Origin of the sequence: Janthinobacterium lyxosi (genome assembly GCF_051380665.1) — a bacterium.
In the GTDB taxonomy this organism is placed as follows: domain Bacteria; phylum Pseudomonadota; class Gammaproteobacteria; order Burkholderiales; family Burkholderiaceae_D; genus Janthinobacterium.
Map to the genome: position 1 here is coordinate 1 of NZ_JBNYXM010000017.1, position 55,166 is coordinate 55,166.

General features: G+C 56.8%; 56 protein-coding genes and 2 pseudogenes (1 of these 58 running past the window's edge). 24 read left to right on the forward strand and 34 right to left on the reverse strand.

Annotated features, from left to right (window positions below):
- Positions 1-114: 114 nt before the first annotated feature.
- A complete protein-coding gene (locus ACQ4WP_RS18405; RefSeq protein WP_436523117.1) occupies positions 115-498 on the reverse strand; it encodes a hypothetical protein in 384 nt (127 codons plus the stop codon).
- A 787-nt stretch (positions 499-1,285) separates the two neighbouring features.
- Between ACQ4WP_RS18405 and ACQ4WP_RS18410 the strand changes: the two genes are divergently transcribed.
- A complete protein-coding gene (locus ACQ4WP_RS18410) occupies positions 1,286-1,633 on the forward strand; it encodes a hypothetical protein (RefSeq protein WP_436523119.1) in 348 nt (115 codons plus the stop codon).
- A 636-nt stretch (positions 1,634-2,269) separates the two neighbouring features.
- Here ACQ4WP_RS18410 and ACQ4WP_RS18415 read toward each other — a convergent pair.
- The gene (locus tag ACQ4WP_RS18415; protein WP_436523121.1) at positions 2,270-3,922 is read right to left on the reverse strand and encodes a UvrD-helicase domain-containing protein; all 1,653 of its coding nucleotides are present in this window, start codon (positions 3,920-3,922) and stop codon (positions 2,270-2,272) included.
- An 8-nt stretch (positions 3,923-3,930) separates the two neighbouring features.
- A complete protein-coding gene (locus tag ACQ4WP_RS18420) occupies positions 3,931-5,682 on the reverse strand; it encodes an ATP-dependent nuclease (protein WP_436523123.1) in 1,752 nt (583 codons plus the stop codon).
- Positions 5,683-5,942: 260 nt separating this feature from the next.
- On the opposite strand from ACQ4WP_RS18420, the gene ACQ4WP_RS18425 reads away from it, so the two are divergent.
- Positions 5,943-6,770: a DUF8758 domain-containing protein gene (locus ACQ4WP_RS18425; protein ID WP_436523125.1), complete on the forward strand. Its 828-nt coding sequence runs from the start codon at positions 5,943-5,945 to the stop codon at positions 6,768-6,770.
- Here the strand turns inward: ACQ4WP_RS18425 and ACQ4WP_RS18430 are convergent.
- From ACQ4WP_RS18430 to ACQ4WP_RS18440, 3 genes are all read right to left on the reverse strand, one after another.
- Positions 6,727-7,209, reverse strand: a complete 483-nt coding sequence (locus tag ACQ4WP_RS18430) for a DUF488 domain-containing protein (protein ID WP_436523127.1) — start codon at positions 7,207-7,209, stop codon at positions 6,727-6,729. The two genes, ACQ4WP_RS18425 and ACQ4WP_RS18430, sit on opposite strands and share 44 nt — an antisense overlap.
- An 85-nt stretch (positions 7,210-7,294) precedes the next feature.
- Positions 7,295-7,636, reverse strand: a complete 342-nt coding sequence (locus ACQ4WP_RS18435) for a hypothetical protein (RefSeq protein WP_436523129.1) — start codon at positions 7,634-7,636, stop codon at positions 7,295-7,297.
- Between the two features lie 16 nt (positions 7,637-7,652).
- The gene (locus ACQ4WP_RS18440) at positions 7,653-8,339 is read right to left on the reverse strand and encodes a DNA-binding protein (RefSeq protein ID WP_436523131.1); all 687 of its coding nucleotides are present in this window, start codon (positions 8,337-8,339) and stop codon (positions 7,653-7,655) included.
- Positions 8,340-8,592: 253 nt separating this feature from the next.
- Here ACQ4WP_RS18440 and ACQ4WP_RS18445 point away from each other — a divergent pair, with 253 nt between their 5' ends.
- The 10 genes and pseudogenes from ACQ4WP_RS18445 to ACQ4WP_RS18490 all read left to right on the forward strand — a co-directional run.
- The gene (locus ACQ4WP_RS18445; protein WP_436523133.1) at positions 8,593-9,543 is read left to right on the forward strand and encodes a site-specific integrase; all 951 of its coding nucleotides are present in this window, start codon (positions 8,593-8,595) and stop codon (positions 9,541-9,543) included.
- A 201-nt stretch (positions 9,544-9,744) separates the two neighbouring features.
- A complete protein-coding gene (locus tag ACQ4WP_RS18450) occupies positions 9,745-10,080 on the forward strand; it encodes a PepSY domain-containing protein (RefSeq protein ID WP_196855215.1) in 336 nt (111 codons plus the stop codon).
- Positions 10,081-10,136: 56 nt separating this feature from the next.
- The gene (locus ACQ4WP_RS18455; RefSeq protein WP_196855216.1) at positions 10,137-10,733 is read left to right on the forward strand and encodes an undecaprenyl-diphosphatase; all 597 of its coding nucleotides are present in this window, start codon (positions 10,137-10,139) and stop codon (positions 10,731-10,733) included.
- A 75-nt stretch (positions 10,734-10,808) separates the two neighbouring features.
- Positions 10,809-11,591, forward strand: coding sequence for a COG4705 family protein (locus tag ACQ4WP_RS18460; RefSeq protein WP_436523136.1), 783 nt, complete (start codon positions 10,809-10,811; stop codon positions 11,589-11,591).
- A gap of 28 nt (positions 11,592-11,619) precedes the next feature.
- On the forward strand, positions 11,620-12,072 hold the full coding sequence (locus ACQ4WP_RS18465; protein WP_436523138.1) for a hypothetical protein: 453 nt from the start codon (positions 11,620-11,622) through the stop codon (positions 12,070-12,072).
- A 19-nt stretch (positions 12,073-12,091) separates the two neighbouring features.
- Complete coding sequence (locus ACQ4WP_RS18470; RefSeq protein ID WP_436523140.1) at positions 12,092-12,850, forward strand: COG4705 family protein; 759 nt, start codon at positions 12,092-12,094, stop codon at positions 12,848-12,850.
- A gap of 25 nt (positions 12,851-12,875) precedes the next feature.
- Positions 12,876-13,541 carry a response regulator gene (locus tag ACQ4WP_RS18475; RefSeq protein ID WP_436523142.1) on the forward strand — a complete coding sequence of 222 codons (666 nt, stop codon included), beginning with the start codon at positions 12,876-12,878 and terminating at the stop codon, positions 13,539-13,541.
- Positions 13,517-14,878 carry an ATP-binding protein gene (locus ACQ4WP_RS18480; RefSeq protein WP_436523144.1) on the forward strand — a complete coding sequence of 454 codons (1,362 nt, stop codon included), beginning with the start codon at positions 13,517-13,519 and terminating at the stop codon, positions 14,876-14,878. The genes ACQ4WP_RS18475 and ACQ4WP_RS18480 overlap by 25 nt, the downstream gene beginning before the upstream one ends.
- Positions 14,879-14,886: 8 nt before the next feature.
- Positions 14,887-15,321 (forward strand): EamA family transporter, encoded by a 435-nt coding sequence (locus tag ACQ4WP_RS18485; RefSeq protein ID WP_436523146.1) that lies wholly within the window; start codon positions 14,887-14,889, stop codon positions 15,319-15,321.
- 13 nt (positions 15,322-15,334) lie between these two features.
- A pseudogene (locus ACQ4WP_RS18490) lies at positions 15,335-15,550 on the forward strand (Tn3 family transposase); the annotation flags it as partial.
- Between the two features lie 173 nt (positions 15,551-15,723).
- Here the strand turns inward: ACQ4WP_RS18490 and ACQ4WP_RS18495 are convergent.
- The 9 genes from ACQ4WP_RS18495 to ACQ4WP_RS18535 all read right to left on the reverse strand — a co-directional run bounded on the left by ACQ4WP_RS18495 (position 15,724) and on the right by ACQ4WP_RS18535 (position 25,114).
- Complete coding sequence (locus ACQ4WP_RS18495) at positions 15,724-16,812, reverse strand: DMT family transporter (RefSeq protein WP_436523148.1); 1,089 nt, start codon at positions 16,810-16,812, stop codon at positions 15,724-15,726.
- A 107-nt stretch (positions 16,813-16,919) separates the two neighbouring features.
- Positions 16,920-17,282 (reverse strand): hypothetical protein, encoded by a 363-nt coding sequence (locus ACQ4WP_RS18500; RefSeq protein WP_436523150.1) that lies wholly within the window; start codon positions 17,280-17,282, stop codon positions 16,920-16,922.
- Between the two features lie 109 nt (positions 17,283-17,391).
- Positions 17,392-17,997, reverse strand: coding sequence for a transmembrane anchor protein (locus ACQ4WP_RS18505; protein ID WP_436523152.1), 606 nt, complete (start codon positions 17,995-17,997; stop codon positions 17,392-17,394).
- Between the two features lie 11 nt (positions 17,998-18,008).
- Positions 18,009-18,710, reverse strand: coding sequence for a HupE/UreJ family protein (locus ACQ4WP_RS18510; protein WP_436523316.1), 702 nt, complete (start codon positions 18,708-18,710; stop codon positions 18,009-18,011).
- 60 nt (positions 18,711-18,770) lie between these two features.
- Positions 18,771-20,000: a TolC family protein gene (locus ACQ4WP_RS18515; protein ID WP_436523154.1), complete on the reverse strand. Its 1,230-nt coding sequence runs from the start codon at positions 19,998-20,000 to the stop codon at positions 18,771-18,773.
- A complete protein-coding gene (locus ACQ4WP_RS18520) occupies positions 19,997-20,299 on the reverse strand; it encodes a DUF3240 family protein (protein ID WP_436523156.1) in 303 nt (100 codons plus the stop codon). The genes ACQ4WP_RS18515 and ACQ4WP_RS18520 overlap by 4 nt, the downstream gene beginning before the upstream one ends.
- Positions 20,292-23,375 carry an efflux RND transporter permease subunit gene (locus tag ACQ4WP_RS18525; protein ID WP_436523318.1) on the reverse strand — a complete coding sequence of 1,028 codons (3,084 nt, stop codon included), beginning with the start codon at positions 23,373-23,375 and terminating at the stop codon, positions 20,292-20,294. Before ACQ4WP_RS18525 ends, ACQ4WP_RS18520 begins: the two co-directional genes overlap by 8 nt.
- Complete coding sequence (locus ACQ4WP_RS18530) at positions 23,375-24,490, reverse strand: efflux RND transporter periplasmic adaptor subunit (protein WP_436523158.1); 1,116 nt, start codon at positions 24,488-24,490, stop codon at positions 23,375-23,377. Before ACQ4WP_RS18530 ends, ACQ4WP_RS18525 begins: the two co-directional genes overlap by 1 nt.
- 228 nt (positions 24,491-24,718) lie before the next feature.
- The gene (locus ACQ4WP_RS18535; RefSeq protein WP_436523160.1) at positions 24,719-25,114 is read right to left on the reverse strand and encodes a hypothetical protein; all 396 of its coding nucleotides are present in this window, start codon (positions 25,112-25,114) and stop codon (positions 24,719-24,721) included.
- A gap of 432 nt (positions 25,115-25,546) precedes the next feature.
- On the opposite strand from ACQ4WP_RS18535, the gene ACQ4WP_RS18540 reads away from it, so the two are divergent.
- Entirely contained in the window at positions 25,547-26,218 is a 672-nt protein-coding gene (locus ACQ4WP_RS18540; protein ID WP_076568658.1) for a heavy metal response regulator transcription factor, read from the forward strand.
- Positions 26,215-27,642, forward strand: coding sequence for a heavy metal sensor histidine kinase (locus ACQ4WP_RS18545; RefSeq protein ID WP_436523162.1), 1,428 nt, complete (start codon positions 26,215-26,217; stop codon positions 27,640-27,642). The genes ACQ4WP_RS18540 and ACQ4WP_RS18545 overlap by 4 nt, the downstream gene beginning before the upstream one ends.
- Before the next feature lie 42 nt (positions 27,643-27,684).
- Here ACQ4WP_RS18545 and ACQ4WP_RS18550 read toward each other — a convergent pair whose 3' ends face one another.
- From ACQ4WP_RS18550 to ACQ4WP_RS18585, 8 genes are all read right to left on the reverse strand, one after another.
- Positions 27,685-28,170: an arsinothricin resistance N-acetyltransferase ArsN1 family B gene (locus ACQ4WP_RS18550; protein ID WP_436523164.1), complete on the reverse strand. Its 486-nt coding sequence runs from the start codon at positions 28,168-28,170 to the stop codon at positions 27,685-27,687.
- Positions 28,171-28,273: 103 nt separating this feature from the next.
- Complete coding sequence (locus tag ACQ4WP_RS18555) at positions 28,274-28,933, reverse strand: NADPH-dependent FMN reductase (RefSeq protein WP_436523166.1); 660 nt, start codon at positions 28,931-28,933, stop codon at positions 28,274-28,276.
- Between the two features lie 77 nt (positions 28,934-29,010).
- A complete protein-coding gene (arsH, locus tag ACQ4WP_RS18560; protein ID WP_436523168.1) occupies positions 29,011-29,754 on the reverse strand; it encodes an arsenical resistance protein ArsH in 744 nt (247 codons plus the stop codon).
- Positions 29,747-30,178 carry an arsenate reductase (glutaredoxin) gene (gene arsC / locus ACQ4WP_RS18565; RefSeq protein WP_436523170.1) on the reverse strand — a complete coding sequence of 144 codons (432 nt, stop codon included), beginning with the start codon at positions 30,176-30,178 and terminating at the stop codon, positions 29,747-29,749. Before arsC ends, arsH begins: the two co-directional genes overlap by 8 nt.
- A 14-nt stretch (positions 30,179-30,192) precedes the next feature.
- A complete protein-coding gene (locus ACQ4WP_RS18570; protein ID WP_436523172.1) occupies positions 30,193-31,476 on the reverse strand; it encodes an arsenic transporter in 1,284 nt (427 codons plus the stop codon).
- Positions 31,470-31,979: an arsenate reductase ArsC gene (locus ACQ4WP_RS18575; RefSeq protein WP_436523320.1), complete on the reverse strand. Its 510-nt coding sequence runs from the start codon at positions 31,977-31,979 to the stop codon at positions 31,470-31,472. Before ACQ4WP_RS18575 ends, ACQ4WP_RS18570 begins: the two co-directional genes overlap by 7 nt.
- Positions 31,980-32,048: 69 nt before the next feature.
- The gene (locus tag ACQ4WP_RS18580) at positions 32,049-32,549 is read right to left on the reverse strand and encodes an arsenate reductase ArsC (RefSeq protein WP_436523174.1); all 501 of its coding nucleotides are present in this window, start codon (positions 32,547-32,549) and stop codon (positions 32,049-32,051) included.
- A gap of 57 nt (positions 32,550-32,606) precedes the next feature.
- A complete protein-coding gene (locus ACQ4WP_RS18585) occupies positions 32,607-32,933 on the reverse strand; it encodes an ArsR/SmtB family transcription factor (RefSeq protein WP_436523176.1) in 327 nt (108 codons plus the stop codon).
- A gap of 526 nt (positions 32,934-33,459) precedes the next feature.
- Here ACQ4WP_RS18585 and ACQ4WP_RS18590 point away from each other — a divergent pair.
- Entirely contained in the window at positions 33,460-33,804 is a 345-nt protein-coding gene (locus ACQ4WP_RS18590; RefSeq protein ID WP_436523178.1) for a CzcE family metal-binding protein, read from the forward strand.
- A 39-nt stretch (positions 33,805-33,843) separates the two neighbouring features.
- On the opposite strand, the gene ACQ4WP_RS18595 is transcribed toward ACQ4WP_RS18590, so the two are convergent.
- Positions 33,844-34,272 (reverse strand): YybH family protein, encoded by a 429-nt coding sequence (locus tag ACQ4WP_RS18595; protein ID WP_436523180.1) that lies wholly within the window; start codon positions 34,270-34,272, stop codon positions 33,844-33,846.
- A 458-nt stretch (positions 34,273-34,730) separates the two neighbouring features.
- On the opposite strand from ACQ4WP_RS18595, the gene ACQ4WP_RS18600 reads away from it, so the two are divergent.
- From ACQ4WP_RS18600 to ACQ4WP_RS18635, 8 genes are all read left to right on the forward strand, one after another.
- Complete coding sequence (locus tag ACQ4WP_RS18600; protein ID WP_436523182.1) at positions 34,731-35,072, forward strand: hypothetical protein; 342 nt, start codon at positions 34,731-34,733, stop codon at positions 35,070-35,072.
- A 1-nt stretch (position 35,073) separates the two neighbouring features.
- Positions 35,074-36,459 (forward strand): TolC family protein, encoded by a 1,386-nt coding sequence (locus tag ACQ4WP_RS18605; protein ID WP_436523184.1) that lies wholly within the window; start codon positions 35,074-35,076, stop codon positions 36,457-36,459.
- A complete protein-coding gene (locus ACQ4WP_RS18610) occupies positions 36,456-37,847 on the forward strand; it encodes a multicopper oxidase family protein (RefSeq protein WP_436523186.1) in 1,392 nt (463 codons plus the stop codon). The genes ACQ4WP_RS18605 and ACQ4WP_RS18610 overlap by 4 nt, the downstream gene beginning before the upstream one ends.
- Positions 37,848-37,874: 27 nt before the next feature.
- Complete coding sequence (locus ACQ4WP_RS18615) at positions 37,875-38,204, forward strand: copper-binding protein (protein ID WP_436523188.1); 330 nt, start codon at positions 37,875-37,877, stop codon at positions 38,202-38,204.
- A 21-nt stretch (positions 38,205-38,225) separates the two neighbouring features.
- Positions 38,226-38,594 carry a copper homeostasis periplasmic binding protein CopC gene (gene copC, locus ACQ4WP_RS18620; protein WP_436523190.1) on the forward strand — a complete coding sequence of 123 codons (369 nt, stop codon included), beginning with the start codon at positions 38,226-38,228 and terminating at the stop codon, positions 38,592-38,594.
- Complete coding sequence (locus tag ACQ4WP_RS18625; protein WP_436523192.1) at positions 38,595-39,494, forward strand: copper resistance D family protein; 900 nt, start codon at positions 38,595-38,597, stop codon at positions 39,492-39,494.
- 41 nt (positions 39,495-39,535) lie between these two features.
- The gene (locus ACQ4WP_RS18630; protein WP_436523322.1) at positions 39,536-40,039 is read left to right on the forward strand and encodes a cupredoxin domain-containing protein; all 504 of its coding nucleotides are present in this window, start codon (positions 39,536-39,538) and stop codon (positions 40,037-40,039) included.
- Positions 40,040-40,138: 99 nt separating this feature from the next.
- Positions 40,139-42,520, forward strand: coding sequence for a heavy metal translocating P-type ATPase (locus tag ACQ4WP_RS18635; protein WP_436523194.1), 2,382 nt, complete (start codon positions 40,139-40,141; stop codon positions 42,518-42,520).
- A gap of 124 nt (positions 42,521-42,644) precedes the next feature.
- Here ACQ4WP_RS18635 and ACQ4WP_RS18640 read toward each other — a convergent pair whose 3' ends face one another.
- The 7 genes and pseudogenes from ACQ4WP_RS18640 to ACQ4WP_RS18670 all read right to left on the reverse strand — a co-directional run bounded on the left by ACQ4WP_RS18640 (position 42,645) and on the right by ACQ4WP_RS18670 (position 50,869).
- Positions 42,645-42,905: a hypothetical protein gene (locus ACQ4WP_RS18640; RefSeq protein ID WP_436523196.1), complete on the reverse strand. Its 261-nt coding sequence runs from the start codon at positions 42,903-42,905 to the stop codon at positions 42,645-42,647.
- 57 nt (positions 42,906-42,962) lie between these two features.
- Positions 42,963-43,322 carry a hypothetical protein gene (locus ACQ4WP_RS18645; protein ID WP_436523198.1) on the reverse strand — a complete coding sequence of 120 codons (360 nt, stop codon included), beginning with the start codon at positions 43,320-43,322 and terminating at the stop codon, positions 42,963-42,965.
- A gap of 5 nt (positions 43,323-43,327) precedes the next feature.
- The gene (locus ACQ4WP_RS18650) at positions 43,328-46,483 is read right to left on the reverse strand and encodes an efflux RND transporter permease subunit (RefSeq protein WP_436523200.1); all 3,156 of its coding nucleotides are present in this window, start codon (positions 46,481-46,483) and stop codon (positions 43,328-43,330) included.
- Positions 46,480-48,051 (reverse strand): efflux RND transporter periplasmic adaptor subunit, encoded by a 1,572-nt coding sequence (locus tag ACQ4WP_RS18655; RefSeq protein ID WP_436523202.1) that lies wholly within the window; start codon positions 48,049-48,051, stop codon positions 46,480-46,482. Before ACQ4WP_RS18655 ends, ACQ4WP_RS18650 begins: the two co-directional genes overlap by 4 nt.
- Entirely contained in the window at positions 48,048-49,397 is a 1,350-nt protein-coding gene (locus tag ACQ4WP_RS18660; RefSeq protein ID WP_436523204.1) for a TolC family protein, read from the reverse strand. Before ACQ4WP_RS18660 ends, ACQ4WP_RS18655 begins: the two co-directional genes overlap by 4 nt.
- 837 nt (positions 49,398-50,234) lie before the next feature.
- Positions 50,235-50,639: pseudogene (locus ACQ4WP_RS18665) on the reverse strand (MepB family protein); the annotation flags it as partial.
- Positions 50,636-50,869, reverse strand: coding sequence for a hypothetical protein (locus tag ACQ4WP_RS18670; RefSeq protein ID WP_436523206.1), 234 nt, complete (start codon positions 50,867-50,869; stop codon positions 50,636-50,638). The gene ACQ4WP_RS18670 and the pseudogene ACQ4WP_RS18665, both read right to left, overlap by 4 nt.
- A 135-nt stretch (positions 50,870-51,004) precedes the next feature.
- Here ACQ4WP_RS18670 and ACQ4WP_RS18675 point away from each other — a divergent pair, with 135 nt between their 5' ends.
- Positions 51,005-51,367 carry a TfoX/Sxy family protein gene (locus ACQ4WP_RS18675; RefSeq protein WP_436523208.1) on the forward strand — a complete coding sequence of 121 codons (363 nt, stop codon included), beginning with the start codon at positions 51,005-51,007 and terminating at the stop codon, positions 51,365-51,367.
- On the opposite strand, the gene ACQ4WP_RS18680 is transcribed toward ACQ4WP_RS18675, so the two are convergent.
- The 3 genes from ACQ4WP_RS18680 to ACQ4WP_RS18690 all read right to left on the reverse strand — a co-directional run.
- Positions 51,356-52,360 (reverse strand): 2-hydroxyacid dehydrogenase, encoded by a 1,005-nt coding sequence (locus ACQ4WP_RS18680; RefSeq protein ID WP_436523210.1) that lies wholly within the window; start codon positions 52,358-52,360, stop codon positions 51,356-51,358. The two genes, ACQ4WP_RS18675 and ACQ4WP_RS18680, sit on opposite strands and share 12 nt — an antisense overlap.
- An 87-nt stretch (positions 52,361-52,447) precedes the next feature.
- A complete protein-coding gene (locus ACQ4WP_RS18685) occupies positions 52,448-53,641 on the reverse strand; it encodes a hypothetical protein (RefSeq protein ID WP_436523212.1) in 1,194 nt (397 codons plus the stop codon).
- 2 nt (positions 53,642-53,643) lie between these two features.
- A protein-coding gene (locus ACQ4WP_RS18690; protein WP_436523214.1) for an MBOAT family O-acyltransferase crosses the window boundary here: on the reverse strand, positions 53,644-55,166 show its 3' portion. 31 nt of this gene lie beyond the right edge of the window; 1,523 of the gene's 1,554 nt are visible here — the last part of the coding sequence; the start codon falls outside the window, past its right edge — the gene reads right to left on this strand; it ends in the stop codon at positions 53,644-53,646.

A 55,166-nucleotide genomic window follows, 5' to 3' on the forward strand; every position in this document is an offset into this window, starting at 1 on the left:
CGCCAGCGGCGCCACTCGCGCCTCGGCAATGTTCCGCCCGCGTTGTTTGCTGAAAAATTCAGCAAACAACCACAGGCGGCTTGAAACAAGAGTGTCCGCTATTGACAGTACACCTCAAACCCCCTTCCGTGCATTTTGCGCGGCTAGTTGGCTGATCATGCCTTGCCAAGTGGCCATATGGGAAAGCAGTCTCGGAATCATTTCAAGGAATTTGCTTGTTCCAGCGTAAAAGTCGACCGCGACTCTTGTAACCTCCAACTCATCGATATTGGTGATATCACGATATTGTCGCAAGGCATCGGCATCGCGATGCGCAATGGTCGAGTTTCTAAGATAGGCAAACTGTTGCTGCGCCTTTGTTTGGGCTTTCCGAATGGTGCGCATTGCTTCTGTTACGTCGTGTCGAAGTTCATCTGGAATTTCACAATCATCAAGTGACTTTCGCAATTTATTTCCTGCAACCTTATCAATGTCCAACTCGTGAATGGTCAGAAGCATGACTCTCGCCGCGAGACCCCGTGCCCAAGCATCAGGATGAGTCAAAGCATCTATTTTCACCGCTTGTATATCCCTTTCGGCAGTTAAAAAGAAGAGTCCAAGATTTAGAACAACGGTGTTTGCTTCGAATCCAAGTCGTCGTGCCCTGGCGGTCTCAAGCGCAAGTGTCTCTAGCGCAAATACGAGTGCCAGCCGTCTCCTTTTTTCCGACCATTGAAGTCTAGGGCGACTAAGACATCTTGCAAGCGCTCGCGTCTTGGGTTTCATCCAGCGGTACACTGCCAGGCTAACGTAGCGTTTAACGAGCTCTTGACGTTGCTGAAAAAGTTTTCGAGGTTGGGGTGACATGCCGATTGACCTAAATATCTAACCAAGCTGCTCAAAAGACGTTCTAACCTATCAGCTAGATCAGGTCCAAAGTTCTCCGGCGAAACCCTGCGGCGATCTCCGTAGGCGAACCGGCGTTTCTGCTACCTTTTAATTTCTATCACCGTAAAGCCTCTTTTTGCGCAGATAGGTCAGCTAGCTCTGCATCGCGCAACCAGTTCTCTGGAATTTTCATTAACATTGTAGCTGTCCGGGGCCATGCCTGCATGGTTTCCGCCCACTCGCGAGACTCTCTCGCAAGCATATCTGCCCAGGGCTGGAGGTTTAGTACAGTGATCCAGCACAATTTCGTTACCTCTCATTTTTGTCGAGATGGTGCATCATTTTTAAGCAAACTATGTGCTATGCTGAAGGAATCGGCAGGTTATTAGCTATAATCATAGCGGTCTGAGATGGCATTATGGCAAGCAATTCAAAAATTCAATACAATAACGGCCCATTCTTGGACATTGATGAACGTCGTCTCGCAAAGCATGTGCCAGTTGCATTGGCCCTTCGCACTGCACCGGCTGCAATTGTGAACGAAATTATCTTTTTAGCTAACCTCCAGATAGAAAGTTGGGAAAAGAGTTTGCTCTGTAGCAGAGACTATATTTCTGCTTGGCGAGAACTTCTCAAGCGCCCTATTGACGCGGCTTCCATTTTGGAAGAGCGGTCGTCTCGCGCAGCTGCTTTGCGCCAGAACTCCCCTTTTGTTGCCTCGGTTCGAAAATTCCATGCAGCCTCCAAAGTGCTCACACAAGACTAGACATCCATCTTATTGCTGATGGGCTAGGCAAGCACGCGGCTTGAGTGGCACTCACTCCAATGAGTGTCCATGCAGGCGTAGACGCTGGTAGATCGCCATCTTGTGCCCGGACAGAGGAGCACGTTCTGCGTCTTCATGCTAGTCGACCATGGATACTTCTTCAGACGTCACATCATTTGCCCAAAGAAGATCAGCTAGCTCAGTGGCGTCAGCGTGCGATAAATGAAGGCCGCCTTCGCACTCCGCGACTAATACATCGTCAATAAGATAGATTCTGGCTCTCACAATAGTCCTTTGAAGCAAACTTCAAGTGATACTCCCCCGTGCAGGTCGCCGCTGTCATCAGTACCAGGTCTGAACACGAATCGGCTTCAGGCTATCGAAATCTAGCCCCAACAGCCACAATATGGCAAGTTCGGATTGATATTCCGTAAGCCTGGAACATCGCTCACGGGGGATGATGCAAGCCCATGTACGGTGTAGCCTTCACTTGTGGATCCGTCCAAAAGATGTGCACCGGGATAGCGATCACTTAAACCCATTACCGCCCTGCCCGCTATGTCGCACCCCGGAGTTCGGGAGTGAGCTTACAGTACGCAAACAATTCAGGCAGGCGTTTGAAACTATCGTTCCGAGCTATATCGGCAATCTCATTATGCCAACAGTGGCTGCGCGCTCAGCAAGTCGCTCATATACATTCTCAGGAACGGCCAACCAAAATATATCCCTCGCCCTAGTCAGCGCGACGTAGCCGATACGCCCGTTTTCCGTGCCGACTCCTCCGAATAGTTCTTGTGCATGTCTCTCAGTCGCGATATACAGAACCGAACCGATACTTTCCCCCTTTACCTGGTGTACGGTATCGACCCTCACGTAATGCCTGGGACGTACCAGGGGATCAGCATCAAGATCCCTAGCAGTAATTCTTCGCCCTATTTCAGCGAAAGTCATCCCATGGCCCGCAAGATTGAGAAGCAGTGCACGCAGATTGATTAACAATCGTGGTAACCACACATCGCGCGCGCTAAGTTCGCTGCGGGGCAGGCCATTCTCGTGATCACATACAAAGCGCCAGATTTTTGCCTTCACTTCAAGTGCCCATGGTTCTTGCGAGTCGTCCAGCAGTGCCCGGAATCTTGGATTCGGTGGTTCGATTAAAGCAGCGACGACCCCGACACATTCGGAAAATGCGCGGTCGTACTCGTTGGAAATTCTTTTATCCACCGCTTTCACCAAATTTTTCACCAGGCCTGTCCCTCGGCTTGCGGAGCCGCCTCTAAGCTGCTCCACCAACGCATTAGCCCGACAGATCACTGCGCTTTCGTTTAGTGGATAGCCCAAATCATTCGTCACTTGCTGGAAACGATCGAGAATCAATCTCGGGTTTTCCGGAACATAGGGAACGATGAACGCTCCGGAATTGCTGTGAAGTGCTGCTCTATTTGCGACGTCCGTCCGGCCCGTGAGCTGATTTGCGCATCGGACAATCGAAGGCACCGATCTGAAGTTAGTAGATAGTGAATAATGGGCAATCCCATCGGTGGCAACGTATCGCTGAAGATGTCCCCCATCAGCGCCATTAAATCCGAAAATCGCCTGCGCAGGATCGCCAATCAGCGATAGTTGCAATCCATAATCTTTTAAGATTTGAAGAACTGCCCAGTCCAAAGCCCCGATATCTTGGGCTTCGTCAACAATAATATGGGGATACCGTGTAACGATAAGTTGGGCAAGATAGGGCCAATTGCTCAAGACCAAGTGAGTCCAATAGCGTGCCGTTTCATAGGTGTAAGCCCCTGTTCTTCCCAAATTTGCAATCGCCGTCTGCGCGACCGGCCAGGGCACTATTTGGTTTTGCCCAAGGATCGCTTGATAGCCTGCGGCAGTGTAGCGGATTTTTAAATCACTTATGTTGTAATGTCGATTCTCATGGAAAATAGTAAACGAGTTCAAAAAAGGCTCATAACCGAAAACGAGGAATGGCTTCTCTGGGCAGGCCATGAAATTCCAGGCGTAAGGGATTACGATGTGTTGTGCAAAAAAAGAATCGAATGTGGACACGTTCACTCGCGCAACGTCTCCGCCCGCCTTAATAAGTCCTTCACGAAAAGTATTTACTGCAATATTCGAAAAGGAAAGTAGTGCCACTCTTTTTAACCGAGGAAGGCGATTGACAATTGCAAGAACTCTGGCGATCGCCGTTTTGGTCTTGCCACTTCCGGCGCCGGCAATGATCGACATACTGATCAGCGGCGCGGTTATTACAGTATTTTGATCTTCGATAGACATTAAAATCCTTACACGGCTAGTGCTGGAGGAGGCAAGGCCACTAATGCACGAGGCGGCGCCGGAACCCGGATCCAAGAAAAGGCCGCGTGGATATGTTCGGGAACCACAAAGCCGGCGGGATTCTCTCTTAGCTTTTCCGCTAGCTCTTGAGCGAATGCTGCCTTTGAAACATTTTTGCTTCCTACGGGGCGCTCGAACATGCCTTGAAAAAGACATCGGGCCGCTTCCGTGTTATCCAATTGAAGACCAACAGCGGCCGCGAGATCTCGGGCAATAACAGGATGAATTTCTGCCAATGCCGCAAGCATTAGTGAGCGATTAATAGGCCCCTGCAGAGCTATGTCATATTCAAGCGTCTTCGCGCCGATAAACGCCTTCCTGAAAGTCTCATCCATGGCGATAATTGCCAAAGCAGCATTGGAAATATCACCATGTACGCCAAACGCCGGAAAAGGAATTGCGTTAGGATCTCGATCTGTAATGGTGGCCACCTTTACAGGCATCGCGTTCTGTCCAAACAATGGCAGAAAGCAATCAAAATTCAAACCTTCCGCGCTGACCACGGTGACTCCCAGATGCCGCAAGCTGACATTCAGATGAGCGGCCATAGCGGGCACGAGCGCTCGTTCTGCGGCACCCTCAACCATGATTACCGCCCTAGCGAAGAAGAGGTCGGCACGGGTGATGTCCAGATAGCGCTCAAGTTTTTTCTTTTGACGCGCGACAAGATTTGCATTTCTCACCGAGAACGCCGTCAGAACACGGTGATGCTCGCTTAATTTAATTAAGTCGTCTAAGTTTGCCAAAGCAGCAAAATGTGGGCTATGTGTCGTTACGAACAACTGCACTTGCTGTCCCCCATGCGCAACCTCTTGCTGAAAGTACGACAGCAAAATTGATTGTAGTTGGGGGTGCAAATGTGCTTCGGGTTCCTCAATAATTAAGGAACGATATACGGCCTCTTCCGCTAAAGACAATTCTCCGAGGACCGCGGCCATGTAAATCAGATTATTGTAGCCAAGTCCATTTCGCTCGATATCGAATCCGTCAGCGAGAATCGCCAAGCGTGCCGCAATTTTCCCGATGTCCTGAGGGCTTAAATTGAGGTCAAGTTGCTGGGTCAGAACGTCGCCAAGCATGCCATTGTACCGCTGGGATATGGCAGCCTTCGTAGCTAAGATTGGTTGCGAGGCTCCCAGTTGTTGATCAACTTGAGCAAGGATTTGGTTGCACTGCTGCAGCCCCTCCGCTGAAGAAACACTTTGCAGCAATCGGGCCAATAGGCTCCGAGCACCGGGTTTCAGGCCCCGTGATGCGTCCCGCAGCGGCGGCAAATAGACGCTACGCAGTTGCTCAGCCATTTCCGCGGTCATGGCGGTCGTATTTCTCGCGCCACAGTATCGTCGCGCTTTGAGACGGCCTAACCGATCTGGAGCATCAAATTCTGCGAGAAATTCGGCCGAAAAACTCCCGTCTGCGTCCAACACGGTTGCGCCCATGAATAGGGCTGCTTGGTCGATATCGAGGCCCTTGAAAACAAAACGGAAGGTGATCCGCTGGAGCGTTTGATCATTGACATCTTCTAGTCCCAAGCGCGTGTAAAGCTCATCGGGGCCGCTCAATAATGTGCGCAATGCGTCAACAATGGTGGTCTTCCCAATATTGTTCTCTCCTAGTAGGATATTTAGTCCAGAAGAGAATGACATGGTAAGCGCACTAATTTTTCGAAAATTCTTGATTTCCAGTGTTTGTAGATACATAGGGACGTTGGTTGTCGAGCGATAAAGAGTTAATTTGCGGACGTAACATGAAAAAATAATCTATGTCGATCTTTTAAAACACATCCCTGAAATGCCATACAGCAACATTGCGAAACCAAAAAAATCACTAAAACGGCAAAAATCTTAGGTCATCTTTGAGTAAACGATGTGGATTATTTTTTATATTCTATCGGAATTTGCCGTTAATATGTGCATTAGGCAAGAAGTTCCCCCCAATAGATATTGGAAGGTTCCCATCAATGACGACCAGAGTTGAGCGCATTTTGATTTTGGCGAAAACCTATCCCTCGCCTAGCGCCAAACATGCGGAGACATCGTGTGTCGCTGGAATCAATGACCGGGGTGAGGCAAGGCGGCTGTATCCGGTCCCATTTCGTATGATTTCTGGCGATCAACAGTTTCAGAAATGGCAGTGGATTGACGTCCGAGTCGAAAAGTCGTCGGCCGATCATCGCCCTGAGAGCCATAAGATTTACGTGGACACGATTCAGGTGCGTGAGAGAATTCCGACGAAAGAGAAATGGTGCACACGCCGTTTGTGGTGGGAAAAGTTGCCCTTATACGACAGCTTCGAGCTGATGGACGGCGAGCGCTCGGGTCGGGGCATGAGCCTCGCGATATTGAGGCCCAAGCGACTAGTTCGACTGGAAATTGTGTCGGTCAGCGAGCCCGATTGGACAGAGGAAGAGATGGCCAAACTACTTCAAGAGCAAAGCCAGGGCAACCTCTTTTCACGGGACGAAGAGCGGAAACACCTGAAACGGCTCGAAAAGTTGCCTTTCGACTTTTATTACCATTACGTTTGCGAGACGCCCGCGGGCGAGGAGGTCCGTAAACACAAGATCGTCGATTGGGAAGTCGGCATGTTCTTCCGCACGTGCCGGACAAATTACGGTGCGGGCTGGGAGGTGCCCTTCCGTGCAAAACTTGAACTCGATTTCGCGGAGAAGGACTTGATCTTCATGATGGGAAACATGCATCGATTCCCACACCAGTGGCTCATCATCAGCCTGATCTACCCGCCTAAGCGAGTGCCTCAGGACGATTCGCAGTCGTCGCTGTTTTGACCGTGCCTGCTTGGAGATGCGCGACTTCGATGCCGTATGCCAGGTGAACCGCGTCGGCGACCATGGAGCGATGGCACATGCGGTAGTTCGCCTCGAAGCAAAGCAGCGCGCAGTTGGAGCTTCCGGCCATTTCCGAAAGGTCGGCGATCACATCATTCTTAAGGGACAGATAGCGCTTGAAATCCTTCTTGTAGCGTTGCCAGTCTCCATCTTGGCGGTACTGGTCGCGTATCGGTTTCGGACATCCGAGTTCGGACATGTGCCGATACGCGAAACCGTGGGCGTTCAACATGTCACGCAGCCCATTCTTTGAGAAGCCGCGCTTGCGCGACAGAGGAAGTTCTCGGATGTCGACGACCGTTTCCACGCAGCCCGATCTGAGCAATGCAAGGAAATTGTCGATGTTTAGGCCTTCGTAGCCGATGGTGAATATGCTCATGTTCTATTCCTTGTGATCCCGAAGTTTACACGAAACGAGCAAGCACTCGTTAGAAACCCCGTTTCGCGCCAACATACGCGACGTCTTATGCGCCAGGCTTCTCGCCTTCAAGGCCCCGTTTCATGAATTCGAGGTAGGAGCGCATTTGGTCGTCGATCCCTTGCCGTGCTTGTTCGCGAGCCTCGGCCTGGGTCAGCGCAACTTCGAGTTCCCGAACTCGCTCTGCAGTTGGCGTTATTTGTTCCTTGGTAGCAGCCAGATCCTGCGACAGTATATCGATCTCGACCATTTTGCCTACGAGTTGCCGTTCGAGATCGGGCACCTGCACTTGCAGCGATTGAAGCCGTTCGATTGTCTGTACCTGCTTGCGCACGAGCGTTACTTGTTCGTACAACGACTGCTTGACATGCGACAGTTCCACGACCAAGCGGGTGGCGTCCTGATTAAGTCGCCCCCCCCTCCTCCTGCTTGGCCACCAACGCCTGCTGTTGCAGCCGCAGTTCCGCCTGCACCTGCTGAAGCTGCTGCTCATGGCGTCGCTGTTCTTGGTCGCGCTGTTCCTTGGCCGACTGGCGATAGTGTTCGAGGGCTGAGCGGGCGTGGGCGTGTTTGTCCTCGAGCGAGGCGCGGTGCTGCTCATTTTCGATGAGCCTGTCCTTGAGACCGGCCGCCTGCTGCTCGGCCGTGTGGCGCAGGATGGTTTCCCGCTGCAGCGCCGCCTTCGTTTCCTCGTGCATGTCCCTTTCGGTTGCCAGCGATTCTGTCAAGTCGCGCTCGCATCTGCGGGCCGCCTCCAGATCTTGCTGAAGCTTTTGGGCGTTTTGCGCTTGGCGCCGTGCTTCTTCTGTGCTGTCGACGAGGGCGGCGTCCGCGCGCAGATCCGCTTCCTCGTGTAATCGCGCCGCCAAGCGCGCGACCAGATCCTGCAGCGCATCGCTGACAGCCACGCTACGTCCGTTAACGACGCCCTCCTTCGCCTCGAACTCCTTTAAGTACTTGTGGATCGTGGTCTTCGAGCCCGTGTTGCCAAGCGCGACACGAACGGCGTCAACGGAAGGATGTCGCCCCTGTGCAAGCAGTGAATCCCGTGCTTTACGGACGTCTGATGGGTAAAGGCCAGTACGGGACATGGTATCTCCACGAATTAAGATAATGCGGTATGTGCCATGTAATTACATACCATTGCGGGCGAAAATCAAGGCGAGATTCTGCTTGAAATTGAGGCCGGATAATGTACCATTATCCTGTGTCATACCTGCTTCCGTGCCATTTTGTCCGCGTTTGCTGTACATTTGCCGATAGCACCGGACATAATTGGCAACGCCACTAGCGACGATCTACCCAGCCGACCTTACCCGCCCGCTTTTTCTGCCTTACCATGCCATGTCTGATATCGACCTCTTTCTGCAGGCTGCCACGCGCGAGAACACGCGAAAGAGCTATCGAAGCGCGGTCCGCGACTTTGAAGTTGAATGGGGTGGTTTTTTGCCGACGACGTCCGATAGCGTGGCACGCTACCTAGCCGACCGAGCCGGCAAGTATGCCATCAACACCCTGCGTCAGCGATTGGCCGCATTAGCCCAGTGGCATCTCGACCAGGGCTTTCCCGACCCAACCAAGGCCCCGGTAGTACGCCAAGTCTTACGCGGTATCCAGACGCTGCACCCAGCAGAAGAAAAGCGGGCAAAACCATTCCAGATCGATCAACTCATGGCGGTCGATCACTGGTTGACGGCCAACGTCGACGCCGCGCAATCCCAGGGTGAACTGGCCACCGAGTTGCGGTACCGCCGCAACAAAGCGTTGTTTCTCCTCGGTTTCTGGCGCGGGTTTCGCGGCGATGAGCTGACGCGCTTGCAGATCGAGCATATTCACATCACGCCAGGTGAAGGGATGACTTGTTTCTTGCCGCGCACCAAAGGCGATCACCAGCTCAAGGGTGGCAATTTCAAGGTGCCGTTGTTGTCGCGCTTGTGCCCGGTCAGCGCTTATGAGGAATGGATCGCCGCAGCGAAATTGACGGCTGGACCGGTGTTTCGTGCCATTGATCGCTGGGGCAACATCGGCGTCAACGGATTGAACATCGATAGCTTGGTGCCGCTCCTGCGTAATATCCTGCAAGAAGCTGGCGTGGATGCACCTGAGTTGTACAGCGCCCACTCGCTGCGCCGCGGCTTTGCCACCTGGGCGACTGCCAATGGGTGGGATCTGAAAACGCTGATGGAACATGTCGGCTGGAAAAACGCACAGTCTGCCATGCGTTACATTGACAGGGAAGATTCCTTTAACCGGCGCCGCATCGAGCAGAACCTTCTTCCTCCTGCGAGCAAGTAATAAAACATTTGGGTTGGAGCCCGTATGCAGGGCCAACTGGCATGAAGTGATGGGTTTGATATGGGCCGTTCTCCCTGGAGGCGTCTCAGAAAACGGAAAATAAAGCAAACTAAACTATTTTGCAGCGGCTCAGTGCCAGCTAAGTCATCCTCCGTAGTCTCTCCATTACGCAAATACCTGCGTTCTTTTTGGAGAAGCACCATGAATCGCTACAGCAAACTTTCTATCCTGGCCGCAGCCATCGCCGCTGCGGCCACCGTTGCCTATGCCGCCCAAGGCAGCATGGAAAACGATGCCATGGCCATCACCAAAGCCAAAATCCCGCTGGCTCAGGCTGTCACCACTGCCGAGCAACACGCCAATGGCAAGGCTGCACGCGCTGAGTACGAAAACTCGAAACAGGGCTGGGTCTACGACGTGGAAGTCGTCAGTGGGGCCAAGGTCTTTGATGTCAAAGTCGATGCCGACAAAGGCACGGTCATTTCGTCCGCCGAAGACAAAGCGGATCGTGACGACGACCACGACAAGCGAGATTGACTATACGCCACTATGGTCGGGGCATCCCTATGGGGTGATCCGGCCACGGAGAACAAATGGAAAACCTCAATCACGCACTATTTCTCTGGCTTAATGCACCAGAGCATCCAAGCACGCTGCTATTGGCCGTCGCCACCATTTTCGCTGAATATGCCATTTGGGCGCTCCCGGCCATCCTCGGGCTCGGTTGGCTACGCGGAAGCGAACATACCCGCAAGGTTTTGCTCGAAGCGACCGCGTCCGGTCTAGCAGGCTTGCTCATCAACCAGATCATTGGGCTGGTTTCGCAACATCCACGTCCTTTCATGATCGGTCTGGGGCACACCCTGATTCCCCATGCTGCTGATTCTTCGTTCCCGAGCGACCATCTGACGCTCCTATGGGCCGTCGCCTTTAGTTTCCTGATGCACAGCAGCTCACGTGTGGCTGGCCTGGCACTGGCATTATTGGGGCTGCCTGTTGCTTGGGCGCGTATCTATCTCGGCGTTCATTTCCCGCTGGACATGGTGGGTGCGGCCATGGTCGGGGTGCTGAGTGCGTGGCTGGCCTTTCGTGAAGTACGCATGTATTTGCCCGCCGCCTACCGCCTTACCCTGAGCGTTCATCGAAGTCTCTTCCGAAAACTCATCCAAATTGGATGGGTGCGCAAGTGATGGGCCTATGGCTGGCCTAAGTTTGGCCGGTCAAACTTGCCCCAAGAACAACCAGCCCTTGCAGGAAACAACGCCATGAATACGCTGACCATGCCTTCCACATCAAATTGGCTCAACAAAGTCCCCGAAGTGACGCTCTCATTCTGGGTCATCAAGATCATGTCCACGACGGTCGGAGAAACAGGAGCCGACTTTCTGGCTGTCAATGCTGGCTTCGGCCAAAGCATGACTCGCACAGTGATGGGCGCGCTGTTGGCTGTTGCCCTAATCATACAGTTACGAACGCGGCGCTACACGCCCTGGATTTACTGGCTTTCGGTCGTGCTGGTCAGCGTGGTGGGCACCCAGATTACCGACCTGCTCACCGATGGGCTAGGCGTGAGCCTGTATGTCAGCACGTCAGCATTTGCCGTGGCGCTGGCAGGAATTTTTGCGGTTTGGTATTGGGTGGAACGTACTTTGTCCATCCATGAGATTTTCACACGGCGCCGGGAGTTGTTTTACTGGTCTGCCATCCTTTGCACGTTTGCACTGGGCACGGCGGCAGGTGACTTGGCGACCGAAGCGATCGCTCTGGGCTTCACATGGGGGGCGATGTCATTCGGCATATTGATCGCTATCACCTATGCGGTATGGCGCATGGGCGGCAACGCCGTTCTGACCTTCTGGATAGGCTACATCCTGACTCGCCCCTTCGGTGCCGCACTTGGCGACCTGCTGACGCAGGCCAAGGCCTATGGGGGCCTCGGCATGGGTGCCATGTGGACCAGTGCTCTATTCCTGACCGTGATCGTGATGCTGGTGGCCGTCGCGCAGTTTAGCGTTGGCAATAGCATGAATGCACAAGCCGTCGAATAAACTCTATCGAAAAACTCAAGGAAAAATCATGCGCCATCTGCATTCGCTAACTCACTCCGTTACCGCACTATCGGCCATCGCTCTCTTGGCCCTTGCGGCTGGCTGCTCAAAGTCTACCAACACCGGTACGGCAGGCTCTGCTTCATTAAAAACAAGTCAGGCTACTTCTGCACCGCAGGCAAAGACTGCATCCAAGCTTGGGGATCTGTCTGTGTTTCGGACCATCGCCGCAGAGGTTGCTGCCCTCGTAGATAAAGGCGATCTGCCAGCTGCTAAAACGCGGATCAAGGAGTTGGAGGTCGCATGGGACTCGGCGGAAGCAGGCTTGAAGCCCCGTGCAGCGACTGACTGGCATATGCTCGACAAAGCCATTGACCGCGCCCTTAGCGCCCTACGTGTAGATGTACCCAGTCAAATCGACTGCAAAAAGGCTTTAGCTGACCTGATGACCATTTTTGACTCCCTCCAAGCCAAGCACTAACTAGTAAACAGGAATTGAGATGAATATTTCAACCGAAAAAGCATTAGGCAAAGTCCCTGAAGTGACGCTCGCTTTCTGGATTATCAAGATTGCAGCCACCACGCTCGGCGAAACAGCTGGCGATGCCGTTTCGATGTCGATGAATTTGGGGTACCTGATTGGTACTGCTATTTTCTTGGCGGTATTTCTGACAGCGGTATTTGCGCAAATCAAGGCCAAGAAATTTCACCCCTTGCTTTACTGGGCAACCATCATTGCAACTACCACAGTCGGCACGACGCTGGCTGATTTTGCAGACCGATCACTTGGTATCGGGTACGCTGGTGGCTCGACCTTACTCATAGCTTTGTTGTTCGGTTCCCTATTTATATGGCATCGAACACTAGGCTCAGTGTCGGTCAGCACGCTCAGTTCGCCGAAAGCCGAGATATTCTACTGGGTAACTATCATGTTTTCTCAGACCTTGGGAACGGCACTGGGCGACTGGACAGCCGGTACCGCTGGCTTGGGCTACACCGGCGCCGCTATAGTGTTCAGCGTCTTGTTGGCACTGGTCGTTGCAGCTTACTATTGGACAAATGTGTCGCGGATCCTGCTTTTTTGGACAGCATTCATTTTGACTCGACCTCTCGGTGCAGTGGTGGGGGATTTTTTGGATAAGCCGCTCAGTGCAGGCGGCCTGGCTCTGAGTCGTTACTCAGCATCAGCGGCATTATTCGCCTTTATTTTGACTAGTATTTTACTATTCAAGCAAAGGGCTGCCAGAACAGCGCATTGAATTATCGGTATAAGAAGGAGGAATAATGCGAGTCTTGCTGGTCGAAGACGACACCATGATTGGCGAAGCCATCCAAGGGGCGTTGAAAGACGCCTCTTATGCGGCCGACTGGGTAAAAAACGGTCAAACTGCCCTTGCGACACTGGGTTGCCAGCACTATGACCTGGTGCTGCTCGACCTTGGACTGCCTGGCAAGGATGGGCTGGAGGTGTTGACCAACATCCGCGCCAAGGACAACCCCGTTCCACTGCTCATCATCACCGCCCGTGACGGCCTCGATGATCGACTGCGCGGCTTGGATGGCGGGGCCGATGACTACGTGCTCAAGCCCTTTGAAATGGCCGAACTGCTGGCCCGCATGCGCGCCGTGTTACGACGCAAGGGAGGCAGCGCAACGCCCATACTCAGCAACGGTGTTGTCTCGCTTGATCCGGCCACGCGAGAGGCCGCAGTCAACAGTAGTGCCCCGGCGCAACTCTCCAACCGTGAGTTCGCGTTGTTGCAAGCCTTGCTGGCACGCCCCGGTGCAATTCTTTCCCGCAGTGATCTGGAAGACCGTATCTACGGATGGGGCGAAGAGGTGGAAAGCAACGCGGTCGAATTCCTGATCCATGCACTGCGGCGCAAACTGGGCGGAGAAATCATCAAAAATGTCAGGGGGGTTGGATGGATGGTTTCAAAAAACGTTTGAACGAGTCAGTCCAGTTCAAGCTGTCGTTTTCGCTGTCGCTGGCCATTTTGGTCATCGCATTGGTGGCTGGCTTATTTTCATTCGTATCCGCATTCGACGAAGCCCACGAGTTGCAAGACGATATGCTGCGCCAAGTTGCGGCGCTGTTTGATCAGCAACACCTCCCGCTTACACATTTTGGAGACGATGGACGCGCCAAAGACAGCGATGAAGAGTCCCGGGTCATTGTCCAGTATCTAGCAAATGGCAGAAAGGTGACCGGAAAAGGTGAGACCGGAGCACCGCTGCCACTACCAATCACGCTACCCGATGGTCTGCATACGCTTGAAGTTAACGGAGAACCGTTCCGTGTATTGGTTAAAACAACGTCCAACGGCGAGCGTATCGCCGTAGCGCAGGAAACTGGCGTTCGCGATGAAATCGCACGCGACAGCGCTTTGCGCACTTTGATGCCGTTGCTAATTCTGGTTCCAATCCTGCTTTTGATCGTGGCTGATCTTGTGCGTAAGATGTTCCGGCCCATCGCTTCTTTATCTGCGGAAATCGACCAACGTGCCGAACAAGAATTACATCCAATCGAAGAAAAGCATCTTCCTGCTGAAGTACGACCGTTCGTGGTGGCAATCAATAGTCTACTTGCCAGAGTTGAGAAAGCGATGGAAGCACAGCGCCGGTTTGTCGCGGATGCGGCGCATGAGCTTCGCTCTCCGTTAACCGCCTTGTCACTGCAAGCCGAGCGGCTGGCCGAAGCAGATATGCCTGACCTTGCACGTGAACGTCTCAGGACATTGCGCCGAGGCATCGAGCGTGGCCGGAACCTATTGGATCAGCTTCTCACCCTGGCCAAGGCTCAGTCTGCGCTCGACCGACCCGAGTCGCCCGTATCAGTGCAGGACGTCTATCGACGTGTTCTGGAAGACCTAATGCCACTGGTAGAAGCCAAACACATCGATATTGGTGTCGAAGGAGAACAAGACGCCCTACTCTGGGTTAACGAACTGGACATGATTGCCGTCGTCAAGAATTTGGTTGATAACGCCATCCGTTATACGCCGACTGGCGGCAGGGTCGATCTTTCTGTCGCCGAGGAAGAAGGTCGCGCAATATTGCGAGTCCAAGATTCAGGGCCTGGGATTCAAGTAGTAGAACAAGATCGGGTGTTTGCCCCATTCTATCGCATTCTTGGGAGCGATCAGGTCGGATCAGGTCTGGGCCTTTCCATCGTCAAGGCAGTCACGGATCGGATTGGCGCTGAGATTCAGATAGGATTCTCAGACGAAGTGACGCATTCTGGCCTATGTATCTGTGTGCTCATGCCGCTGGCTAAACCACTTTAAGGAAATATATGGCGACATCAAATGGCTGGTTCTATTGGGCAATTCTATCCGCCGTATTTGCAGCACTGACTGCTATTTTTGCTAAGATAGGCATACAGGGAGTCGATTCCGATATGGCCACCTTGATCAGAACGGCGGTCATTATTGTCGTACTATCCGTGTTCGTGACTTACACGGGCAAGTGGTCCAATCCCTTCGAGCTTTCGCCGAAAACTTGGTTGTTTCTTGGGCTGTCTGGCCTAGCCACTGGCGCGTCTTGGGTATGTTATTTCCGGGCACTCAAGATAGGGGATGCATCCAAAGTCGCTCCTGTGGACAAGCTTAGCCTCGTCTTGGTGGCTGTGTTCGCGTTCACCTTCCTGGGAGAACGGCTATCAGTCCGGGAGTGGTCGGGCATTTCGCTGGTCGCTAGTGGTGTTCTCTTGCTCGCCTTTAAGCGTTGACGTGTGCGATTGAGCTATGCTGCTACCGCACACCAAGATCACTGAACTGTCGATGGAAGCTGATGAAGTGCCAGGTTCACCCGGCACTTCACACATTTGAAAACCAACGACACAGCCAAGGACAAGACCTTGCTGCTGACGACAATCCTGACCGATGACATCAATCCTGGGCTAACCAAGATGGCCGAGTCTTGCCTTGGCAATACCTTCCGCCAAGCTGTCGTGGCTAGGCAAAGGCGGCATGATCCTTCAGACGTTAGCTCCAACCTCGTCAATCATCGCTGGTCCTTCCAAGGATTCCATCTACCTGGGAACGTACGAATTCACTCTCTACACCCATAAGCTCGGCGAAATTGTGCGAATCCGCGATTTCGTCCCATGCAATCTTCTTTTTGACCAGAGTCATGAATGATCGTGCCGGTGATGGATGTCTGGATAATGGGGATGCGCATGACGCAGCGGCAGATGCTGATGAGCATGGACATGCGGCTCCTTGCCGTCCCAGCTGTCATCGTGCGTATGCTGGTGATGGGCGTCGTGGCTGTGCACATGCGTATGTAACAGCGGCTCATGCTCGTGATAGTGCTCATGATTTTCCGTTAAATGCAGCCAAATGCCGGCGGCCATCAACGCTGCGGCCAGCCAGAACAGCAGCCCGGGAATGTCGCCCAGCATGAACAGCGAGATGACCGCGCCGACAAACGGCGCCGCCGAAAAATAAGCGCCCGTGCGGGCCGTTCCCAGGTGGCGCAACGCCAGCACGAACATCACCAGGCTCAAGCCGTAGCCGCAAAAACCGACCAATCCTGCGTTCACGGCGATGCTGACGCTGGGCAAGGTGTAACCCAGAGCCAGGGCGATGGCCAGGTTGACGGAACCGGCTACCAGGCCCTTCAATGCGGCAATTTGCAAGGCATCGCTGGCGGACACCTTGCGTGTCAGATTGTTGTCGATGCCCCAGCACAGGCAGGCGCCGACAATGGTGATCGCCCCCCAGGGCACGCCCAGTTTTGGCACCTGCTCCCAGGACAGCAGGATGCCAGCGGCGACGATCAGCAGCATGCCGATGAAAATACGGCGGTCGAAATTTTCCTTGAAGACAAACCACGCCAGCATGGCAGTCAGCACGCCCTCGATATTGAGCAGCAACGATGCCGAGGAGGCAGGCGTCAGCGTCAGACCGAACATCAGTAGGACCGGCCCGGCAATGCCGCCAAAGGCAATCGCCCCCGCGAGCCATGGCAAATCCGCAGTCGTGAGCGTGGCGGGTTTGTCCTTGGTGTTGCGGGTGAGCACCGCGCGCACCAAGAAACAGGCCAGCAAGCCCAGTCCGCTGCCCAGGTACAGGATTCCTGCCAGAGTGACGGGAGCGACCTGCCCTACCAGCGTTTTGGCAAAGGGCGTGCTGGCGCCAAACAGGGCCGCCGCCAGTAAGGCGTACACGACACCCTGATGCGTGCTGTGACTGGGTGAAGATGATGAAAATGCCATACCATGCTTTTATAACGTATTGTTTACTTAGTCTGCCAGTATGCACGATCCGGCACACCTTGGCAGCGCAACCCTCATTGCGGCCCGGTGAGGGGCCGCATGCTGGCTTACTTGGCGACCAACTCGGCCTTGACTGTGTTCTTGTCCGCAAAGGTAATGCTTGCCTGGGCTCGGGTGCCGGCTGCCAGCGGCACCGCCGTCTTGGCGATCATCGTATTGTCCACGCCAGGCTGCAAGGCGACGTCGGTCTTGGTATTGCCCGTCATGATTGTCAACAAGCCCGTTGCGCCTGCCGTCGGATAGCTCTTGCCCGCGCTTTTGGCATACACCGTGGCTCCCGTCTTGCCGCCCTTCAATTCGAGCTTGATCTGGGCCGGCGCCTCATCATGATCGTGGTCGGTGTGGGCCCACGCGCCAGGTGCGCCGGAAACGAGCAACAAAGTGGCCAACGTCAACATAACTTTTTTCATGCAATTCTCCATGGATGCGGCGATTTTGGTCGGCCTCGCCCCGATAAGCCGTCGTGCTTGTGCGCGGCGCCGTGTGATTGGCGCCGCGCACTGAAACCAGCGGTACTAATTACTTCTTGTAAATGTCAGCGTAAAAACCGCTGGAGCGCAGGACCAGCGTCACCGGCTCGGCCGATTTGTTTTTCCAGTACCAGCCGTGCACGCCCGTAAAGGGCGCGATCAGCGAGCCGCTGGAGCTGCTCACGCCCTTGTCGGCGATAAAGCTCTCGAACTCGTCTTCGCGCGCGTTGACCGGCTCGCCATGGAAATCGTGGTTGACCACGGCGCCACCCTTCGTTTCCCACGAATAAATCAGCGTTGCACCCTTGGCCAGGTGGGTTTTGACTTCCAGGCCCTTGCCGGGCGCCAGCGTGATCTCTTGCTCGTCCGAGCGATACGGCACCGTTTGCTTGGCTGCAATGGTGAGCGCGCGTTCCTCGCCCGGCGCCGAAACCTGCGATCCTTGCGGCGCGGGTGAGCTATCGGCGGCGGCCGTTGCCGGGCGATGCAAGGTAGTCAGGCCCAGCGCCTTGCCGAGTCCTGTGGGATCGATGCCATATTCGGCAGGCAGGACTGCCACGGTCAAAATGAGGCCGGCGACCAGAGCCGCCAGCCCGGTACCGCGCAGCAGTTCTTTTTTTGCGACCGAAATGCCGTTCATTGGGATGGATGTCATGGGTCGTGCTCCTATCTGCTGAGAAAGCCGGTGAATTGGAAACCAGCCAGAATGAATCCGGCCGTCATCAGAACAAAATTGCCAGCGGCGGCATACCGCACAAAGCTGGTGGTGCTGCGCCAGTAGCGCATGGCGATCAGGATCATGCTCAGAGCGAGCAGCTGGCCGATCTCCACGCCAACATTGAAGGCAATCATGTTCGGCACCAGGCCGTCGGCGGACAAGGCGAAGTCCTGCAGCTTGGTGGCCAGCCCGAGACCGTGAAAGAAACCGAAGATCAGTACGGCCGCCCGCTTGTTCGGCTGGAAGCCAAAGAGCGTCTGGAAGCCGCCCAGATTGTCGAAAGCACGGTACACGATGGACAAGCCGATAATGGCATCGACAAAATAAGCATTGATATGCCAGCCGTTGATCACGCCCAGCAGCAAGGTAGTACTGTGACCAATGGCAAACAGCGTCACATACAGGCCGATATCCTTCATGCGATACAAGAAGAAGATCACGCCGCACAAAAACAGCAAATGGTCGTAGCCGGTGACCATGTGCTTGGCCCCCAGATAAATGTACGGCAGGATTTGCATGCCGCTGCTGGCCTGCAGAAAACCTTTGTCCGACTCGGAAACACCGTGCGCCGCCGCGATGCCGGCGCACAGCCACAGTAAGGTGCCGGCGAGCCAGCGCCACCAGGCGCCAAGGCCCGGTCTGTTCAACATCAATTTCACGTAGTGCTCCTGTTAAAAGTCATGGCATCGGGCGACGCCTGGAAAAATGTTTTACTCATGGTCCATGTCCCAGACCACATGCGCGTCGACCAAGACGCCGTAATACGCACGCGCCGCAGCAACACGGGCTGCCAGGGCATTTTGCTGGGCAGTGGTCGCCTGGCGCCGCGCCGTCAACAACGTGGGCAGATCGGCCTCGCCCAAGGTGTAGGCGCGTTGCAGCAACCGCGCGTTGTCGCGCATGTCCGCCGCGCCCGCTTCGGCCACCTGCCAGCCTTCATGCGCGCCTTGCGCGGAAGCAATCGCCACGGCGATGGCGCCGTCAAGGAAGCGTCGCTTCAGCGCGACTTCATGCTGCGACACCTCCATCGCCTGAACCGCCCGCCCATCTCGTGCGGCCCGATGGGCTCCAGGCAAGGGAATGCTGAACATGATGCCGGTGATGCGCTCACGCCCGCCCACTTCCGACGCGGTGTACAGACCAACGGTGGGATCTGGCGTGCGCTCGGCGCGCATGCGGGCGCTGACGGCTTGCGCCTTGAGCAATTGCGCCTCGGCAATCTTGAGTTCATCACTCTGGTCGAGGATCCGTTCACGCCAAAACGTGGGCGACTCGACAAGTGGCAGCGATGAAGGCAAGGTGGCCAACTCGCGCCGGAAGCCCGGAAAACGCGCATGTAGGCGCGCCCAGGCAACAGCGGCCGCCGTTTTGGCTTCGATACTGACGCGTTGCTGGTCGGCCAGGTCGCCACGTGCCAGACTGGCATCGAGCGCGGCGGCGTCACCGGCCTTGACACGCTTGTTCACCGCAGCAAGATTGTCGCTGGCTGCCTGCTGGTGCTCAGCCGCCAGTACCAGCGCCTGTTCCGCGTGCGCCCAGTCCAGCCACAGCCCCAGTAGTTCACGCGCGGTCTCGTGCAAGGCCTCTCCATAGCGCGCCTCCCCCTCTTCCTGCAAGGCCTGGCCGATGCGGCGGTCCGCACTGGCCTTGGCCGGCAGGCGCAGCGTGCGCTCCACGCCCGCATTCCACTCCTTGTAATGCGGGCCTGCTTCCAAGGTACGCCGCTGGGCCGTGACCTTGGCCGTCCATTCATAAGGCGAGTCCTGCGCGAGCGCGGCATCCTGGCGTAGCATTTCGCGCCCGGCACGGGCTGCGGCGACCTCGGGATCCTGGTCTAGCAGGGGGCGCACCATCGCTGTCGGCAACAAGCCGGGCGTTGGCGGCAGTGGCGCGGCCTGGACCGCACCCGCCGCCAACGCAATGAGTATGCCAAATTTCATAGCACCTCCCCCGCTTCGGTAATGGGCGTGAGCCAGTAGCGCACACCGCCGCCTTGCAATATCTGGCGTAGCATGGACAGCACCTTTTCGCGATGCGCTTCCGGCAGGAGTGCATCGATGCGCGTCATCTTGGCCAAGCCCAGAACTTGCTCGGTGGCGCTGAGCCGATCATGCGCCAGGCCGTGCGCAGCCGCCGCCGTGCTGGTAAAGAGGGAAATTTCACTTGTCATCAGCAGCGTGTCGAGCACGCGCTCTTCCAGCGCCGGAGGACACAGCAAGGTTAAACACAGGTCAGTCATGGGGTTTCTCCTGCTTCGCCACCGCGAAGCGCAAATAAAGAATGGGTAACAACAGCAGGGTCAAGGCGGTCGCCGTGATCAGGCCGCCGATCACCACAATGGCCAAGGGGCGCTGGATTTCCGAGCCCGGGCCGCTGGCGAAGAGCAGCGGAATCAGGCCAAAAGCGGTGATGGAAGCGGTCATCATCACCGGGCGCAGGCGTCGGCGTGCTCCTTGCACCACCAACTCGGCCAAGGCCATTCCCTCGGCACGCAGCTGATTGAAATAGCTGACCAAAACGATGCCGTTGAGTACGGTGATGCCCAGTAAGGCGATAAAGCCGACCGATGCCGGCACCGACAGATACTCGCCTGTAACCCACAAGGCGACGATGCCGCCCACCAGGGCGAACGGGATGATCGACAGTATCAGCAGCGCCTGGCGCACCGAGCGGAAGGTGGAAAACAGGACGATAAAGATCAAGCCCAACGCCACCGGAACGACAACGCTCAAGCGGGCGGCCGCGCGCTGCTGGTTCTCGAACTGGCCACCCCAGGTAATGCGGTAACCGGTTGGCAACGTCAGCGTCTTGGCCACACTGGCTTTGGCTTCGTTGACGAAACCCACCAGGTCGCGTCCGCTGACATTGGCAATCACTACGCTATAGCGGCTACCCATCTCGCGGTCGATCTTGACCGGTCCCTCGGCCCGTTCCAGCTTGGCGACGGTACTGAGCGGCACGCTGCTGCCGTCCTTGGCGGTAATGCGCACGGCGGCAAAATCCGTCGGTGACAAACGGACAGATTCGTCGGCACGCAGCAAGATAGGCGTGCGGCGATTGCCCTCGACCGCATGGCCCGCCTGCTGGCCTTCGATCTGGACCCGCAGCGCATCCTGGATTTCTTCGACGCTCAGACCCAATCGGCCAGCCTGCAAGCGGTCGACGGCCACGCGCAGGTATTGCACGCCATCGTTTTGCACTGTGTAGACATCCTGATTGCCTGGTATGGTTTTCAGAACAGTTTCCACTTGCGACGCAAACTGGTTCAGCTGCGCCAGATCGGGGCCGAAGATTTTCACAGCGATATCGCCGCGCACGCCGATGATCATCTCGCTCACGCGCATTTCGATCGGCTGCGTAAAGCTGTATTTAATACCAGGCAACTGGTCGAGTACTTTGCGGATCTCGTCCATCAGGGCTTCTTTGCTCTTCATGCGCCATTCGCCAGCCGGCTTGAGCAAGAGATAGGTGTCGGTTTGATTCAAGCCCATCGGGTCGAGGCCGATTTCATCCGAACCCGCACGTGCCACCACGCCAGTGATTTCCGGCAGCGCTTGCATCAATGCCTGATGGACCTTGAGGTCCAGCGCAGCGCTTTGTTCAAGGCTGACGGAGGGCAGCTTTTCGATGCCGACAATCAGGTCACCCTCATCCATGGTGGGCATGAACGTCTTGCCCACCTGCGTGTAGAGCAAGCCCGCGCCGAGCAGCATTGCTACGGCGCCCATGGCAACCACCCGTTGCCGGCGCATGCTCCAGGCCAGGATGGGTACGTACCAGGTCAGCAGCTTGCGCGGCAGCCAGGGTTCCTGATGCGCCACATCGCGCAGCAGATACGAAGCCAGGACGGGAATGACGGTCAGCGACAGCAGCAGCGAGCCGGCCAGCGCAAAAACGATCGCCAGGGCGACTGGGGCAAAAAACTTGCCTTCCAGATCCTGCAGCGTCAACAGTGGCAAAAAGACGGTGATGATGATGACGATGCCGGAGGTAACGGGAACGGCCACTTCGCGCACAGCCCGGTAAATCGTATGCAGACGGGGCAACTTGCCGGCAGTCGGATCGTGCGCCAACCTTTGGACGATATTTTCCACCACCACAACGGCCGCATCGACCAGCATGCCTATGGCAATGGCCAGGCCTCCCAGACTCATCAGATTGGCCGACATATTGAAGCCGCGCATGAGAATGAACGTGATCAGCGCTGCCAGCGGCAAGACCAGGGCTACTGTAAGCGCCGCGCGCAAGTTGCCCAGAAACAGGACCAGTAGGACGACGACAATCACCGTCGCTTCTAATAATGCAGACGAGACGGCACCCACGGCTTTCGAGACGAGCTGTGCCCGGTCATAAAAAACATTTAGGGTGACGCCCTTGGGCAAAGTTAGCTTGATCTCGTCGAGCTTCTTGCGCACGCCTTCGACCACTTGCTGCGCATTGGCGCCGGCCAGACCGAGTACCAGGCCCTGCACAGCTTCCCCTTTGCCGCTCTGAGTCACGACGCCATAGCGTGTCAACGAGCCGATGCGTACGTCGGCGAGTGCGCCCACACGCAGAGGTGCCCCGTTCTGTAACGTGACGACGACCGCGCGCAAATCATCGAGGCTGGTGATGCTGCCTTCGCTGCGCACCAGCAACACTTCATCACCCTCGCCGAGGCGCCCGGCCCCGTCGTTGCGGTTGTTGGCGCGGATTGCTTCACTCAACTGTGCCAGTGTGACGCCGCCGGCCGCCATGGCCAGCGGATTGGGCACGACCTCAAAGGCGCGCACTACTCCGCCCAAGGCATTCACATCAGCCACCCCTGGCACGGTGCGCAAGGCGGGACGGATCACCCAGTCGAGCAAACTACGGCGCTCGGCCAAGGAGAGACCGCCACCTTCGATGGTAAACATGAACATTTCCCCCAGCGGCGTGGTAATCGGCGCCATACCACCGCTGATGCCACCGGGCAAGTTCTCGGTGATGCCGGCAAGCCGTTCACTGACCTGCTGGCGGGCCCAGAAGATATCTGTGCCATCCTGAAAGTCGATGGTGACGTCGGCCAGGCCATATTTCGTGACCGAACGCAGGACTTTGGTCTTGGGAATTCCCAGCATTTCGACTTCGATTGGCACCGCAATGCGGCTTTCCACTTCTTCCGGCGTCATGCCGGGGGCCTTCATGATGATCTTGACCTGGGTACTTGAGACGTCCGGAAAGGCGTCGATGGGCAACTGGTTGAAGGCATACCAGCCAGCACCACCCAGCATCAACGCCGCCAGCAGGACAAATAGCCGTTGCGAGAGACATGCCTGAATCAGACGGGCTAACATCAGCTGCCTCCTTTTTCGCCCAGCCAAGAGCCTTTCAGGGCCACGACGCCGGAGATGGCGAGATGATCGCCCGCCTTCAGTTTCCCGGACACACGCACGCGCTGCCCGGCGCTACTGACGACGGTCACCGGGCGGGCTTCAAAGCCATCCTTATTTCGCACAAAAACGTAAGCTTGCTTGCCGTCGTGTGCCAGAGCGGCCAGCGGCACGTCCCAGGCGGCAGTATTGGCACTCAACGGCAATTGCACGGTGACCATTTCACCGGGCCGCAAGCCGCTTGTCCCAGCATCCAGTTCAGCACGAATAGCGACCGTCTGGCTGCCGGGTGCGACAACCGGACTGATACTGACGATGCGTGCCTTGCTGTTGCGCCCCTCTATCTGTAAGGCGCCGCCGACCCGCCAAGCTGCAGAGTCAGCGGCAGGCACCTGGATGTCCAGTGCAAGGCGATCCACTTGTGTCAGGTGTAGCAAGGCGGTGGCAGGATCGATCCGCTGACCCGGCTTGACCCCGATGTTGGTCACGATGCCGGCCTGGGTGGCCGTGAGCGTCAATCCATCCTCCAGCTTGCCGCTGGCGATAAGGCGTTCGATAGATTGTGCCGACAAACCAGCCAGGCGCAGCGCGGCTTTGGCTTGGCGCAATGTCGCTTCGCTATCCTGTAGCGCCGTCTGCGCCTCCTGCACACGGCGCTGGGCGATGATACCCTCGTCGAACAAAGCCCGTTCGCGCAGTGCAGTCTGGCGAGCCAGGCCGGCACGGCTCGCAGCTTGCAACACTTGCAATTGGAGGGGGCCGAGTTCCTGGCTGACCACGCGCAGCAGCGGTGCGCCACGCTTGACCATCTGGTTCGGTTGCACATACAGCTGTACCGCCAAGCCCGCCACGGGCGAGCTGACGATTTGTTCACCATTGGCGGGCAACGCTACCTGCGCAGGCAGGCTCAGGACGACAAGTTCGGCATCGCGCTGTAAAGCCCGCACTTGGATATTGAGAGCTTGCATCTGCTGTTGTGTGACAGCAATTTTGGCTGATCGTTCTGCGGCGGATGACGGAATGCAAAATGCCAGCGCAAGCGCCAGGCACAAGGGCGAGAGTATTTTTCTTGTTTTCATGATTCTTTCCTGAGTACTAGAAACAGGGCTACTGGAGTGATCGAGGCCATGGCCCGCAGGCCAGGCACGCCAACATCCACCTAGCGCGCCATATAGGCGGCGCCGGATGAAGGAAGGCAGCACAAAGTGATAATGCAACGAAGACAGGAATGCGCGACGCATCCGGGCGCGCGTCCACTCCAGAAAATGCATGATTGGGGGCGCAAGCCTCCGGTCATACAGACGGAGTTAGGCTGTCAGCGCGTCGCTACAAGGGGGGCGAAACGGGGTATCGAACGATGGGAGCGGCAAGCGCAGGGCGACAAATTGCGGTGGGACATTGGCGTCCGCGGCCGGCATGGAAAAGCCGCCAAAGGCGGTATGCGGGAAAAACTGAAGGTGGTCAACGGCGTGCAATGCCTGGTGTCCGGACTTGCCAGGCACGTCATTGCCGCGATCATCATGATCGCCGTCGTCGCTATGGCCTAGGTGGGCATGCTCATGCTCACCTGCATCCTGGTCGAGCTGGCCGATATGCGCGATCTCATGTGCCAGGCGAACGCTACTCCCCATCCATGCGCCGCTGTTCGTCATGAACATGACGAACAGGAAAAAAGCGAGGTAGTGGGAGAGGGACTTGCGCATGCCCGGAATGTATCACGCCTGTCATGACTTTGCGAGGGCTACTTGCAAGAGAAAAATTTCACCACAACACATGAAAAACATTTAGTAAACAATCAGGTCGACATTTCTTAGAAGCATCTTAACATTCGAACACGCGGTACTCATGAGCACCATCCCTCGACAATGCGTTCTGCTCTTTGTAAGCCTGCCGACCGATAGCGCGCCCTTCTTGGTCACCGCTCACATCATGGCGCTGTTGTGCAAATTTAAAAAAGTGCAGGAACCTTTGATCGTATTCTAGTGAGCACAGGTAAACAGTTCAATTCTGACAGGATTGTAATCCTGGCGTTAGACGACTGTCACCTTTCCAAGGTAGACTAAAGACGGAGACCGACAGGTATCTTCGCCCTCCGCATAACGTGGACACAGCAGTTGAACGAGTGGAAAAGTGATATGCGATTATTAGTGGTGGAAGACGAGCAAAAGGCGGGCGAATATATCCAGAAAGGTCTGAACGAGTCTGGCTTTGTGGTTGACTTGGCGAGAACTGGACCCGACGGACTTCACGCTGCCACTACTGCCCATTATGACCTGATCGTGCTTGACGTCATGCTTCCGGGCTTAGATGGTTGGCAAATCATCGCTGAGTTGCGCAAAACGGTCGATACTCCGGTGCTGTTTCTTACCGCACGGGATGGACTCGATGACCGCATCAAAGGTCTGGAGCTTGGTGCGGATGATTACTTAGTCAAGCCATTCGCTTTTGTTGAGTTGCTTGTTCGTATTCGAACGTTGTTGCGCCGAGGGCCGATCAGAGAAGCTGATATTTTTCAGATTGCCGATCTGGAACTGGACATTCCCAAGCGAAGAGTCATACGCGCCGGTGTTCGGATTGATTTGACTGCAAAAGAATTTGCACTTTTGCATTTATTATCCAAGCGGGTCGGACAAGTTTTGTCCCGGCCGTTGATTGCATCGCAAGTCTGGGACATGAATTTTGACAGCGACACGAACGTGGTGGATGTCGCGGTACGCCGTCTACGAGCAAAAATTGACGACCCCTTCGAGGTCAAACTGATCCATACGATTCGGAGTATGGGCTATGTGTTAGAAGATAGACAATGAAGATCAAGAACTGGTCTCTCACAACTCAGCTGGGGGCGCTCTTCGCCTGCATCTCGGCAATTGTATTTTCAGCCTTAGGCATCTATCTCTATCAAGCACTCGCAGCACAGCTCCAGGCACGGGATGATGCAGACCTTGTTGACCGTATTGTGTTCATAAGGCATATGCTTGAGGAAACACCGAGTGTAGAATCGATTCGTGTGGATCCGCACCGCTTTTTAGATGCGGTCGATTTGCATGGCGGCTTTTTGCTCGTTATGCAGGCACAAGACGGTGAAGAATTAACCCGCAATACCAGTGAACGTTCATTCATGCATGCCAATGGCGCTGTGCCGGCTGAGACGATGCCAGAGCCATCTCATGTACGTGCTGCGCCAGGGCATAGCGAACCCAACCTAAGGGTCATCGCAGCGCTAGGTACCGTTGGTTCGACAGGTTCCGTGGTGCAAATCACGCTCGCCCGGAGCGAAGAGAGTCGCGCAGCTGTTCTATCTGCATACAAGTTAAAAGTTCTTGCTTCAGGCTTCTTTGGTGCTGTGCTAACAGCCCTACTGGGGTTTCTGCTTGTGCGTCGCGCGTTGGACAAAGTGAAGCTCTTCGCGCAGCAAGCTCAGCAAGTCAGCGCGCACAATTTGGAAGTGCGCTTGCATGCAAAATCAGCCCCGATGGAATTCCAGATACTGGCTGATTCGTTCAATGAGGTGCTTGACCGCTTGCAAAATAGCTTTAATAACCTTTCCCAGTTCGCAGATGACCTGGCACATGATTTGCGTACGCCGCTCAACAATCTGATGGTGCAAACAGAAGTTGCCCTGTCTCACCCCAGAGAATCGGAGGAATATCAAAACCTGCTCTCATCTAACTACGAGGAGTTTGGCCGTCTAGCTAGAATGGTGGAAAGTATATTATTTTTGGCGCGGGCTGACCATGACCAAGTTTTGCTAGCAACTGAACAGCTTGATATGGATGTTGAGCTGACGCGAATCGCCGAGTATTTTGAAGGGCCGGCATCCGACGCCGGGATATCAATCATCGTCATCGCCACTGGTAAAGTGCTTGCTGATGGACTCCTGCTTCGCCGCGCGGTGAGCAACCTTGTATCGAACGCCATTCGGTACACCGCAGAGGGCGAAACTATCACGCTCAAGGCTATTGCTGACGACGACGGGGCCGTGATTGCCGTTTCCAATCCTGGCCTAGGCATCACGCAGGAACACCTGCCGCGGCTGTTTGATCGGTTCTATCGTTCCGATAAATCGAGATCCAGTACGTCAGCCTCCGCTGGCTTGGGTCTTTCAATCGTCAAATCCATCATGACGCTTCACCATGGCCGCGCCAGCGTCATGAGTGAGCTTAGTGGCGTTACCCAATTCACGCTTTTTTTTCCTGACACGACACCACCGAACGAAACAGTTAAGCGCTGAAAATGGATTTTCGAAGACAGAAATCTTGTGCTCAGCGGTTAGCTACCCGAGCTGCAGTTCCCAGTACCCCACATCGATCCACTGATCAAATTTACGGCCGACCCGCTTGAACATGGCCACCTTCTCAAACCCCAGGCGTTCATGCAAAGCAACGCTAGCTTCATTGGGCTGCGCGATGCCACCAATGACCACCTGCAGTTGGCGGCGCCGGAGTTCTTCGATCAGGGTATTGTATAGTTGTCGGCCGATTCCCTGGCCGACACCGTCGTGCGCCACGTACACCGTTGACTCCACGGAAAAACGATAAGCGCTCCGGGCACGCCAGGGCGTTGCGTAGGCGTAACCTAGTATTTGACTGTCACACTCAAAGACGTACCACGGCAACTGCGCGCTCACCGAGGCGATACGCTGGGCCATCTCATTGGTGCCAACTATCTGCTCTTCAAACGTGATGGTGGAGCTGCTGACGTAATGATTGTAGATCGTTGCGATCATAGCGGCATCGGTGGTAGTGGCAAGTCGAATCATCAGCGGGATCCATATAGACGTGAAGTGGCAGGAAGCAGCCCGGCCGCAAACTGCGCACGGCGCCCCGAAGTGTCATTCTAGCAATAATCCCTCATATGTGGCCTCACGGCGCATTGCGTTGAGTAGGATCGCGCAGGAATGCCGGCGAAGGCCCGGTACCTCCCGAGCGGGCACGCTCCCGTCCTGCGGCGTCGGCCCACCAGATCAACTGGGAAAAAGTGCGCTCAATATAGGATACCCAACGCGTACTATCGACTTCAGGCGCAAAGCTGCCATCGGCAGCAAAAACAGTATGTGCGGACGGAATATGGATCATGGCCGACACCGGCAAACAGCCCAGCTCGGACAGAAACGTACGCATACCGACCGCTGCCCGCACGCCACCCCACTGCCCTGCCGAATAAGTCACGATGGCGCTGGGCTTGAAGGCAAACAGGGAACTGCCAAAGTGGTTCAGTAAATGCATCAGTGCTGGGCTCATCGAATGATTGTACTCAGGACTGACCATCACATACCCATCGGCGCTGGCAATTTCACTGGCCAGATGCTCTAGCGGCAGGGGCGCCCGCCCCTGTGCATAGGAAAAGTGCGGCTTGAACACGTCACCCAGGTCGTAGTCGAGTGGATCGATGAGCACCACATTGTGGCCATCGCGGCTGCACTGCGCCGCGCAGGCCTTGGCGACGCGTTCGCCCACGCGCGCTGGCAGGGGTGGTGTGCTGGTGCGAATAGAACCGAGAAACACCAGAATTTTCATCTTCATCTTACCCTTTTCAGCCAAAACCTTGGCTATGTCATGGTGCAGTGACGGCCCGAGAAGCGGGCCAACGTGAAAACAGCCTATTTGCTTGGCGTCTCGTGCTCCATGGCCGCTGCAGCGAGAGCGAGCACGTCGGCCGGCATGGATTCCTTGCGTTCGCTATAGCGGCTAGTCAGGTAATCCGAGCGATCGCGCACCACCAGGGTGAATTTATACAATTCCTCCATGACGTCGACCAGGCGGTCGTAGTATGGCGATGGCTTCATGCGGTCGTTGTCGTCGAACTCCTGGTATGCCTTGGCAACGGACGACTGGTTCGGGATGGTCACCATGCGCATCCAGCGGCCCAGCACGCGCAAGCCGTTGACGGCGTTGAACGATTGCGAGCCGCCCGATACTTGCATCACCGCCAGGGTACGCCCCTGCGTGGGACGCACGCTACCCATTTCCAGCGGCAGCCAGTCGATCTGCGACTTGAACACGCCCGTCACGGCGCCATGGCGTTCCGGGCTGCACCAGACCTGGCCTTCCGACCACAGCGACAAGGCGCGCAATTCCTGAACCTTGGGGTGGTCAGGGCTGACGCTGTCGACCATGGGCAAGCCGTGCGGGTCGAAGACCCGTGTTTCAGCACCGAAGTGCTGCAACAGGCGCTCCGCTTCCAGGGTCAGCAAGCGGCTGAACGAGCGTTCGCGCAGCGAGCCATACAGCAGGAGGATACGCGGCGGGTGCGTGGCCACCGTCGGCGGCGCAAGTTTATCCAGGGTCGGCGTATCGAGGTGCGCGGCGCTGATGTTGGGCAAGTGATCAGTGAGCTTATGCATGTGGCACCACCCGCTTTCCTTGTGCATCGATGACCGCCTCGCCATCTTCTTTGACAAACGCGCCCAGCTGCGGCAAAGGAAGAATGTCTAGCACGACCTCCGATGGGCGGCACAGTCGCACGCCGAGCGGCGTGACCACGAAGGGACGATTGATGAGGATGGGATGGGCCAGCATGGCGTCCAACAGGGTCTCATCGCTGATTTGGGCTTGGTCGAGGCCCAGTTCCAGGTAAGGCGTCCCCTTCTGACGAATGGCCTCGCGCACACTCAAGCCAGCACGGGCAATCAAATCGGCCAGGGTCTCGCGGATTGGCGGTTGCTGCAGGTATTCGATGACCTGCGGCTCGACACCAGTATTGCGGATCAACGCCAAGGTGTTGCGCGAGGTGCCACAGGCTGGATTGTGATAAATAGTGATATCCATAATAGATCCTTTGGTTAATAACTGAGGCGCAGTGCCAGCGCCGCCAGGGTCACCAGCAACACAGGCAAGGTGAGGACGATGCCGACGCGGAAGTAGTAGCCCCAGGAGATGTGAATCTTCTTACTGTCGAGAACATGCAGCCACAACAGGGTCGCCAGGCTGCCGATCGGGGTAATCTTCGGCCCTAGGTCACTGCCAATGACATTGGCATAAATCATCGCTTCGCGCACAGCGCCCTGCGCCGTGGTCGGGTCGATCGACAAGGCGCCGATCAGCACCGTCGGCATATTGTTCATGATCGAGGACAGAACCGCCGTCAGCACGCCGGTACCCATGGCCGCACCCCACACGCCATATTGGGCAAAGTGATTCAGCACGCCAGTCAGGTAACCGGTCAGGCCCGCATTGCGCAAGCCATAGACGACCAGGTACATGCCCAGCGAGAAAACGACGATCTGCCATGGCGCATTACGGATGACTTCACGCGTGGGTATCACATGGCCTTTGGCCGCGACACCCAGCAACAGCGCGGCGCCGACGGCGGCAACAGCACTGATCGGCACGCCCAGGCTCTCCAGCCAGAAAAAGCCGATCAGCAGCAGCGCCAGGACCAGCCAGCCCGCTTTGAAGGTCGCCATGTCGCGAATTGCGGTGCCGGGACGTTTGAGCTGGGAGACGTCATAGTCTTTCGGGATGTCCTTGCGGAAAAACCACATCAGTGCCAGCAGGGTCGCTATCACCGCCACCGCGTTGACCGGCACCATCACGGCCGCATACTCGGCAAAGCCAATCTTGAAATAGTCGGCCGAAACGATATTGACCAGGTTAGACACCACCAGCGGCAGGCTGGCCGTGTCGGCGATAAAGCCGGCCGCCATCACGAACGCCAAGGTCGCCTTGGCTGAAAACTTCAGTTCCAGCAGCATGGCGATCACGATGGGTGTCAATATCAGCGCGGCGCCATCGTTGGCGAACAGGGCTGCGACGGCGGCGCCCAACAGGACCAGCAAGACAAACAGCTTGCGACCGCTGCCGCCACCCCAGCGCGCCACGTGCAATGCGGCCCATTCGAAGAAACCGGCCTTGTCGAGCAGCAGGCTGATGATGATGACGGCGATAAACGTGCCGGTTGCATTCCATACGATGTGCCAGACGACGGGAATGTCCGACAACTGGATGACGCCAGCCAGCAGCGCGACGCCAGCGCCGATGGCAGCGCTCCAGCCAATACCCAGGCCACGCGGCTGCCAGATAACCAGTACCAGAGTCGCCAAGAAAATCAGGAAAGCAGTCAACATACGAGTGCCTCCTTGGAGGCGGTCGGGGCAAAGACACTGGAAATGTTGTCGAGTTCAGCTTTCAGGCGTAATGGATCATGCTGCAGCTGCTCCAGCGGCAAGGCGAAGAACGCCTCGATGCGCGCACGCAGAATGCTATACGTCGCCCGGAAAGCTGCGTCCTTTTCTGCGTCCGTCCGCGTGACATGGCCGGGATCGTCTACACCCCAGTGGCTACGAAGCACTGGGCCCAAGTAGGCCGGGCACGTCTCACCGGCGGCGCTGGCACACACGGTGATGACGATATCGGGCACCGAAGGCAGCGCATCCCAGGACTTGCTGTAATACCCCTGGGTCGAGATCTGTTCCTTGGCCAGCAACGCCAGCGCTCCTGGGTGCAGCGCCCCGGCCGGATGGCTGCCTGCGCTCAGCGCATGCCAGCCTGTCGGCGCCAAATGATTAAAAGTCGCTTCGGCCAGGATGGAGCGGCAAGAGTTGCCGGTACACAAAAAAAGAACGTTCATGAAGTTATCGCAAAATAGTGAAAAGTAAGGCATGCCCGTCATCTACAGGCATGCCGGGGCGCTCGCCTACTAGACGGCGCTTTGTCCAATTGCCTTGATCTCGTGCTGGATCGCGTTTTTTTCGAGCATGTGCAGCGGCAAGCTGACGAAGACGTTCATCCGGGTCATGATCTGGCGGAACACCTTATGGAATACCGCGCGCTTTTCTGCGTCGGTACCGGTGGCTGCAGCCGGGTCTTCAAAGCCCCAGTGCGCCGAAAGCGGATGGCCTGGCCAGTAAGGGCAGACCTCGCCGGCTGCGTTGTCGCACACGGTAATAATGAAATCCATGTGCGGAGCGTCTGCCGTACCGAATTCATCCCAGCTCTTGCTGCGCAGTTTGTCGAGCGGATAGCCCGTCGCTTCAATTTGCTCGATGGCGAATGAGTTGACGCTACCGCCCGGGTGGCTGCCAGCCGAAAAGCCCCGGAAGCGGCCCTTGCTCATGGTGGAGACCAGCGCCTCGGCCATCACGCTACGGGCTGAATTGCCAGTACAGAGAAACAACACGTTGTAAACTTTGTCGGTCATGACGACTCCTTTAATCACTACGTTGGTGGTGGGGCGATTCGATTTGTATGTTTGGATTCATACAGTGTCACAGACTGCATCTTGCGCAGTAGTGCAAGGTGCACCGCCGCAACAGTTATCGGTCAAAAAGCCGATCAGGGCATTCATGCTGTCGATATGCGCGGCGTAGATGACAAAGCGTCCATCTTGACGCGGCACGATCAGGTCCGCGTGTACCAACTCCTTCAAGTGAAATGACAGGGACGATGGCGGTATGCCAAGATGTTCGGCAATCTTCGTTGCGGCCATCCCTTGCGGCCCGGTCTGGACTAGCAGACGAAAGATGGCTAGGCGTGACTCCTGTGCCAGTGCCGCCAACGCGGCGATCACATTTTTGGTTTCCATGTGCACTCCATTTAATTTCATAGTTCTATAATAATCGAATTATGAAATTAATGTAAACCTGTTTTTATGCGCACCTATCGATTCACCTTGCTTTTGCCGTCCGGGTCCTCTCCAGGTGTGTCGACATACCAATTGGCGGAATCGTCGTACTCGGTGGCGGAGGTGCGCGCCCCTCAGCTCGTTGGAAACTTTGGTATCGCACTTATGTGCCGAGGAACGATTTATTGAGAAAAAACTCGCAGCAAAGGAGATTGGCTAGTAGCGCTTAGTGTGAATGCGTGGTGGCCGAAATGACTGTATACCGCTGCACACTCATCCTGCTATTGATAAACCAGTGCTGCACCTAGCATCCTGCGGCCAGAAAGTCGCGGCTCCACTTCGATCCTATTACCCCAGTCAAATTGTTAGGGTTTCTGTAATGCAAATGTAATGTTTCCGTCATTCGGGTGTGCGGGTCCCCTACGTAGAATAGCTTCATCGGTTTCGCAACTTCTTTAACCCGCAACTGAACAATAAGGACATTCCAATGAAATCCCTCAAAGAAAATATCATCGCCGTTTTCGCTGTCATCGCGCTCAGCCCCATCGCCGCTATGGCACACCAAAGCGAAATGCACTCGAATCCTGCGTTCGGCAGTACTGCTCCCGCGCCGGCCGCCACACGCACCATAACGATTTCATCGGCGACCAAGTATGTGAATGTCGCTCAGGGCGACGTTGTCAAATTTGACGTGGATGGCAAGACGTTCACTTGGCAGTTCGATACGCTGCGCGCCACTGCAAGCTTTGACTTTTCGGCAATTGCACCGTCCGATGTGAATACGCACGGCGTACGTGTGTATGTGACCCCTAACCCGACTTACGCCAACTAACTACATATACGCCCGCCTGTGGGCTACTGGCACATGAAGTTACTGAGATTTGCGGGACGACCAGTGAAGATGAAAGATGATCCATTGATCGCCATGTTTTTCGAGCAAAGCTGTTTCCGTGCCGAATAAGTGCACATTTTTGCCCTGGAATTGTCCTGTGGTCTCTGTTTCCTGCATCACGACCGCCAGGTTTCCATCAATACGTTCGTTTTGTTTGAGGACTTTGCTTTTGGTGGCCTTGGCAAAGGCGGTATCGGCTGGCAGGTGATGGCCAGCGTATTCATCACGGGAACGCTCAACATGCCCAGATTCGTAAATATTAATTTCCGGGCTAAGCAAAGTGCTCGCCTGCTCGGACCTGCCGCTGGCGAGCGCTTCGTGAAATGCAGCAACAGTTTCAGTTGGTGTGGCCGCATATAGGGGGAGACTGAATACGGAAATAGCGATAAGGAAAGTCAGTTGGCGCACGAGGTCTCCAGTGTTTTTTGTCTATATGATGAATTGCGGTGATGTAATTAAATCAGCGAGCGGTGATTGTGGCAAGGTGGAAGTGAAAATACTCTGGCAAACTGAAAGATGCTTGACCTTCCGTTAATTGGAAGGTGTAGCGTGAGTGGTCGGTTTCATCTCGGTTGGTTCGGGTAATGTGCAAGCAACCTGGTGGAGCACCACGGCGAGGATACGCGGATGAATCGTATGCTGACGCGCATTGCAAGCAAGCTGGCACAGGTAAGGTGCAGGACAGCGGATGCCTCGCCCTACTTTTGGAGGCGTCGCCATGGAGCTGATAATGGCCACCACCCGTTCCTCGCGCCGCTTGAGCTCTTTTCACGCCACCTTCCCCGCCGATTGCTGAAATCATGCACTCGCGTTCGCCTCACCTCGTGCTGTATCCACCCAATAAGTAGCAATTTTGAAAGATAATCATGCAACGCTTCCACTTATTGCTTCTGGCAATGGTTAGCTTCTCGCCGGTTGTCTATGCACAATCCGCTCAGCCCGCTAGCACCTCTGCGGCGGTGGCAGATGCTAACGCAACTGTGCCGCCGCTGAAGTATGTCTCTGCTTTTGCTGATGTTAAGCCGATTGGCGAGCCCCCGATATCTCCAGATAAGGCCTGGATTCAGGCAAATCAAGATGTAACAGGGGGCGCTCAGGGCGACATGTCGATGGAAATGGTAACTGGTGAAAAAGGCCAGGAAAACCCCAAGCCGCCTTCGGCGAGCGATCCGCACAAGGGCCATCAAATGAACATGAAAGGCAAATGACATGAAGCGATTATCGTTGCCAGCACCCAATCGGGTAGCCGCTGTATTCGGTGTGGTATTTCTTGCTGGTTGCGCCAGCTTTTCAGCGGATGGCGGTTTAAATGATGTCTCTCGGCTAACGCAAGAGCGGATTGGACAAGTCAAGCCCTTCATGAAAGAGACGCTGAAAGACAGCCAGCAGTCCACTTCACAGGTGCAGTCCTTGCTGTCCGCGCCACTGACGCCTGAATCTGCAGTACAGATTGCGCTGCTCAATAGTGCAGCGCTGAAGGTCTCCTTCGCTGAGTTGGGGGTCTCGGAGGCCGAATTTGTACAAGCTGGACGTATGCGAAATCCAAGTTTTAGTTTCGGCCGCATCAGCGGTGGTGGCAACGCGGAAATCGATCGCAGTGTGATGTTTGACATTGCGGGCCTGCTGACGCTGCCCACACGTCGACGCATTGAGCAAGGACGCTTTGAACAAGCAAAGCTGCTAACAGCTGCTCAGGCTGTGCAGTTGGCGGCAGAAACACGTCGGGCATATTTTATGGCCGTTGCGGCGGCTCAATCGGCCGCTTTCGCGGAGCAAGTGCGTGGCGCTGCGGAGGCATCATCGCAACTTGCCGACAGCATGACCAGGGTCGGAAACTGGAGCACGCTTGACCAGGCCCGTGAGCGTGCGTTTTACCAAGATGCGTTGACACAGTTGGCGCGGACCAAGCATGAAGCAACAGCCACGCGCGAACAGATCATTCGCCTCCTGGGGCTGTGGGGAGAGCAGCAAAACTTCACACTGCCGGACAGGTTGCCTCCTCTGCCGGAAAAGCCGCAGGAAACGAATAATGCGGAAGCACAGGCCATGTCGCAACGTCTCGATATGCTGTCGGCCCGCCGCGAGACCGAGGCAACGGCCGCGGCACTTGGCTTAACAAAGGCAACTGGCTTCATCAACGTTTTTGATGCCGGCTACACCAACAAGAGTATGACAGGCTTGCCACGCGAGAACGGCTACCAGATTTCCCTCGAATTACCGATCTTCGATTGGGGTGGCGCCAAGGTCGCGCGGGCGGAAGCGCTCTATATGCAGTCCGTCCATCGCACCACCGACATCGCCGTGCGGGCACGCTCAGAGGTGCGGGAGGCCTACTCCGCATACCGTACCAGCTATGACATCGCCCGTCATTATCGCGACGATGTTGTGCCGCTGCGGAAAAAAATATCCGACGAGGTTCTGCTTCGCTACAACGGGATGCTTGCCAGCGTGTTCGAATTGCTGGCGGACTCGCGCGAGCAACTGGTGAGCGTGAATACCGCCATCGAAACCCAGCGCGACTTTTGGATAGCGGAAACCAAACTTCAATCCGCCATCAGCGGTGGAAGTATGAACGATACAAGGACCATGCCATGATTTCACGTAGAGACTTTTTCAGAGGTGCAGGTGCTGTAGCGGTGAGTGCCGTTGCCGTTAGCAAGGCTGGTGCCGCGTCATTGCCTGAGGCAATGTTGATGGACAATGCCAAGACACACATTCCCCCGGCGCCCCCCACTGGACGGCCCTACAATCCGGTCGTGACCCTAAACGGCTGGTCATTGCCATGGCGGATGAAAAATGGCGTAAAGGAATTCCATCTGGTGGCCGAACCCGTAGTGCGTGAACTTGCACCAGGAATGAAAGCCAACTTGTGGGGCTATAACGGTCAATCCCCAGGGCCGACAATTGAAGTGGTCGAAGGTGACCGTGTGCGTATCTTCGTGACCAACAAGCTACCTGAGCACACCAGTGTTCATTGGCATGGACAGCGATTGCCGAACGGCATGGATGGCGTCACGGGCCTTACGCAACCGGGTATCGCTCCTGGAAAGACTTTCGTTTACGAATTCGAGGCCAAACGGCCAGGTACGTTTATGTACCATCCCCACGCCGACGAGATGGCCCAAATGGCAATGGGGATGATGGGCTTCTGGGTCACCCATCCAAAGGATCCGTCGCTCCATGCTGTGGACCGTGATTTTGTTTTTCTGCTCAACGCGTATGACGTAGAGCCGGGAAGCTATACGCCAAAGATCAACACCATGCTGGACTTCAACCTGTGGACATTCAATAGCCGCGTGTTTCCCGGCATTGACTCATTGCCAGTGCGCCAAGGTGACAAGGTACGCATCCGTGTCGGCAACCTGACGATGACGAACCACCCTATTCATATACATGGCCATGAGTTTTTCGTCACTGGCACGGATGGCGGCTGGACACCACCCGCGTCGCGCTGGCCTGAAGTTACCACCGATGTCGCAGTTGGACAAATGCGTGCCATCGAGTTCGTCGCTACGGATTTGGGTGACTGGGCACTTCACTGCCATAAATCCCACCATACCATGAATGCAATGGGCCACTCGGTACCGACAATGATCGGCGTCAACCATCGCGGGGTTGCTGAAAAAATTAACAAAATTGTTCCTGAATATATGGTGATGGGCGACAAGGGCGGCTCCATGGGAGGCATGGAAATGCCGCTGCCAGATAATACTTTACCGATGATGTCAGGTGAAGGACCGTTCGCTGGGGTTGAGATGGGGGGAATGTTCACCGTATTGAAGGTGCGCAAGGATCAGAAGCGCGGCGACTATTCCGATCCTGGCTGGTACAAGCATCCGACCGGAACCGTGGCATACGAGTGGACGGGCGCCCTTCCTGAACCCGAACGTGCCACTAACGCTGGGGGGCAGTCGATGCCAACGATGAACAAACCCAATATTGAAGTCACTGTTCGTAAGCCGACCGGACATAGCGGTCACTAATTTTTTATTCAACTGAAAGGAATCATCATGAAAAACCTGCACAAAGTTGTATTGGGAACCTTGATTGGCCTGTCATCCGTGGCAACGACCTCCGTGGCGTTCGCCCAGCAGCAGAGCGCCTCCGCGACGCAAGACGCGATGAGCGATGGCGAAATCAAGAAAGTGGACAAGGACGCCGGCAAGCTGACCATCAAACATGGTGAGCTGAAGAACCTGGGCATGCCAGGAATGACCATGCTGTTCAAGGTCAAGGAGCCGTCAATGCTCGACAAGGTCAAACAAGGCGACAAAGTACGTTTCGTCGTGGAAAAAGTTGGCGGCGCATTGACGGTCACCTCCATCGAAGCAGTCAAGTAAATTTCACATAGAGAGTTGAAGATGACGACCCTGCGGAACATGATTCTTGCCACATCCATATTGGCGGCAACGCTGGCTACCCCATTTGCCATGGCACATGCGAGCTTGAAGAGCTCCACCCCCGAGGCAGGTGCCTCCCTGGCAGTTGCACCAAAGGCGATTACGCTGACCTTCAACGAAAAGGTGGAGGAAGCCTTTAGCTCGATTACGCTGAGCGATGGCGAAGGCAAACCCGTCGCTGCAGGCAAGGCAAAGGTCGATGCCGCGAATCCAGCCGTCTTACGCTTGGAAGTACCGACATTGAACGCTGGTGCCTATACCGTGAGCTGGGCAGTTGCAGGGCACGATGGACACCGTCGCAAAGGCGACTTGAAGTTCACGGTGAAATAAATGGATGCAGTCTCGCTGTTGCAAGTTAGTTCAGCTTTGCTGCTGAACCTCGGCTTTGCCTGGCTCGTCGGATCATGGTTTGCACGTTACTGGATGCGTTCCAGCGGCGTCAACCATGATTATTTCGAGCCTGCGCTGCGCAAACTTGACTTGATGGCGGCGGCAATCAGCACGGTTGCTAGTGCATCGGCACTATTGAGCGCGACGGCGATCATGGGAGGTGTGGGCCTGCGCGAAGCCTGCCCGATGTTCTGGATGATGGTGTCTACAACCGACTACGGACATGCAGGCTGCGCCACTATTGTGGCGATGCTTGCCCTCTTTCTTGTGCGATTAGTTGGCGGAATCGGCCGCAGCAGCGATATTGCTGTCATTCTCCTTTTGGCTGTTTTTTCTGCAATACGGGCGTCCATGGGGCATGCGGGCGAGGAAGGCTTCTGGACTATTCCGCTAGCAGTTGAAGCAATCCATTTTTTTGCCATCGGCCTATGGACTGGTGCGGTGATGGTGTCCGGCTGGTTTGTTCTGCATGAGACGCGGATAAGGAAATTTGATACGGGGTCCACCGATCAATACCTCGAACTGATGTCCCAGGCAGCAATGCTTGCAGTAGTTGCCATTATTGCTACTGGCATCTACAGCGCCTGGCACCGAGTGGGGAGTTCCGAGCATCTTGTTCATACCACCTACGGCATCACTTTACTGGTCAAAGTTGCATTGGTCCTTCTTGCCATTGCCTTCGGCGGCTACAACAAATTTCGCGGACTACCTGCCGCCTCCCGCTCCTTGCGCGGCGTCACGCTGGTGAGAGTCGTTTTACAAGTAGAGACCTTGCTACTACTCGGTGCGCTGTTGGCGGCGGCAATTCTTACCACTCAACAACCACCTACCGCGATGTAATGCCGCGACGGTTTTCTACAAGAGAGTACGATATGAAAAAGATGACCTTAAATGCAATTGCAATAATGTTACTGGCCAGCTTGAGCACTTTCAGCAATGCTGCGGTGCCGGATAGCAGCCCAGCAGCACATAGTGGCCACCAGCATGGCGCAAATGAGCAGAACGCATCTCTTGTGGGCAAGTCGGGCGACCCGAAAAAAGTGACGCGTACCGTCACTGTCGATATGAACGACACCATGCGCTTTAGCCCAGCGTCTATTGCCGTGAAACGGGGCGAGACCATTCGCTTTGTCGTCAACAATTCCGGCAAGATCAAGCATGAGATGGTCATTGGTTCTGAGAGCGAGTTGAAAGAACATGCCCAACAAATGGCAAAGTTTCCGGAGATGGAGCATGCGGAACCCAATCAGGTGACCCTAACGCCTGGAAAATCGGGAAGCATTGTCTGGCAGTTCGACAAAGCCGGCAAAGTGGAATTTGCTTGCTTACAACCCGGTCACTTTGAGGCTGGCATGAAGGGACTGGTATTGGTTTCTGCCAAATAGATGGCTTCATTCGGCGGGAATGTTCAATTCCCGCCGTTGCCGCAATTGCTGGTTCCACCACAGCCAACGAAACAGGCGAATCTGCCCAAGGAGTGATTCATGAGTAGAACTGACGCCGAGCATCATGCACACGAGCATCATCACGACAGCCACAGTAAAACTGAACCCGACGATGCGCGGCAGGCAGTAGACGAAAAACCATTCATTGACCCGGTATGCGGTATGCGCGTTGGCGCAAATCCCGAAAAAGAAATCACCCACAAAAGTATGGTCTACCACTTCTGTAGCGGAAAGTGCATGACAAAGTTCAACGCAGCGCCAGATTCCTTTATCGATAAAGCGAATGCGGCGCCCAGCCCTGAGCCCTCGCCACAGCAGGGAGCGGTCTACACCTGCCCCATGCACCCCGAGATTCGCCAGCCAACACCGGGAACTTGCCCCATTTGCGGCATGTCGCTCGAACCTGAAATGCCGACGCTAGATGAGGCGGAAAATCCGGAGCTGGTCGATTTCCGCCACCGCTTCTGGTGGACGCTGCCTCTGACCCTGGTGGTGTTCCTATTGGCGATGTTTGGCCATGTGTTCCTTGACATGGGGTTGCCAGGCCAGAACTGGATTGAATTCGCATTAAGTACCCCTGTCGTACTGTGGGCCGGCTGGCCATTTTTCACGCGCTGGGCGCAATCGCTGGCACGCATGCGCCCGAATATGTGGACCTTGATTGGTTTTGGCGTAATGGCTGCTTATGGCTATAGTGTCGTCGCCACCATCGCACCGGGCCTCTTCCCGCTTACCTTTGCTGCACATGGCCGCATAGGCGTATATTTTGAAGCAGCGGCAGTCATTGTTTCGCTCACGCTTCTTGGACAGATACTTGAGCTGCGCGCACGCTCCCAAACTTCCGCCGCAATCAAATCCTTACTTGGCCTCGCTCCAAAGACGGCTCGACGCATTCAGGACGATGGCTCCGAGGATGACATCCCGCTCACGCACGTCCACGTCGGCGACAAACTCCGTGTCCGACCCGGTGAGAAGGTACCAGTTGATGGCGTAGTGCTCGATGGCGAGAGCTCGCTCGATGAGTCAATGCTGACTGGCGAGCCCTTACCTGTGACAAAGCGTGCAGGAGACACGTTGATTGGCGCAACGATCAATACCAGCGGGAGCCTGATTATGCGTGCCGAAAAAATCGGCAGCGACACGATGTTGTCTCAAATCGTACAAATGGTCGCGCAGGCGCAGCGCTCCCGCGCGCCTATGCAACGACTCGCCGATAGTGTTGCAGGCTATTTCGTGGTCGTGGTCGTGGCAATAGCGCTACTGACGTTCGTGTTATGGGGAATGTATGGCCCTGAACCGAGCTGGGTCTTTGGTTTTGTTAACGCCGTTGCAGTACTGATCATTGCTTGCCCATGTGCATTGGGGTTAGCCACGCCGATGTCCATTATGGCCGCCACAGGCCGCGCGGCCACCCAGGGTGTGCTCTTTCGGGATGCCGCAGCAATAGAAGACCTCAAGAAGGTCGACACACTGATTGTCGACAAGACGGGGACCCTCACTGAAGGTAAGCCTTCCTTTAATAGCGTGGTCGCAGCGCCCGGTTTCAAGGACGAAGACGTCCTGCAAATGGCGGCGAGCATAGACCAGGGCAGCGAACATCCGTTAGCGCACGCGATCGTCTACGAAGCGAACAGACGAGCACTGGTGCTAACCAAACCTGACAGTTTTGAGTCCGCCAGCGGTATTGGCGTGCGCGGCACGCTTGGCGGGGTGCACATCGCACTGGGCAACACCGCGCTGATGGATGCTGACAAAGTCGATTGGCGGCCGCTTGCTGAGGTCGCTGAACGCCTACGGAAAGAAGGTGCTAGCGTCATGTATCTATCCTCTGACGGCGTTTTGGCTGGACTGATTGCGGTGTCGGATCCCATCAAGGCAACGACGCATGAGGCCATAGAAGGCTTGCGCGCTGAAGGGCTGACCGTAATCATGGCCACTGGCGATGGCGTCACCACTGCGAAGTCCGTAGCCGAAAGGCTGGGCATCACGGAGTTCTACGGCGAGGTGAAACCACAGGACAAGTTGGCCTTGGTAGAAAAACTGCAAAAGCAAGGCAAGGTGGTCGCGATGGCCGGCGATGGAATCAATGATGCCCCCGCACTGGCGAAGGCCAACGTTGGCATTGCCATGGGGACTGGAACAGACGTGGCCATCAATAGCGCTCACGTCGCCTTAGTCAAGGGAGATTTGCGCGGGATTGCCCTTGCCCGTCGAATCTCGGTCGACACTGTCCGAAATATGTGGCAAAACCTGGGCTTCGCGTTTGTCTACAATGCCTTGGGCATTCCCCTGGCTGCCGGTGTGCTGTATCCATTTACTGGCCAATTGCTGTCGCCGATGATCGCCGCGTTAGCGATGAGCCTGAGTTCTGTGTCTGTCATTACCAATGCACTTCGGTTACGCGGCACCGGCCGGCCTTAGCCATTGACCATACCATCGAGAGACAATCTCGCGGACGCAAAAATGAATAAGCACGTGAATGGATGGGATCGCTCCAGGCTGCTTACGCTACCAGGAGCGATCCCATCCAACGCTCAACGACGCGTTACTTCTTCTTCATCATTTCCTGACAATCCTTCATCATTTGATCCATTTTTTCGTGCATTTTCGGATCCATTTGATGATCCATTTTTGGATCCATCTGGCGATCCATTTCAGCTTGTGGGGCTTTATTGGCGGCTTGCATAATTTGCGCCTGCTTGGCCTTGCGCCCTTGCTCAATCAGTTGCCAGTCGGGTCCGGCGAAGACGGGAAATGCAGCGCTAAGGGTGCTGATACAGAGCAGCGTAAGTAGTAATTTTTTCATGATAATTCCTCAGTAAACCAGTTTGATGTACGTGTCTTCATCCCCGTCATCAAGTGGCTAATTCAACCACCGACAATACAGAAAGCGCAGTGCAACCACGGAAACTTCTGAAATGTCAGAAAAAAATCTCCCGCTAACCGTTTGCGAAACATACCGCATCGTGGCTGCGGTAGCACCCGGATCCAGGTTGTCGCCGCTTGCTTTTTGTACGGCAAAAGGTGGACCGATACAGCACATGGCACATGGTCGGCAATTCGTCATGGCCATTGGCTGCGCGATCGCCGCAGATGCGCGCAGCTCAATTTGTAGTGGAAACGCCGGCACATGGCTGTGCCAGAAAAAGCCGAGCAACACAGCCGCACACTTCACGAAATACACGAAATGCTTAGTCGAGCGGTATGTGCCAAACAGTCTCATGACGGCTAAGCCTCCTCTGCCACTGCGGGGCCAGCTGCGCGAATCTGACGCCGACGTAGCAGCAGATAAACCGCAGGGACCACAAACATGGACAACAGCGGCGCGGTGATCATGCCGCCCACCATCGGCGCGGCGATGCGTTGCATGACCTCCGACCCGGTACCGGTGCCCAACATGATCGGCACCAGGCCGGCGATAATGACCGCCACCGTCATGGCCTTGGGGCGTACGCGCAAGACCGCCCCTTCACGAATTGCATCGAGCAGATCGGTTTCACTGACGTTACCGTTCGCCAAACGTTCGTCCCAGGCATGTTTTAAGTAAAGCAGCATGATGACGCCGAATTCGGCCGAAACGCCAGCCAACGCAATGAAGCCCACGCCGCCGGCGACTGACAAGTGATAGTCAAGCAGCCACAAAAGCCAGATGCCGCCGGCCAGCGCAAACGGCAGCGTTGCCATGATCAAGGCCGCTTCGTCGAAGCGCTTGAAGGTCAGGTAGAGCAGCACGAAGATAATGAGCAAGGTCGCTGGCACGACGATTTTGAGTTTTTCAGTGGCGCGCTCCAGATATTCGAACTGCCCCGACCATGCAATGGAGTAACCCGCCGGCAATTTGACTTCCCTGGCGACGACTTGCTTCATGTCATACACAGTCGAACTCAAGTCACGATCGCGAATGTCGACATACACCCAGCCTGACAGTCGGGCATTTTCACTCTTGAGCATCGGCGGTCCGTCGTCAATGCGGATCGCAGCGACATCACCCAGCCGGATTTGCGCACCCCGTTCTGTCAGCACCGGCAACTGCCGCAGCTTCTCGACTGAGTCGCGCACCTCGCGTGGATAGCGCACATTAATCGGGAAACGCTGCAATCCTTCGACAGTTTCACCGATATTGTCACCGCCGATCGCCGCCGACACCACGCTTTGCACGTCTGCAATATTCAAGCCATAGCGGGCGGCCGCATCGCGATCGATGTTGACGTCGATGTACCGTCCGCCATTCAGGCGCTCGGCCAGCGCCGAGGAGACGCCCGGCACCTTCTTGACTGCGCGTTCTATTTCACCTGTAATGAGGTCGATTTCCTGCAAGCTAACGCCTGCGACCTTGACGCCGACCGGGCTTTTGATGCCCGTGGCCAGCATGTCGATCCGGTTACGGATCGGCGGCACCCAGATGTTGGACAGCCCAGGCACCTTGACGGTGCGGTCCAGCTCCTGCACCAGCTTGTCCGGCGTCATGCCAGCACGCCACTGATCGCGCGGCTTGAACTGGATCATGGTTTCAAACATTTCCAGCGGGGCCGGATCAGTGGCACTCTCGGCACGACCGGCTTTGCCGAAGACGCTTTGTACCTCGGGTACCGTCTTGATCAGCCGGTCGGTCTGCTGCAACAACTGCGCGACCTTGCCGGCCGACAGACCGGGCAACGCCGACGGCATGTACAGCACATCGCCTTCATTCAGTGGCGGCATGAATTCGCCGCCGAGTCGACTCATGGGCCAGATCGTGATGGCCGCTACCAGTGCTGCCGCCAGCAAGGTCAGCTTTGGAAAACGCAGCACGACATCGAGCAAGGGGCGGTACAGCGCGATCAGGAAGCGATTGAGGGGATTCTTTTGCTCATCGGGAATGCGGCCGCGGATCAGATAGCCCATTAAAATGGGAATCAATGTCACCGCTAACCCAGCTGCCGCCGCCATCGCATACGTCTTGGTAAAGGCCAGCGGCGAAAACAGGCGCCCCTCCTGCGCTTCCAGGGTGAACACGGGAATGAACGAGAGAACGATGATCAAAAGCGAAAAGAACAGTGCCGGTCCAACTTCCGCCGCTGCGTCGCCAATGACACGCCAGTGCTCATTGCCCTTCAGCTGTTTACCTGGGTGGGCATGATTCCAGGCTTCAATATGCTTGTGGGCATTCTCGATCATCACCACGGCGGCATCGACCATCGCGCCGACAGCAATGGCGATTCCACCCAGCGACATGATATTGGCGTTGACTCCCTGGTAGTACATGACGATAAAAGCGACCAGGATGCCGATCGGCAGCGTGATGATGGCCACCAGCGCCGAGCGCAAGTGAAACAGGAACAGCGCACAGACCACAGCGACGACAATGAATTCCTCGATCAGCTTTTCTTTCAGGTTGCTCACGGCGCGCTTGATCAGATTCGACCGGTCGTAGGTGGGAATGATTTCGACGCCTGGCGGCAAGCTTGCCTTTAGCTTTTCCAGCTTGACCTTGACGGCATCGATGGTTTCCAGCGCATTTTTCCCGGAACGCATGATGATCACGCCACCAGCAACTTCGCCCTCACCATTCAATTCAGCAATCCCGCGCCGCATTTCCGGCCCGATCTGGATGCGCGCGACATCGCCCAGCCGCACCGATACGCCGGCATCAGACGTCACCAAGGGAATTTTGCGGAAGTCGTCCAGCGACTTCAGATAACCGGAGGCCCGTACCATGTATTCGGCCTCGCCCAATTCCAGCACGGAGCCGCCAGTTTCCTGATTGGCTTTCTGCACGGCATCAATAATTTTGCCATGCGGGATGTTATAGGCGCGCATCTTGTCCGGATCGAGCACGATCTGGTACTGACGCACCATGCCGCCTATGCTGGCCACTTCCGAGACGTTGGGCACCGCTTTCAACTCATACTTGAGAAACCAGTCCTGCAAGGCGCGCAATTGCGACAAATCGGTCTTGCCGCTACGGTCGACCAGCGCATATTCATAGACCCAGCCGACCCCGGTCGCATCGGGTCCCAGCGCGGTTTTTGCCTGCGGCGGCAGACGCGACTGCACCTGGTTCAGATATTCCAGCACCCGCGAACGCGCCCAGTACGGATCAGTGCCGTCTTCAAACAAAATGTAGACGAAGGAATCGCCGAAAAACGAATATCCACGCACCGTCTTGGCGCCCGGCACCGACAGCATGGTGGTGGTCAGTGGATACGTGACCTGGTTCTCGACGATTTGTGGCGCCTGCCCCGGATAGCTGGTACGGATAATAACCTGCACGTCGGACAGGTCGGGAATGGCGTCGAGCGGCGTGCGCGCCAGCGACCATACGCCCCAGGCCGTAATGAATACAGTCACCAACAAGACCAGAAAACGGTTGCCGATAGACCAGCGGATCAGTTTTGCGATCATTTCGCCACTCCCGCTGGTGCCTTCATGCCACCCATGGGTTTGTTCTCGGGCTTTGGCACACCGGAGGTCGGCGCAATGGCCACGATGTCAAAGCTGCCATCCTCGCCTTGCCTGATGTCGAAGGCGACCCGGTCACCTATGCCGACATTGCGCGGCAAGCCCGTGGAAGGTACTTTGAAGCCCATCGTCATCGCCCCCCATTGCAGCGACGTGATAGGGCCATGCGAGATGGTGATTTCATCCTTGCCGATCTGTTCGACCTTGCCTACCCCATGGTGGCGCGGGGGGGCCTTGTCTGCGTCCGGGGATGGCGTATCGCTCATGCGTGTCGTCGTTCCCTTCAGGCTGGCCTCGGAATCGACCAGGAACTGCGCCGAGACGACCACTTTCTGACCAGCGGACAGGCCCTTGCGGATTTCGGTGAGACCATTGCCTTCGCTGCCGACCTCCACATCGACGGGCATGAACTTGCCACCCTCCTGGGCCAGCATGACAACGCTGCGTGTACCCGTCTGAATAACTGCCTCCGATGGCACCTGCACAACATCGGCGCCATTGCTTGACGCGAAGGTCAACGTAGCAAACATGCCGGGTAACAACTGAGCGCCGGGGTTGGACAGCTCCACACGGGCTTTCAGGGTTCGCGTCGTAGCATTAACTTCCGGCAAAATGGCATTCACCTTGCCTTTGAAAATACTTCCGGGTAGCGCTTGTACCCGCGCTTCGACGGCGTCACCGGGGCGAACCTTGGCCGCCACGCTCTCGGGCACTTCCGCGTTGACCCACACTGTCGCGCGTCCATTGATGCGAAACAGGGGTGCACCGGCGGAGACGGTCATTCCTTCGCGAGCGCCAAGCTCTGCAATCACACCGCTGATGGGCGCTGAGACCGTCAAGCGTGGATGGACCTTTCCACTCGATTCGACTAGCCGGATTTGCCCCTCACTCATGCCAACTAGCCGCATGCGCTGGCGCGCAGCATCGACCAGGGATGCTGTTTCATTGCCTTGCATACGACGGCTCGCCAGATAGTCTTCTTGTGCCGCGATCCAGTCAGGGACATACAAGTCAGCCAAGGGCTGCCCCTTTTTCACCGGATCGAGCGTGGCACGCACATACAGGCGCTCTACAAACCCACCGCTGCGCGCCTGCACCAGTGCCACGTCGCGCTCGTCATAGGCGACGTTACCGACAGCAACCAAACCGCCGGACATCTTTCCTGATGTGACGAGCGCTGTGCGCACTCCCAGGTTTTGCTGAATCCGCGGGCTGATCGTGACATTACTATCCTCACCATCTCCCGCAGCATAGACGGGCACCAGCGGCATATCCATGAACGGTGACTTGCCAGGTTTGTCAAACTTCTGACCCGGCACCATGGGGTCGTGCCAATATAATGGTTTCTTGTTAGCAGCACTCGCGGCGCCTGCTGCGTTGCCGGATGCCACCTTGACGTCACCTGGAGATACTGCCTGATGTGCTTGTCGTACACCAAACTGGTAACCGGCATAAGCGACCGCAGCAAGGGCACCCGCAAGTACCAGGACGCGTAATTTCTTATTATTCATTTGAATTCCTGCTGGCGATGTACTGCGGAAATCTGCGCGATTGCGGTGTCGGGAAAGAGGAAGCGAAGCTGTGCCCAGAACTGGGCTGTATTCATCTGCAACTGCAGCAACTGAACGTGCATGTCCGCACTGTTACGCCTGGCAGCGAGCACCTCGGCCAAAGAGGCTTTGCCGCCACGGTAGGCGGCCAGGACTGCCTGGCTTCGCTCGTCAGCCAGTGGCAGTAGCTGGAGCGCGTAGCGCTCGCTACGTTCCTGGCCACTCCTCCATTCGATGAGCAAGGCACGGATGTTGGCGGCATCTTCTCGCAACAGTTCGTCGCGTTCGCTCCTGGCTTGTTCGACCAAGGCGAGTTTGGAGCCTAGTTCGCGGTCCTGCCGGTTCTTGCGATCCCACTGCAATGGCAGGGACAGGCCAACGGAGACCATGTTCGAATAGGCCGCACCGCGCTGCTGGAATGCAAACTCGACACTCCAGTCCGGGTGCCGGTTCGCTTGCGCCAGCTTGACGTCCGCCTGGGCGGCTTCTTCCTGCCGATTCAACACCATGATCTGCGGGCGGTGCGCCAGTTCGGTATCGAGCAAGGCCGGGTCCAGAGGGATGGCGCCCAGGTCGGGCATGCTGGCCTCGGCAAGTTCGCCGCTGCTGCCGGTCCAACGCACCAGCATGTTTTTTGCCGTATTGAGGTCGCGCTCGACCTGACTGGCTCGGTCTTCGATGGTTAACAAGGCAGAACGCGCAGCCAGCACGTCAGCCTGACTGCCACGCCCTCCCCTGTAGGCCGCCGTGGCAGCGTCTATTTCCTGGCGAGAAAAGATTACTTGTTCGTTCAGCACAACTGACATTTTCCGAGTGTAGTAGACGTTGAGCCAGGAGATCGCCGTGTCGCGTTGAATCGCAGCGAATGCGACATCTTTTTGCGCTTGCGCCTTGTCGGCTTCGCGCTCAAGGCGTGCGGAACGCCAGCGCAATTTATCGGCGCGTGTCAGTTCCTGCGAAATGCCGATGCGCCGCATCGTCATGAAATCCCCGCTCAAACTAAAGCGATCACTGCCACTTAAGGGCACATTATCGATGCCCACCTTGAGAGTGGGAGCAGGGCGCTGCGCCACTGCTACCGCCATTTCATGTGCGGCGACAGTTGCCTGGTCCTGCGCATGGAGTTGGCGCGAGCGTGCGACAGCCTGCTGCAGCGCCTCGGTGAAGGTGATTGGCTGTGGGGCCGCGCGCGCATCATGCACGGAGGCAAGCAGCGGAAAAGTAAGGGCGAGAGCGAGCGCCGTCTTCATGAATGGGCGAAGACGGGCGACGCGTGCATGCAACTGCACGGAGTACGGGATAGACATGGCAGCTCCAGAATGCGATGGGCAACAACGCCCTATCGAACCCGACAAGGCGATGACGATCTAGGCAGTCTGGAGTATTAAATACGGAAACAGCAATGACGGATAGCGATAGGCGGCGCCGTTGGCCTCGCCAAGGTAATGAGCAAAGGCGGTTTGGCTGTATACACTACGGGAGTGTCAAAAACGGCTAAGGTCAGAAGCAGAACAACAGGTACAAAAGATGGGTGGTCGGCAACAGGTGTCTTGTCCAGCGACTGTCTGGATGCATCTCCCACAGCATGAATTTGACACAAAGTCGACTGGTCAGCGTCCATGCCGGCACAGTCTGCCATCGCGGGCATCGCAGACACCCCAATGCCTGCGGATGCAACAGAACCACTGCCTCCCATCGGTACGCCAGGGCACAGGTACGACGCGACCGCATGCTGCATGAACAGCATGCTAAGTATCGCGACAAGAGCCGTGAACAATCGCACTGTGCGGGAGGTCTTCATAAACTATCTATACGGATGATATTCGTAGCCTAGGTGGTATCAAACCAACTGTCAAGCTATTGCTATGCTGACTTGACCGTGAGCAAGTACGGATCCGAAAAAGCCGGGCGCCGTCTCGATCTGCACCGGTTTCCGATCGACTTCGATGCAATCCGGCAACGGGCGAACAGTCGATAGTCCTCATGCCCAGTGACGGCCACAAACTGCTAATCCCAGTTCCAATAGGTCCTCGTGGAGCGGCGTCAGGCTACGCCGCTGCTTGCGTGATTTGGCCGCCTCTGTCTTGAGCCAGCCTGAACAGCTGTTCCAGCCCTTGCTGATCCCCAGCCGCCACAAACCAGGCAGCCTGCCAGCGCTGCGTGCGCTGGGCTTGGGCGGATTCAGGCACACACCACGGTGGATAGACGCGCAGCGCGCGCTTGCCATCCTGGCCGGCGCGCGACATCACGCCGCGTTCCAGCAGCACGCTGCGCGGAAAAATGAAAAAGCCGTGCTGCGCGCCGTCGCTGACGGCGATGATGACGACATCGACGGGGTCCGCTTCGTCCAGTGGGGCGATCTCGGCATCGGGATGGGGGCGCTTCCAGACGGTGACGAACTGGCCGATTTTCGTCGGCGTAGTTTTCGCCACGCGCAAGACCAGCCGCTTGCCGTCCAGTTCGGCACGGCAGGCGCCGTACTGCGCGCTTTCCGCTTCCGGCACGGCCGCTTGCGGCAATCCCAGGAAGGCCCACGGACTGGCCTTCATTGCGCACTGAACTCGGCTGCGGCCTTGGCCGCCCACAGCGCCTCGGCATGGCTGGCGAACGGGCTGTCGTAGCCGTCGACCTTGCCGTCTTCGTCGACAAAATACAGCCACCAGCCGTCGCCCTGTTCGCGGATGGCCGTCTGGCACGGCGCGCAGTGGGCTGCAACGCCCTGGGTCGATGCGAGGGTGGCGATGGTGATGCCGCGGTGAGTAATCAGGTGGGGAGTCATGGAAAAATGAACCGTGCTAAATAAATAATGGCCATAGTGTAGCCGCGCCGGGCGCCCGCTGGCCAGAGCGCCGCCGAAAAAAGGCCGCAGGCACAAATAGCTTGCGCTACACTGTCCCCTCAAACGGAGGACAACATGGCATCACAGCAAGGCACCGTGGATTTTTTACTCGATCAACTGGCCGGCGCAGGCAGCGTCAACGCGAAAAAAATGTTTGGCGAATACGGTTTGTATTGCGACGGCAAAATGTTCGCCATCGTCGCCGACGACCAGCTGTTCATCAAGCCGACGGACGCGGGCCGCGCCTGGATCAGCGCGCAAGGCACGCTGCAGGAAGCGCCGCCCTACCCGCAAGCCAAGCCATACTTTTTGATCGATGGCGGGCTGTGGGACGAGCGCGACTGGCTGAGCCAGCTGGCGCGGCGCACGGTGGACGCCTTGCCGCTGCCGAAACCCAAGCCGCCGCCCAAGCCAAAGAAACCGGCGTCAGTCAGCTAGTACGCTATTTTCGCACGCCTTGCCCTGCAGGAAGCATTGCAGGTTGTGATAGGTGATGGCGGCGATCTCGCGCAGCGCTTCGATGGTGAAGAAGCCCTGGTGGCCCGTCACCAGCACGTTCGGGAACGTCATCAATCGCTGGAAGATGTCATCGTCGATGATGTCGGACGAGCGGTCCTGGAAGAACAGATTGCTTTCCTGTTCGTACACATCGATGGCCAAGGAACCCAGCTGGCGCGATTTCAGGGCCTCGATGACGGCGCCGGTGTCGATCAGGCCGCCACGCGAGGTGTTCACCAGCATGGCACCCTTCTTCATCAGCGGTAACGTTGCTTCGCTGATCATGTGGCGCGTGCTTTCCATCAAGGGGCAATGCAGGGAGACAATGTCGGACTCGGCCAGCAGCTGCGACAGCTCTACCATGGTGCCCAGTTCTGCGAACGCGGGCGCCGGATACGGGTCGTGGCCAAGCACCGTGCAGCCGAAACCCTTGAAAATGCGCGCCGTGGCCAGGCCGATCTTGCCCGTGCCGACAATACCCACCGTCTTGCCGTGCAAGGTGGCGCCCAGCAAGCCGTCCAGCGAGAAATTGCCTTCGCGCACGCGGGCATAGGCGCGGTGCGTGTGGCGGTTCAGGGTCTGCACCAGGGCCAGGGTGTATTCGGCCACGGCTTCCGGCGAATACGCGGGCACGCGGGCAACAAACAGGCCCAGGCGCTTCGCCGCCTCCAGGTCGAGGTTGTTATAGCCGGCGCAGCGCAGCAGGATAGCGCGCACGCCGTAGCCGTGCAGGGATTCGAGCACTTGCGCGTCAAGCACGTCGTTGACGAAGACGCAGACGGCCTCGGCACCTTGCGCCAGGACCGCGGTTTCCTGGCTCAGCAAGGCGCTGTGGTAGACCAGTTCGATGCCGTCCGGGTCGGGCTGGGACGGCAAGCCTTCATCGAAGAAGCGGCGGTCGTAGGGCTGGCTGGCAAAGAAGGCGATTTTCATGGAGAGTCCTGGAACTTGCTGAATGGCAAAACAGCATCATAGCGCAAGCGCCCTGCCCCAGGGCGTACGCCTGGCACTGGTTGCCGCTTATTTAGGCTCGCGGGGCAAGGTCAACGCATGGCGCAGGTACGCCGTCTCGTCCGCGTGCTGCGCATGGTAGCGCTCGCGCGCGGCGCGCATCGCCTCCTGGTGGGCGGCGATGCCGGTTTCCGTCAGCTCGACGCCGAAGTCCGCCGGCGGCCGTGGCGCGCCGCCGAACAGGCGCGCCAGGATGAAGTGACCCACATTGTCGCGGTAGTGCGACGCTTCCCAGTAATAGCGCATTTCGCGCGCGCCCGTCACTTGCGGGATCGGCTCGCTGGTGATGCTGTTGAAGCCTGAAAAATCGTACACGCGCACGTCGCAGCCCTGGCGGCGGTAGCGTCCGGCCATTTGCGCCAGGTCGCGCTGCCACTGCTGCATGGCGTCCCACTTGCCGCGCCAGTACAGAGCGCCAAGCGTGAGCGCGTGCGTGGGATTGATGTACAGGCGCAAGCGCGTGCCGCCCCGGCACAGTTTCCCCACGCTCGTATCGAAGGCATGCAGCGCATGCGCCGTCGGCCCCAGGCCGTCGCCGAATTCCTGCAAGCGCGGCGTGAACGCGCGCGCCGTGCCGGCCCAGCCATGGTTACGGGCGGTGATGCAGGACTGGTCGCGCTGGCCGTGCAGGGCCAGGCTGGACAGGCAGACGCCGTCATAGCTGCCGCTGAGGATGCGCCAGGTGTCGCGCGTCATGTCCACCGTCAGGCCGCGCTTGATGTTGAGCAAGGCGCGCCGCGCGAAAAAGGCGGGGCCGCCGTCCGTCAAGGCCGGCTCCACGCCGGCCGAGCCCAGTTCCAGGGAAAACGAGGGCGCGTCGATGCCCCACACGAGGGTGTCGACATGGCTGACCCTGGCCGCGTGCTCGGCCAGCAAGATGGCGTCGCCGATCGAGGCGCCCGAAACGGCGCTGTTGAAGACGCTCTTGCCCTCGAACAAAGTACGCATGCTGCTCGCCGGCAAGCCCATTTCCGTGCGCGAATTGCCGATATACACGACGGCGGGCCGGTAGCGCGCCACGGCATACGTCTTGCCCCACACACTGAGCTTTTCGCTCGTCGGCCGCAGGCGCTGCAGCAGCGGGCTGTCCCACTGGTGCAGCAAGTACGGATCGACGCGGTAATTCACGGCGGAAACGAGGGCCAGCGCGGCCAGCACGCAGGCAAAGAAGATGGCGAGGTAGCGGCGGGCGTTGGTATCCATGCTCAGAATTGAAAGTAGAGAAATTCGGTGACCCGGTTCATGCCAAAGATGCAGGCGATGAACAGCGCGGCAAAGCCCACGCTCCAGCGCCGCGTAGGCCGCCAGTTGAAGGCCCAGCGTCCTGCCGGCTGAAATATTCTTTCAATGGCCGGCTCGTAGAGAAAGAATATTTCTTGCGTATTGGGCGCCTTGAAAGCCAGCAGCATGGCGCCCAGCAGCACGGGCAAGCCGGGACCGGCCAGTTCGATCCAGCGGATGCCGTCGAAGGCCGGATGCAGGCCCCACTGCGCCAGGCTGGTCGCATGGCTGGCCAGGCCGCGCGGCAAGCTCACACCGTTCGCCCCCACCAGCGCGCCGGCGATGTCCCAGGCCGTGGCCACGTCGGGCGCACGGAAGAATATCCAGGCCAGCATCACGGCAAAAAAGGTCAGGACGCCAGGCCACCAGCGCGTTCGCGCCGCGCCAAAGACCCTCTGCCACGCCTGCTGCAGCACCAGGTACAGGCCGTGCAAGCCGCCCCAGATGACAAAGGTCCAGCCGGCGCCGTGCCACAGCCCGCCCAGCAGCATGGTCAGCATCAGGTTGCGGTAGCGCATGGCCTCGCCATGGCGGCTGCCGCCCAGCGGTATGTATAAATAGTCGCGCAGGAAACGCGACAAGGTCACGTGCCAGCGACGCCAGAACTCCGCGATATTGGCCGCCTTGTACGGCGAATTGAAGTTCAGCGGCAATTTCACGCCGAACAGGCGCGACAGGCCGATGGCCATGTCCGAATAGCCGGAAAAGTCGAAGTACAGCTGGAAAGTGTAGGCCAGCACGCCGATCCACGCTTCGATCAGGGTGGGGGTCGCTCCGGCCGCGAAGACGGGCATGGCCAGCGGCGACAGGTTGTCGGCGATCAGCACCTTTTTTGCCAGGCCGATGGTGAAAATCGACAGACCGATGGCGAAATTGGCGGCGCGCGGGTGGGCGTTGGCCGGGTCGGCGAACTGCGGCATCATGTCGCGGTGGTGCAACACGGGGCCGGCGATCAGGTGCGGGAAATAGCTGACGAACAGCACGTAATGGATGAAACGGTATTCGCGCACCTCGCCCCGGTAGCAATCGACGAGGAAGGCGATCTGCGTGAAGGTGAAAAACGAGATGCCGATCGGCAGGATGATGTCGAGGCCGGACCACGGCAGGCGCGCAGCGCCAGCGGGAGCACCAGCAGCCTCGGCGATGGCATTCACGCTGTCGATGAAGAAATTCGCATATTTGTAGTACGCGAGCAAACCCAGGTTCAGCGCCAGCGCGGCCAGCAGCGTCCGCTTGCGGGCCGCGCCCGCGCTGGCGCCGATCAGGCGCCCGGCGCCGTAATTGACGCAGATCGAGGCCAGCAGCAGCGGTAAATAGCGCACATCCCACCAGGCATAGAAGAACAGCGAGGCGAGCGCCAGCCACATGGCCGGCGCCAGGCGCCAACTGGTGGAGGACGCCCAGCGGTCCAGCAGAAAATAGCCGGCCAGCACGATGGGCAGATAGC

Bases quoted from the DNA above. Each gene is read 5' to 3' on its own strand.
- ACQ4WP_RS18405 (WP_436523117.1), bottom strand. From the start codon at position 498: ATGCTTCTGACCATTCACGAGTTGGACATTGATAAGGTTGCAGGAAAT.
- ACQ4WP_RS18410 (WP_436523119.1), top strand. From the start codon at position 1,286: ATGGCAAGCAATTCAAAAATTCAATACAATAACGGCCCATTCTTGGAC.
- ACQ4WP_RS18415 (WP_436523121.1), bottom strand. From the start codon at position 3,922: ATGTCTATCGAAGATCAAAATACTGTAATAACCGCGCCGCTGATCAGT.
- ACQ4WP_RS18420 (WP_436523123.1), bottom strand. From the start codon at position 5,682: ATGTATCTACAAACACTGGAAATCAAGAATTTTCGAAAAATTAGTGCG.
- ACQ4WP_RS18425 (WP_436523125.1), top strand. From the start codon at position 5,943: ATGACGACCAGAGTTGAGCGCATTTTGATTTTGGCGAAAACCTATCCC.
- ACQ4WP_RS18430 (WP_436523127.1), bottom strand. From the start codon at position 7,209: ATGAGCATATTCACCATCGGCTACGAAGGCCTAAACATCGACAATTTC.
- ACQ4WP_RS18440 (WP_436523131.1), bottom strand. From the start codon at position 8,339: ATGTCCCGTACTGGCCTTTACCCATCAGACGTCCGTAAAGCACGGGAT.
- ACQ4WP_RS18445 (WP_436523133.1), top strand. From the start codon at position 8,593: ATGTCTGATATCGACCTCTTTCTGCAGGCTGCCACGCGCGAGAACACG.
- ACQ4WP_RS18450 (WP_196855215.1), top strand. From the start codon at position 9,745: ATGAATCGCTACAGCAAACTTTCTATCCTGGCCGCAGCCATCGCCGCT.
- ACQ4WP_RS18455 (WP_196855216.1), top strand. From the start codon at position 10,137: ATGGAAAACCTCAATCACGCACTATTTCTCTGGCTTAATGCACCAGAG.
- ACQ4WP_RS18460 (WP_436523136.1), top strand. From the start codon at position 10,809: ATGAATACGCTGACCATGCCTTCCACATCAAATTGGCTCAACAAAGTC.
- ACQ4WP_RS18465 (WP_436523138.1), top strand. From the start codon at position 11,620: ATGCGCCATCTGCATTCGCTAACTCACTCCGTTACCGCACTATCGGCC.
- ACQ4WP_RS18470 (WP_436523140.1), top strand. From the start codon at position 12,092: ATGAATATTTCAACCGAAAAAGCATTAGGCAAAGTCCCTGAAGTGACG.
- ACQ4WP_RS18475 (WP_436523142.1), top strand. From the start codon at position 12,876: ATGCGAGTCTTGCTGGTCGAAGACGACACCATGATTGGCGAAGCCATC.
- ACQ4WP_RS18480 (WP_436523144.1), top strand. From the start codon at position 13,517: ATGGATGGTTTCAAAAAACGTTTGAACGAGTCAGTCCAGTTCAAGCTG.
- ACQ4WP_RS18485 (WP_436523146.1), top strand. From the start codon at position 14,887: ATGGCGACATCAAATGGCTGGTTCTATTGGGCAATTCTATCCGCCGTA.
- ACQ4WP_RS18495 (WP_436523148.1), bottom strand. From the start codon at position 16,812: ATGGCATTTTCATCATCTTCACCCAGTCACAGCACGCATCAGGGTGTC.
- ACQ4WP_RS18500 (WP_436523150.1), bottom strand. From the start codon at position 17,282: ATGAAAAAAGTTATGTTGACGTTGGCCACTTTGTTGCTCGTTTCCGGC.
- ACQ4WP_RS18505 (WP_436523152.1), bottom strand. From the start codon at position 17,997: ATGACATCCATCCCAATGAACGGCATTTCGGTCGCAAAAAAAGAACTG.
- ACQ4WP_RS18510 (WP_436523316.1), bottom strand. From the start codon at position 18,710: ATGTTGAACAGACCGGGCCTTGGCGCCTGGTGGCGCTGGCTCGCCGGC.
- ACQ4WP_RS18515 (WP_436523154.1), bottom strand. From the start codon at position 20,000: ATGAAATTTGGCATACTCATTGCGTTGGCGGCGGGTGCGGTCCAGGCC.
- ACQ4WP_RS18520 (WP_436523156.1), bottom strand. From the start codon at position 20,299: ATGACTGACCTGTGTTTAACCTTGCTGTGTCCTCCGGCGCTGGAAGAG.
- ACQ4WP_RS18525 (WP_436523318.1), bottom strand. From the start codon at position 23,375: ATGTTAGCCCGTCTGATTCAGGCATGTCTCTCGCAACGGCTATTTGTC.
- ACQ4WP_RS18530 (WP_436523158.1), bottom strand. From the start codon at position 24,490: ATGAAAACAAGAAAAATACTCTCGCCCTTGTGCCTGGCGCTTGCGCTG.
- ACQ4WP_RS18535 (WP_436523160.1), bottom strand. From the start codon at position 25,114: ATGCGCAAGTCCCTCTCCCACTACCTCGCTTTTTTCCTGTTCGTCATG.
- ACQ4WP_RS18540 (WP_076568658.1), top strand. From the start codon at position 25,547: ATGCGATTATTAGTGGTGGAAGACGAGCAAAAGGCGGGCGAATATATC.
- ACQ4WP_RS18545 (WP_436523162.1), top strand. From the start codon at position 26,215: ATGAAGATCAAGAACTGGTCTCTCACAACTCAGCTGGGGGCGCTCTTC.
- ACQ4WP_RS18550 (WP_436523164.1), bottom strand. From the start codon at position 28,170: ATGATTCGACTTGCCACTACCACCGATGCCGCTATGATCGCAACGATC.
- ACQ4WP_RS18555 (WP_436523166.1), bottom strand. From the start codon at position 28,933: ATGAAGATGAAAATTCTGGTGTTTCTCGGTTCTATTCGCACCAGCACA.
- arsH (WP_436523168.1), bottom strand. From the start codon at position 29,754: ATGCATAAGCTCACTGATCACTTGCCCAACATCAGCGCCGCGCACCTC.
- arsC (WP_436523170.1), bottom strand. From the start codon at position 30,178: ATGGATATCACTATTTATCACAATCCAGCCTGTGGCACCTCGCGCAAC.
- ACQ4WP_RS18570 (WP_436523172.1), bottom strand. From the start codon at position 31,476: ATGTTGACTGCTTTCCTGATTTTCTTGGCGACTCTGGTACTGGTTATC.
- ACQ4WP_RS18575 (WP_436523320.1), bottom strand. From the start codon at position 31,979: ATGAACGTTCTTTTTTTGTGTACCGGCAACTCTTGCCGCTCCATCCTG.
- ACQ4WP_RS18580 (WP_436523174.1), bottom strand. From the start codon at position 32,549: ATGACCGACAAAGTTTACAACGTGTTGTTTCTCTGTACTGGCAATTCA.
- ACQ4WP_RS18585 (WP_436523176.1), bottom strand. From the start codon at position 32,933: ATGGAAACCAAAAATGTGATCGCCGCGTTGGCGGCACTGGCACAGGAG.
- ACQ4WP_RS18590 (WP_436523178.1), top strand. From the start codon at position 33,460: ATGAAATCCCTCAAAGAAAATATCATCGCCGTTTTCGCTGTCATCGCG.
- ACQ4WP_RS18600 (WP_436523182.1), top strand. From the start codon at position 34,731: ATGCAACGCTTCCACTTATTGCTTCTGGCAATGGTTAGCTTCTCGCCG.
- ACQ4WP_RS18605 (WP_436523184.1), top strand. From the start codon at position 35,074: ATGAAGCGATTATCGTTGCCAGCACCCAATCGGGTAGCCGCTGTATTC.
- ACQ4WP_RS18610 (WP_436523186.1), top strand. From the start codon at position 36,456: ATGATTTCACGTAGAGACTTTTTCAGAGGTGCAGGTGCTGTAGCGGTG.
- ACQ4WP_RS18615 (WP_436523188.1), top strand. From the start codon at position 37,875: ATGAAAAACCTGCACAAAGTTGTATTGGGAACCTTGATTGGCCTGTCA.
- copC (WP_436523190.1), top strand. From the start codon at position 38,226: ATGACGACCCTGCGGAACATGATTCTTGCCACATCCATATTGGCGGCA.
- ACQ4WP_RS18625 (WP_436523192.1), top strand. From the start codon at position 38,595: ATGGATGCAGTCTCGCTGTTGCAAGTTAGTTCAGCTTTGCTGCTGAAC.
- ACQ4WP_RS18630 (WP_436523322.1), top strand. From the start codon at position 39,536: ATGACCTTAAATGCAATTGCAATAATGTTACTGGCCAGCTTGAGCACT.
- ACQ4WP_RS18635 (WP_436523194.1), top strand. From the start codon at position 40,139: ATGAGTAGAACTGACGCCGAGCATCATGCACACGAGCATCATCACGAC.
- ACQ4WP_RS18640 (WP_436523196.1), bottom strand. From the start codon at position 42,905: ATGAAAAAATTACTACTTACGCTGCTCTGTATCAGCACCCTTAGCGCT.
- ACQ4WP_RS18645 (WP_436523198.1), bottom strand. From the start codon at position 43,322: ATGAGACTGTTTGGCACATACCGCTCGACTAAGCATTTCGTGTATTTC.
- ACQ4WP_RS18650 (WP_436523200.1), bottom strand. From the start codon at position 46,483: ATGATCGCAAAACTGATCCGCTGGTCTATCGGCAACCGTTTTCTGGTC.
- ACQ4WP_RS18655 (WP_436523202.1), bottom strand. From the start codon at position 48,051: ATGAATAATAAGAAATTACGCGTCCTGGTACTTGCGGGTGCCCTTGCT.
- ACQ4WP_RS18660 (WP_436523204.1), bottom strand. From the start codon at position 49,397: ATGTCTATCCCGTACTCCGTGCAGTTGCATGCACGCGTCGCCCGTCTT.
- ACQ4WP_RS18670 (WP_436523206.1), bottom strand. From the start codon at position 50,869: ATGACTCCCCACCTGATTACTCACCGCGGCATCACCATCGCCACCCTC.
- ACQ4WP_RS18675 (WP_436523208.1), top strand. From the start codon at position 51,005: ATGGCATCACAGCAAGGCACCGTGGATTTTTTACTCGATCAACTGGCC.
- ACQ4WP_RS18680 (WP_436523210.1), bottom strand. From the start codon at position 52,360: ATGAAAATCGCCTTCTTTGCCAGCCAGCCCTACGACCGCCGCTTCTTC.
- ACQ4WP_RS18685 (WP_436523212.1), bottom strand. From the start codon at position 53,641: ATGGATACCAACGCCCGCCGCTACCTCGCCATCTTCTTTGCCTGCGTG.